This window comes from Phyllobacterium zundukense (genome assembly GCF_002764115.1).
GTDB lineage: Bacteria > Pseudomonadota > Alphaproteobacteria > Rhizobiales > Rhizobiaceae > Phyllobacterium > Phyllobacterium zundukense.
This window is the reverse complement of record NZ_CP017944.1, coordinates 57,672-115,342: the sequence shown is the minus strand read 5'-3', so window position 1 is coordinate 115,342 and position 57,671 is coordinate 57,672. Positions and strand designations below refer to the sequence as shown.

General features: G+C 57.6%; 50 protein-coding genes and 3 pseudogenes (2 of these 53 cut by a window edge). 29 read left to right on the top strand and 24 right to left on the bottom strand.

Annotated features, from left to right (window positions below; all coding sequences use genetic code 11):
* Both BLM14_RS28985 and BLM14_RS28980 read right to left on the bottom strand, forming a co-directional pair.
* On the bottom strand, positions 1–429 hold the 5' portion of the coding sequence (locus BLM14_RS28985; RefSeq protein WP_237143745.1) for an ABC transporter ATP-binding protein. Its footprint begins 393 nt before the window's first position; 429 of the gene's 822 nt are visible here — the first part of the coding sequence; it begins with the start codon at positions 427–429; its stop codon lies off the left edge, out of view.
* Positions 430–432: 3 nt separating this feature from the next.
* Positions 433–1,638 carry an ABC transporter substrate-binding protein gene (locus BLM14_RS28980; protein ID WP_100003514.1) on the bottom strand — a complete coding sequence of 402 codons (1,206 nt, stop codon included), beginning with the start codon at positions 1,636–1,638 and terminating at the stop codon, positions 433–435.
* A gap of 307 nt (positions 1,639–1,945) precedes the next feature.
* Here BLM14_RS28980 and BLM14_RS28975 point away from each other — a divergent pair, with 307 nt between their 5' ends.
* Positions 1,946–2,857, top strand: a complete 912-nt coding sequence (locus tag BLM14_RS28975; protein ID WP_100003513.1) for a LysR family transcriptional regulator — start codon at positions 1,946–1,948, stop codon at positions 2,855–2,857.
* Here BLM14_RS28975 and BLM14_RS28970 read toward each other — a convergent pair whose 3' ends face one another.
* The 10 genes from BLM14_RS28970 to speB form a co-directional block, all read right to left on the bottom strand.
* Positions 2,858–3,970: an NAD(P)/FAD-dependent oxidoreductase gene (locus BLM14_RS28970; RefSeq protein WP_100003512.1), complete on the bottom strand. Its 1,113-nt coding sequence runs from the start codon at positions 3,968–3,970 to the stop codon at positions 2,858–2,860.
* Positions 3,967–4,746 carry a carbon-nitrogen hydrolase family protein gene (locus BLM14_RS28965; protein WP_100003511.1) on the bottom strand — a complete coding sequence of 260 codons (780 nt, stop codon included), beginning with the start codon at positions 4,744–4,746 and terminating at the stop codon, positions 3,967–3,969. The genes BLM14_RS28970 and BLM14_RS28965 overlap by 4 nt, the downstream gene beginning before the upstream one ends.
* Complete coding sequence (locus BLM14_RS28960; RefSeq protein ID WP_100003510.1) at positions 4,743–5,543, bottom strand: ABC transporter permease; 801 nt, start codon at positions 5,541–5,543, stop codon at positions 4,743–4,745. Before BLM14_RS28960 ends, BLM14_RS28965 begins: the two co-directional genes overlap by 4 nt.
* Positions 5,540–6,394 carry an ABC transporter permease gene (locus BLM14_RS28955; protein WP_100003509.1) on the bottom strand — a complete coding sequence of 285 codons (855 nt, stop codon included), beginning with the start codon at positions 6,392–6,394 and terminating at the stop codon, positions 5,540–5,542. Before BLM14_RS28955 ends, BLM14_RS28960 begins: the two co-directional genes overlap by 4 nt.
* Positions 6,391–7,428 carry an ABC transporter ATP-binding protein gene (locus BLM14_RS28950; protein WP_100003508.1) on the bottom strand — a complete coding sequence of 346 codons (1,038 nt, stop codon included), beginning with the start codon at positions 7,426–7,428 and terminating at the stop codon, positions 6,391–6,393. Before BLM14_RS28950 ends, BLM14_RS28955 begins: the two co-directional genes overlap by 4 nt.
* 76 nt (positions 7,429–7,504) lie before the next feature.
* Positions 7,505–8,593 (bottom strand): ABC transporter substrate-binding protein, encoded by a 1,089-nt coding sequence (locus BLM14_RS28945; RefSeq protein WP_100003507.1) that lies wholly within the window; start codon positions 8,591–8,593, stop codon positions 7,505–7,507.
* A 73-nt stretch (positions 8,594–8,666) separates the two neighbouring features.
* The gene (locus tag BLM14_RS28940) at positions 8,667–9,317 is read right to left on the bottom strand and encodes an amino acid ABC transporter permease (protein WP_100003506.1); all 651 of its coding nucleotides are present in this window, start codon (positions 9,315–9,317) and stop codon (positions 8,667–8,669) included.
* Positions 9,314–9,982 (bottom strand): amino acid ABC transporter permease, encoded by a 669-nt coding sequence (locus BLM14_RS28935; protein ID WP_100003505.1) that lies wholly within the window; start codon positions 9,980–9,982, stop codon positions 9,314–9,316. Before BLM14_RS28935 ends, BLM14_RS28940 begins: the two co-directional genes overlap by 4 nt.
* A 4-nt stretch (positions 9,983–9,986) precedes the next feature.
* Entirely contained in the window at positions 9,987–10,796 is an 810-nt protein-coding gene (locus tag BLM14_RS28930; RefSeq protein WP_100003504.1) for a transporter substrate-binding domain-containing protein, read from the bottom strand.
* A gap of 98 nt (positions 10,797–10,894) precedes the next feature.
* On the bottom strand, positions 10,895–11,956 hold the full coding sequence (gene speB, locus BLM14_RS28925; protein ID WP_100003503.1) for an agmatinase: 1,062 nt from the start codon (positions 11,954–11,956) through the stop codon (positions 10,895–10,897).
* A 214-nt stretch (positions 11,957–12,170) separates the two neighbouring features.
* On the opposite strand from speB, the gene gcvA reads away from it, so the two are divergent.
* Entirely contained in the window at positions 12,171–13,217 is a 1,047-nt protein-coding gene (gene gcvA / locus BLM14_RS28920; RefSeq protein WP_100003502.1) for a transcriptional regulator GcvA, read from the top strand.
* Positions 13,218–13,227: 10 nt separating this feature from the next.
* Positions 13,228–14,403 (top strand): aminotransferase, encoded by a 1,176-nt coding sequence (locus BLM14_RS28915; protein WP_100003501.1) that lies wholly within the window; start codon positions 13,228–13,230, stop codon positions 14,401–14,403.
* A 66-nt stretch (positions 14,404–14,469) separates the two neighbouring features.
* On the opposite strand, the gene ggt is transcribed toward BLM14_RS28915, so the two are convergent.
* Both ggt and BLM14_RS28905 read right to left on the bottom strand, forming a co-directional pair.
* Positions 14,470–16,194 (bottom strand): gamma-glutamyltransferase, encoded by a 1,725-nt coding sequence (ggt, locus tag BLM14_RS28910; RefSeq protein WP_237143748.1) that lies wholly within the window; start codon positions 16,192–16,194, stop codon positions 14,470–14,472.
* Between the two features lie 121 nt (positions 16,195–16,315).
* Positions 16,316–17,038 carry a glutathione S-transferase gene (locus tag BLM14_RS28905; RefSeq protein ID WP_100003499.1) on the bottom strand — a complete coding sequence of 241 codons (723 nt, stop codon included), beginning with the start codon at positions 17,036–17,038 and terminating at the stop codon, positions 16,316–16,318.
* A 295-nt stretch (positions 17,039–17,333) separates the two neighbouring features.
* Here BLM14_RS28905 and BLM14_RS28900 point away from each other — a divergent pair, with 295 nt between their 5' ends.
* From BLM14_RS28900 to BLM14_RS28880, 5 genes are all read left to right on the top strand, one after another.
* Positions 17,334–18,677 (top strand): extracellular solute-binding protein, encoded by a 1,344-nt coding sequence (locus BLM14_RS28900; protein WP_100003498.1) that lies wholly within the window; start codon positions 17,334–17,336, stop codon positions 18,675–18,677.
* A gap of 80 nt (positions 18,678–18,757) precedes the next feature.
* Positions 18,758–19,654 (top strand): carbohydrate ABC transporter permease, encoded by an 897-nt coding sequence (locus tag BLM14_RS28895; RefSeq protein WP_100003658.1) that lies wholly within the window; start codon positions 18,758–18,760, stop codon positions 19,652–19,654.
* A 9-nt stretch (positions 19,655–19,663) separates the two neighbouring features.
* Complete coding sequence (locus BLM14_RS28890) at positions 19,664–20,551, top strand: ABC transporter permease subunit (protein ID WP_100003497.1); 888 nt, start codon at positions 19,664–19,666, stop codon at positions 20,549–20,551.
* Positions 20,552–20,562: 11 nt separating this feature from the next.
* Entirely contained in the window at positions 20,563–21,681 is a 1,119-nt protein-coding gene (locus BLM14_RS28885; RefSeq protein WP_100003496.1) for a sn-glycerol-3-phosphate import ATP-binding protein UgpC, read from the top strand.
* A gap of 20 nt (positions 21,682–21,701) precedes the next feature.
* Entirely contained in the window at positions 21,702–22,622 is a 921-nt protein-coding gene (locus BLM14_RS28880) for a sugar phosphate isomerase/epimerase family protein (RefSeq protein WP_100003495.1), read from the top strand.
* Positions 22,623–22,664: 42 nt separating this feature from the next.
* On the opposite strand, the gene BLM14_RS28875 is transcribed toward BLM14_RS28880, so the two are convergent.
* The 8 genes from BLM14_RS28875 to BLM14_RS28840 all read right to left on the bottom strand — a co-directional run bounded on the left by BLM14_RS28875 (position 22,665) and on the right by BLM14_RS28840 (position 32,253).
* Entirely contained in the window at positions 22,665–23,654 is a 990-nt protein-coding gene (locus tag BLM14_RS28875; RefSeq protein ID WP_162293275.1) for an aldo/keto reductase, read from the bottom strand.
* Between the two features lie 70 nt (positions 23,655–23,724).
* Positions 23,725–26,043 (bottom strand): Tex family protein, encoded by a 2,319-nt coding sequence (locus BLM14_RS28870; protein WP_100003493.1) that lies wholly within the window; start codon positions 26,041–26,043, stop codon positions 23,725–23,727.
* Between the two features lie 72 nt (positions 26,044–26,115).
* Positions 26,116–27,255 (bottom strand): Gfo/Idh/MocA family protein, encoded by a 1,140-nt coding sequence (locus BLM14_RS28865; RefSeq protein ID WP_100003492.1) that lies wholly within the window; start codon positions 27,253–27,255, stop codon positions 26,116–26,118.
* Between the two features lie 14 nt (positions 27,256–27,269).
* Entirely contained in the window at positions 27,270–28,016 is a 747-nt protein-coding gene (locus BLM14_RS28860; RefSeq protein ID WP_100003491.1) for a sugar phosphate isomerase/epimerase family protein, read from the bottom strand.
* A gap of 27 nt (positions 28,017–28,043) precedes the next feature.
* Positions 28,044–29,141, bottom strand: a complete 1,098-nt coding sequence (locus tag BLM14_RS28855) for an ABC transporter ATP-binding protein (protein WP_204252061.1) — start codon at positions 29,139–29,141, stop codon at positions 28,044–28,046.
* Positions 29,138–30,037, bottom strand: a complete 900-nt coding sequence (locus BLM14_RS28850) for a carbohydrate ABC transporter permease (RefSeq protein ID WP_100003490.1) — start codon at positions 30,035–30,037, stop codon at positions 29,138–29,140. Before BLM14_RS28850 ends, BLM14_RS28855 begins: the two co-directional genes overlap by 4 nt.
* Positions 30,034–30,942: a carbohydrate ABC transporter permease gene (locus BLM14_RS28845; RefSeq protein WP_100003656.1), complete on the bottom strand. Its 909-nt coding sequence runs from the start codon at positions 30,940–30,942 to the stop codon at positions 30,034–30,036. Before BLM14_RS28845 ends, BLM14_RS28850 begins: the two co-directional genes overlap by 4 nt.
* A 66-nt stretch (positions 30,943–31,008) precedes the next feature.
* A complete protein-coding gene (locus BLM14_RS28840) occupies positions 31,009–32,253 on the bottom strand; it encodes an ABC transporter substrate-binding protein (RefSeq protein ID WP_100003489.1) in 1,245 nt (414 codons plus the stop codon).
* A gap of 315 nt (positions 32,254–32,568) precedes the next feature.
* Between BLM14_RS28840 and BLM14_RS28835 the strand changes: the two genes are divergently transcribed.
* Positions 32,569–33,624, top strand: a complete 1,056-nt coding sequence (locus BLM14_RS28835) for a LacI family transcriptional regulator (RefSeq protein WP_100003488.1) — start codon at positions 32,569–32,571, stop codon at positions 33,622–33,624.
* 7 nt (positions 33,625–33,631) lie between these two features.
* Here BLM14_RS28835 and BLM14_RS28830 read toward each other — a convergent pair whose 3' ends face one another.
* Positions 33,632–34,486, bottom strand: a complete 855-nt coding sequence (locus BLM14_RS28830; protein WP_133123912.1) for a PCC domain-containing protein — start codon at positions 34,484–34,486, stop codon at positions 33,632–33,634.
* 199 nt (positions 34,487–34,685) lie between these two features.
* Here BLM14_RS28830 and BLM14_RS28820 point away from each other — a divergent pair, with 199 nt between their 5' ends.
* The 4 genes and pseudogenes from BLM14_RS28820 to BLM14_RS28805 form a co-directional block, all read left to right on the top strand.
* Complete coding sequence (locus tag BLM14_RS28820; protein WP_100003485.1) at positions 34,686–35,525, top strand: IclR family transcriptional regulator; 840 nt, start codon at positions 34,686–34,688, stop codon at positions 35,523–35,525.
* Positions 35,526–35,529: 4 nt separating this feature from the next.
* On the top strand, positions 35,530–37,143 hold the full coding sequence (locus tag BLM14_RS28815) for an acyl-CoA synthetase (RefSeq protein ID WP_100003484.1): 1,614 nt from the start codon (positions 35,530–35,532) through the stop codon (positions 37,141–37,143).
* Positions 37,144–37,304: 161 nt separating this feature from the next.
* A pseudogene (locus BLM14_RS28810) lies at positions 37,305–37,736 on the top strand (MsnO8 family LLM class oxidoreductase); the annotation flags it as partial.
* Positions 37,737–37,773: 37 nt separating this feature from the next.
* Positions 37,774–38,188, top strand: a pseudogene (locus tag BLM14_RS28805) (galactarate dehydratase); the annotation flags it as partial.
* 29 nt (positions 38,189–38,217) lie between these two features.
* Here BLM14_RS28805 and BLM14_RS28800 read toward each other — a convergent pair.
* The gene (locus BLM14_RS28800) at positions 38,218–39,171 is read right to left on the bottom strand and encodes a nucleotidyltransferase and HEPN domain-containing protein (RefSeq protein WP_100003655.1); all 954 of its coding nucleotides are present in this window, start codon (positions 39,169–39,171) and stop codon (positions 38,218–38,220) included.
* 1,160 nt (positions 39,172–40,331) lie between these two features.
* On the opposite strand from BLM14_RS28800, the gene BLM14_RS28790 reads away from it, so the two are divergent.
* The 16 genes and pseudogenes from BLM14_RS28790 to BLM14_RS28710 all read left to right on the top strand — a co-directional run.
* Entirely contained in the window at positions 40,332–41,207 is an 876-nt protein-coding gene (locus BLM14_RS28790; RefSeq protein ID WP_100003482.1) for a hypothetical protein, read from the top strand.
* Between the two features lie 324 nt (positions 41,208–41,531).
* Positions 41,532–42,349: pseudogene (locus tag BLM14_RS32885) on the top strand (T6SS phospholipase effector Tle1-like catalytic domain-containing protein).
* Entirely contained in the window at positions 42,330–42,680 is a 351-nt protein-coding gene (locus BLM14_RS28775; RefSeq protein ID WP_133123927.1) for a hypothetical protein, read from the top strand. The pseudogene BLM14_RS32885 and the gene BLM14_RS28775 overlap by 20 nt, the downstream one beginning before the upstream one ends.
* A 461-nt stretch (positions 42,681–43,141) precedes the next feature.
* Complete coding sequence (gene repA, locus BLM14_RS28770) at positions 43,142–44,428, top strand: plasmid partitioning protein RepA (protein WP_162293274.1); 1,287 nt, start codon at positions 43,142–43,144, stop codon at positions 44,426–44,428.
* A complete protein-coding gene (gene repB, locus BLM14_RS28765) occupies positions 44,428–45,489 on the top strand; it encodes a plasmid partitioning protein RepB (RefSeq protein ID WP_100003478.1) in 1,062 nt (353 codons plus the stop codon). Before repA ends, repB begins: the two co-directional genes overlap by 1 nt.
* A 208-nt stretch (positions 45,490–45,697) precedes the next feature.
* Positions 45,698–47,011 (top strand): plasmid replication protein RepC, encoded by a 1,314-nt coding sequence (repC, locus tag BLM14_RS28760; protein ID WP_100003477.1) that lies wholly within the window; start codon positions 45,698–45,700, stop codon positions 47,009–47,011.
* Between the two features lie 481 nt (positions 47,012–47,492).
* Positions 47,493–48,068, top strand: a complete 576-nt coding sequence (locus BLM14_RS28755; RefSeq protein ID WP_100003476.1) for a hypothetical protein — start codon at positions 47,493–47,495, stop codon at positions 48,066–48,068.
* Positions 48,069–48,086: 18 nt separating this feature from the next.
* Positions 48,087–48,455 (top strand): RidA family protein, encoded by a 369-nt coding sequence (locus BLM14_RS28750; RefSeq protein ID WP_204252064.1) that lies wholly within the window; start codon positions 48,087–48,089, stop codon positions 48,453–48,455.
* 21 nt (positions 48,456–48,476) lie between these two features.
* Positions 48,477–49,946 carry a M81 family metallopeptidase gene (locus BLM14_RS28745; protein WP_100003474.1) on the top strand — a complete coding sequence of 490 codons (1,470 nt, stop codon included), beginning with the start codon at positions 48,477–48,479 and terminating at the stop codon, positions 49,944–49,946.
* A 749-nt stretch (positions 49,947–50,695) separates the two neighbouring features.
* Positions 50,696–51,439 (top strand): FadR/GntR family transcriptional regulator, encoded by a 744-nt coding sequence (locus tag BLM14_RS28740; protein WP_418314289.1) that lies wholly within the window; start codon positions 50,696–50,698, stop codon positions 51,437–51,439.
* On the top strand, positions 51,436–52,623 hold the full coding sequence (locus BLM14_RS28735) for a PLP-dependent transferase (RefSeq protein ID WP_100003473.1): 1,188 nt from the start codon (positions 51,436–51,438) through the stop codon (positions 52,621–52,623). The genes BLM14_RS28740 and BLM14_RS28735 overlap by 4 nt, the downstream gene beginning before the upstream one ends.
* A 36-nt stretch (positions 52,624–52,659) precedes the next feature.
* Positions 52,660–53,931, top strand: a complete 1,272-nt coding sequence (locus BLM14_RS28730; protein WP_165788417.1) for an ABC transporter substrate-binding protein — start codon at positions 52,660–52,662, stop codon at positions 53,929–53,931.
* A gap of 120 nt (positions 53,932–54,051) precedes the next feature.
* Positions 54,052–54,984 (top strand): carbohydrate ABC transporter permease, encoded by a 933-nt coding sequence (locus tag BLM14_RS28725; RefSeq protein ID WP_418314288.1) that lies wholly within the window; start codon positions 54,052–54,054, stop codon positions 54,982–54,984.
* Positions 54,984–55,832, top strand: coding sequence for a carbohydrate ABC transporter permease (locus BLM14_RS28720; RefSeq protein WP_100003471.1), 849 nt, complete (start codon positions 54,984–54,986; stop codon positions 55,830–55,832). The genes BLM14_RS28725 and BLM14_RS28720 overlap by 1 nt, the downstream gene beginning before the upstream one ends.
* 14 nt (positions 55,833–55,846) lie before the next feature.
* Complete coding sequence (locus BLM14_RS28715; RefSeq protein WP_100003470.1) at positions 55,847–56,917, top strand: ABC transporter ATP-binding protein; 1,071 nt, start codon at positions 55,847–55,849, stop codon at positions 56,915–56,917.
* Positions 56,918–57,098: 181 nt separating this feature from the next.
* Positions 57,099–57,671: the 5' portion of an amino acid ABC transporter substrate-binding protein gene (locus tag BLM14_RS28710; RefSeq protein ID WP_100003469.1), read on the top strand. Its footprint extends 198 nt past the window's final position; 573 of the gene's 771 nt are visible here — the first part of the coding sequence; its start codon is at positions 57,099–57,101; the stop codon falls past the right edge of the window.

Below are 57,671 nucleotides of genomic sequence, written 5' to 3'. Positions count from 1 at the left end.
CCGCATGGGCAGCCAGAATTGGGTGGACAGGCCGCCGGGGCGCTGCAGGGCGACGCGGACATTGTCGAGGACGGTCAGATGCGGAAACACTGCAGATATCTGGAAGGAGCGCACGAGACCCATACGCGCCACCTTGGCCGGATCAGTTTTCGTGATGTCGTGGCCGAGCAGGGTGATCGTTCCGCTCGATGGTTGCAAAAACTTGGTGAGGAGGTTGAAAACCGTGGTTTTGCCAGCGCCGTTCGGGCCAATCAGCGCATGCACCTTGGCATGCTGCACATCGAGATCGACATTGTTGACAGCAATGAAACCACCAAAGTCACGGCGCAGCCCGCGGGCTGACAGGACTACCTGCGATTCTTGATCTTCGGCAGCGCCGGGGGAGGATTGTCCTCCCCCGAACGCCGCATTGGTCAGTGAAGCGGTCATGCGTTACTCGACCAGCGGGCAGCCGCTTTCGGCTGGCTTGATGTAGGCTTCGGCACCCGGAACCGTGGCGAGAACCTTGTAATAGTCCCAAGGTGCCTTGCTCTCATCGGGCTTTTTGACTTCCATCAGGTAAACATCGCTGATCAGTCGGCCATTGGGTCCGACCTTGGCGCCGCGGCCGAAAACATCGTCCACCGGCATTTCATGCATGGCCGCGGCGACTTTTTCCGTATCGTCCGTTCCGACTTTCTGGATCGCCTTCAAATATTGCGTCACACCCGAATAGGTTGCGGCCTGGATCATGTTTGGCATGCGGCCGGTCCGCTTGAAGTACTTCTGGCCGAACTCACGCGATTGATCGTCGCGATCCCAGTAGAAGCTTTCGGTAAGCGTCAGCCCCTGCGCCGCCTCGAGGCCGAGGCCGTTCACTTCGGACAGGGTGAAGAGCAGTGCCGCCAGGCGCTGGCCGCCGGAGACGATACCGAATTCCGCAGCTTGCTTGATGGCGTTGGCAGTGTCGAGCCCGGCATTGGCGAGGCCGATGACCTTCGCACCAGACGACTGGGCCTGCAGCAAGAAGGATGAATAATCCGCTGTCGCCAGTGGGTGGCGAACGGAGCCAACGACCTTACCACCCTTGGAGGTGACGAATTTAGCGGTCTGCTCCTCAAGCGAATAACCGAATGCATAATCGGCGGTGAGGAAGAACCAGCTATCACCACCCTGCGCAACCAGCGCGCCGCCGGTGCCGACGGCAAGCGCATGGGTGTCGTAGGCCCAATGGAACCCGTAGGGCGAGCACTGCTTGCCGGTCAATTCTGTTGTCGCAGCGCCGGTCACAAGATCGATTTTCTTCTTTTCCTTGGAGATGCCCTGCACGGCGAGCGCCACGGAAGACGTGGTCAGCTCCATGATGGAATCGACCTGTTCCGTATCATACCACTGACGGGCGATATTGGAGGCGATGTCCGCCTTGTTCTGATGGTCGGCGGTGATGATCTCGATCGGTGCATCCAGCACCTTGCCGCCGAAGTCTTCGGCGGCCATCTTCGCCGCTTCATAGGACCACTTACCGCCGAAATCCGCATAGACACCAGACTGGTCGTTCAGGATACCGATCTTGACCTTGCCGTCGGAAAGCTCCGCACTGGCCGCGGGAATAACCGTGGCCGCCATTAGGGCCGCCGTTGCAATTGCTAGTAGTTTCATTCCTGTTTCCTCCCAAAAATTGACCGCTCACAGGACCATCTCATGATGACTGTCGCGGACGCGCTGGCTCAACTGAAAAATGTCGATAGAGATCGTGCGGATATCGCCGCATCTCGCTGGTATTACTCTCCTCCTCAGTCCGGCCGCTTGTTCTCGAGCCCAGACAATAGTCATCCCCATGATTGCCCTGTTTCTCCCGACCGGCAACCATGATGTTGGAAAAACTGTAACATTGACAAATAGGTACACAAACACCTATTTTTGCACAGAATAAGTACAAAAATGTACATGTGCGAAATGAGGGGCAATGCGACAGTTTACCTGGGATGATCTGCAGTATTTTCTTGCTGTTGCCCGCACCGGACAATTGACCACCGCTGCACGAAGGCTGCGCACCAACCACGTCACGGTGTCAAGGCGGATCGACCGGCTGGAGGAAGCCCTGTCGGCACGTCTGTTCGAGCGGAACCCGCGCGGCTACATCCTGACTGCGCTCGGCGAGAAACTGATCGAGTCCGCCGAGGTGATGGAACGCGAAGCCGATCGCTTCCAGAACGAGGCATCTGGAGGGACGATTTCCCTCAGCGGCGTGGTCCGCCTCAGCATATTGGAGGGATTTGCTAATTTCTTCCTGGCCAATCGTCTGCCAATGATGGCGCAATCCTATCCCAGCCTCTCCATTGAAATGGTGACGATCCAGCAGATCGTGTCGCTGTCACGGCGCGAAGCCGATTTGTCCATCACACTACATGCGACGCGAACCGGTCCGTATTATCAGGAAAAGCTGATGCCCTACCGCCTGTTCATTTATGGGTCGCAGGATTATCTCTCCCGCCATCCAGCGATCAGGCAGCAATCCGATCTCTCCAGCCACCGGTTCATCGGCTATATCGAAGACATGATCTTCACGCCAGGCCTCGATTATATGCGGGAGATCCTGCCCGGATTGCGCGCGTCCTACCAGAGCTCCAGCATTTTCGCCCAGCTCAGCGCCGCACGGTCAGGCTTTGGCCTCTGCATTCTGCCCTACTACATTGCTTGTAAATATCCAGAACTCGTGCCGGTCATGCCGCAGCAATTGCATCTCAACCGCGATTACTGGTTGATCTGCCATGAGGATATTGTCAGCACGCCGCGCATTCGCGCCTTGAGCAACTTCATCAAGTCGGAGCTGGAAAGCCAGACTGCAACCTTTGCCGGCCAACCGCTTCTGGATTGATCAGGCAAAGCGGGCAGGAGACAGCAGCGGGAGAAGCGATTCAACTTCAGCCTCTGGCGACTGACCGCGGATGAGAGCTGCGGCAAGCGCAGAGAGGGCGGGGGCCGTCTGGATCCCATAACCGCCCTGTCCGGCCAGCCAGAAGAATCCGTCGACCTTGTTGTCGAATCCCGCCACCGGCGTCCGGTCCGGCGCGAAGGTGCGCAAACCAGCCCAGCTGCTCTCGACGCGGGTGACCGGTGTGGTGACGGCCTGCTCGTAGCGATAGAGCCCTTCGGCAAGGATCATATCGTCGACAAAGGCGTCATGCGGTTCCACTGGGGTTTCGTCGCAAGGCGAGACGAAGAGCCGTCCGCCATCCGGCTTCATGTACCAGGCCTCATTTACGTCATCGACCAGCGGCCAGCCCCTTGTGTCATAATTTTCCGGAGCAGGCAGCACGGCGATCGACCTGCGCATCGGCGTGAAGCCAAGCGGCTGAACCCCAAAGACCTGAGCAGTGATGTCAGCCCAGGCGCCCGAGGCATTGACCACCGTTTTGGCACGGAATGTCCGGTTTGCCGTTTCGACCTGCCATTCACCGGCAATGCGTTTGGCGCTTGCGACCTCCGACTTCGTAAAGACCTGCACGCCGAGTGCCGCGGCTTTGCGCAACCAACCCTGATGCAGGGCATTGACGTCGATATCCCAGGCATCTGCCTGATAACAGGCAGCCTTGATATAGTCACGGTTGAGGATCGGCACCATGGCGATGGCGCTGTCAACATCAATAGCCGTTACGCCAACACCATTGCGGACGAACTCTTCGCAAGGTTCAACGCCGCTTTCATCCGCGACCGTCAGCGAGCCGCGCTTGGTCAGCAGGGGCTCAGGAAAAAGGCTGACGTCACGATGTTCAAACATCGGAGCGCTGGCGTGGTTGAGCCCGCGAATGACGTCATTGCCGTAATTGGGAAGGAAGATCGCCGCAGACCGTCCGGTCGAATGATAGCCTGGCTGGCTCTCGCGCTCGAGGATCATGACCTTGTGGGTGTTGGCCAAAGCCGCAGCTACACCAGCACCTGCGATACCCGCACCAATGATGAGAACGTCCGTTTCGATTGTTTCGGTCATGCTGGACCCAGATCTTTCAAATAGGGATTGCCGTTGATCGAGGTGGCAAAGGCGGCAGGATCGATGTCGGCGAAGATCAAATGCTCTGCGTCATCGTCGCAAGCCGTCATCAGACTGCCATCGGGGGCGGCGATGCGCGAGAGACCGGCAAATGCAAAGCGGTCGTCAGCGCCGGCATGGTTGATGTAGGCGACAAAAATCTGGTTCTCGAAGGCACGGACCTGGATCATGTGATTGGCGATGAAAGTACCCGAAGGCCCAGCTGGGAGGGCAGTCGGAACGAGGATCATGTCAACGCCACCAAGCGCTAGACGGCGAACATTTTCCGGAAATTCCACGTCGTAGCAGATGAGCATGCCAAGTCTCAGTCCGCCCATCTCGACCACGCAATTGGCGGGCTTTGCCGGCTTGAACAGGGACCGCTCATAATCGCCATAAAGATGCGACTTGCGATAGATCGCCGGCTGAGTATTGCCATTGACGAACGCCGCGCTGTTGTAGACATCTGCCCCGTCTCGCTCAGCAAACCCGGCGATGATGGCGATGCGGTTTGCTATCGAGATCGCTTGCAGCATCTTGATCTGCTCGCCGTTCGCGGGCTCTGCCAATGCGGTAATCGCATCTCCCGTGCCATAGCCGGTGACGCAAAGTTCTGGCGTGATCAGGAGCTCAGCGCCGCCCTTTGCTGCGTCGGCGGCAGCACGTTCGATGCGTGCAAGATTGGCCTGCACATCGCCGGAGACCGATTGCATTTGCAGTGCGGCGATACGCATCATGAATCATCCGAAGCCATCGCGCCGAGCAATTTCGGCAGATCGCCGAATTTCGCAACCAGCGAGAAGATCACGGCGGCCGTAGCGACGAAGAGGATCGTCACCGACGCCATCGTCGGCGTGTAACCGTAGCGCAACGCATTGAATATCTTGATCGGCAGCGTCTCCAGCGTGAAGCCCACCGTCATATAGGCAACGATATACTCGTTGAGGGACAACACGAAGGCGAAAGCATAGCCGGAGACCAGGTAGGGCAGGATCAGCGGCAGAACGACTGTACGAAATACCGTACGGTCGTCGGCGCCCATGGTTGCTGCCGCCTCGACGAAGGAACGGTCAATGGCGGAAAAACCAAGCGAAAGCGTCACCAGTGGCAGGGTCACGAAAAAGATCGCGTGGCCTATCACCGCAGTCCAGGGTTGGCCATAGAATCCCGTCGTTGCCCAGAAGGTTAGCAGTCCGAGAGCGGTGATGACCGGTGGCAGGGTGAAAGGCGCGATGCCCAGCACCTGGAAGATGTTCGCCCAAGGTGCGATGCGCCGCCAGAGGAACCACGACAGCGGCAATGCAATCAGTACTGCCAAAGCTGCAGACGTCGTTGCCAGAACGACGGACGCGACGAGCGCCGCCCGCCATTCCGGATTGGTAAAGATCTCACCGTACCAGCTCAACGAGAAACCTTGCGGCGGGAAGGCCAGTGTCTGCTTAGCATTGACCGATACGCCAGCCACCACGATCAGCGGCAGGCTGAGAAAAAGGCCGATCACCAGGAAATAAAAGCGTCTGAGCCAGTGCATCATGCCTTTTCTCCCTTGCGTCCGATAAGCAATGTGAGCGCCACGAGCCCGAGCGTGACAAGAACAAGAAACACTGCCATCGCTGCGGCGAATGGCATGTTGGATTGATAGATCGCCTGGTCGGTGATGAGCACCGAGAGCGTCCAATGCTGCGGGCGGCCAAGGATTTGCGGCAGGAGGTAGGAGCCGAGCGCGAAGATGAACACCATGATCAACGTCGCCATGATGGTGTTGCGCAGGGCAGGCACCAATACGTTGAAAAAGGCACGGATCGGTGATGACCCCAACGTTCGTGCCGCTTCCATCAAGGTTGGATCAAGCCGCACGATGGCGGGGTACAGAACGAGGATCGTGTAGGGCAGGGCCTGATAGACCATGCCCGTGAGCACGGCACCAAAACTCGGGAACAATGCGACCGCCTGATCAAGGACGCCGATCTTCACCAGCAGATTGCTGAGGCCAGCTGTGCGGGAGAGGAGCGTCGACCAGGCAAAGCCGATAATGACTTCCGACAGCGAAAGCACGGAGAGCAGCGCCACGAGCCAGAACACCTGAAGGCGGCGTGTAAACTTGCTCAGCAGATAGGTGAAGGGCAGTGCCAGGACGACACAGCAGATGGCGACCGTCACGGCAAGCATCAACGAAAAGCCAAGCACGCCACCAAAAAAGGGGCTGAGGAAGCGCTCATAATTGGAGAAGACGAAAGCCGGCGTATAGAAGCCCCCTTCCTGGCGCTGGAAAAAGCTGACGGCAATCATCGTGCCGAAAGGTATGACAAAGAAGAGCAGCAGCATGCCGGCGGGGAAAAACAGCGGCCCGTAATCGGCGATTGATTGAGGGGGTTCGCGCTTCATTGCTTCAGTACCACGCAAACGTCGGGGGAAAGCGAAATGCCGACGGCTTGCCCGGCAACGACGTCGGGCCGCTCGCGCGGCGTCGAGACCGCAATAATCTGCTTGCCGCCGGCTTCGACAAACGTCTCGATCGTGCCGCCGAGATCGCGAACGAAGGTTACCGTTCCATCGATCGCGCCATTGCCCGGCGCGGTCAGGTGCACATCTTCCGGACGTACCGATATCGTGGCCTTTTGTGCGCCGGCCGGGAGGACAAGGCCCTGAACCCGGTGACCGAATATGGTCGCCGCGCCGGAGCTGTCGGCCTGGGTCTCGATCAGATTGGTCGAACCGATAAAGTCGGCCACAAAAGTGTCGGCGGGTTTGCGGTAGATTTCGATCGGCGACGCGGCCTGCCGAACGTGTCCGCCATTCATGACGACAACCGTGTCCGCCATGGTCATTGCCTCGCGCTGGTCGTGGGTGACGACGATGGTGGTGATGCCGAGTTTCTGCTGGAGTTGACGCAGTTCGACCTGCATGGCCTCGCGCAGTTTTGCGTCGAGGGCCGAGAGGGGTTCGTCAAGCAGGAAGAGTCGTGGCGAGAGTGCCAGCGCCCGGGCGATGGCTACGCGCTGGCGCTGACCGCCGGACAATTTCGACACGGGCCGGTCGCCATAACCTGGCAGGTGGATCAGCGTGAGCAATTCGTCTACGCGTTTTTGCTGGTCCTCGCGTGCGGCGCCGCGAATGCGTAGCGGATAGGCGATGTTTTCACCCACGCTCAGATGCGGGAAGAGTGCCAGCGATTGAAACACCATGCCAAGTTTGCGCTTGTGCGTCGGCACGCCGGTAATGTCGTCGCCATCGAGCAGGATGGCGCCATTTGTCGGATTGTCGAGCCCGGCGATCATGCGCAGCAGCGTGGTCTTGCCACAGCCCGACGGTCCAAGCAGGCACACGAACGTGCCGTGCGGCACGGAAAGATGCACGTTCTCGACTGCGGTGAATGCCCCGAATTGCTTGGTGACATTGTTCAAAACCAGTCCGGACATCGGTCCCCCGTCTTCTTGTTTGTTCAGTGAACACCACCCTTCCCCGGACGGGCGAAGGGTGGCAGTGCACATCGTGTTAGCCGACGATCAGCTCGGTCCATTTCTGGTTCAGCCAGTCGGCCTTGGTCGTGTAGAGATCATAGCGCGGAATGATCGGCTCGATGTCGGATGAAACCGAGGCGAATTCCTTTTCGTTCAGATCGAGCAGTTCTCGCTTCACCGTCGGCGAGGTGCCGACCTTGCGCGATAGCGTGGCCTGAATGGCCGGCTGGCTCATATAGTCGATGAAGATATGGGCTTCCTCGACCTTTTTCGATGCGCGAGACAGGGCCCAGCAACCCGAATCCTGAACGCCGCCTTCCTTCGGGAAGGTGGAGCGGACCGGGTGGCCTTCCGAGGCGGCGAGGCCCGTGACGTCATGATAATATTGTCCCATCGGAATTTCACCGGATTTCAGCGACTGTTCGAACTGCGCTTCATCGCGATACCAAAGGCGTACATTCGGCTTGACCTCGGCCAGCTTGTCAAAGGCCTTCAACAGACCCTCTTCCGTGTCGAGAGCATTGGTCCCGCCGAAGAAGGTCTTTGCAGTTATTTCCAGCAGGAAGGAGTTGGATACCAGGGCGAGCAGGCCGAGCTTGTCGGCATTGGCCTTGTCCCAGAAGGCAGCCCATGATGTCGGCGCTTCCTTGTAGACGTCGGTATTGGTAACGAGCGTGATGTACCACGAGACGGCACCGATACCGGCAACTGCTCCATCCGGATATTTGTTGACGAAGCGATCGAGCAGGTTCTTCGCGTTAGGGATTTTCGCCATATCGAGCGGGGTCCACAGCTTGGTCGTCTGTCCCTTGAGCATGGACACCTGCGACATCATCGAGACATCTGCAGGAGCTGCGCCTGCTTTGGAGGCCTGTTCAAGCTGCACCAGCCAGGCTTCGCCGGTTGGCTCGGCTACGGATTCAATTGTAATGCCTGTCGCCTTGGTGAATTCCGGGAAAATGTTCTTGTCGAACGAATCCTTGAAGTAGCCGCCATAGACGCCGACCTTCAGCGATTTGTCCTGCGCCCGCAGGATATTGGGCATTGCCAGAACAGCTGCCGCCATGACACCGGTGCCAAGCACCGCACGGCGGCCGACGTCTTTTTTCAGAATATTGTCCATTTTCTTATCTCCTATTTAGACCAGTTTTCTGGCCGATTCCCACTTTTGTTTTTTACTAATCTCTGTCCGCAATTCAATGCTGGCGAGCGGTACGAAGCTCCAATATCTTTGTATAGCGCGTCAGCGGGTAGCACAGAACAAAATAGATCAGCGCTACCAGCCCGTAGACGGTAAAAGGTTCAAAAGTCGCATTGTTGATAGCGTTCGAAGTCCGGACCAATTCCTCGAAACCGATGATGGAGGTCAGCGCCGTACTTTTGATCAGCTGCACCAGAAAGCCCACCGTCGGTGCACGCGTGATGGCAAAGGCCTGCGGCAGGATGATGAGCCGCAGCTGGGCTACATAGTGCAAACCGAGACTGCTCCCCGCGTCCCACTGTCCGTTTGGCAGTGACTGCACGCCGCCACGCCAGATCTCGGCAAGAAAGGCGCTGGCGCAAAGGGTCAACCCCAGAACGGCAGCCGTCCAGGCCTCGATACGAAACCCCAGAAGCGGCAGGCCGAAAAACAGCAGGAACAGCTGCATCAGCAGCGGCGTTCCCTGAAAAAGGCCAATGTAGTATTCGGCGGCGCGTCGCAGCCAGCGCCGCTTTGATATGCGCAGCAGCAGAATTGCCACGCCCGCAATGGCGCCGCCGGCAAAGGCAACGATGGAGAGCAGGATCGTCCAGCGGGCAGCGAGCAGGAGATTGCGCAATATGTCCCAGAAGGTGAACTCGATCATGCCATGCCTCCGGCGATCGTGCGGCGCCCCGCCGCAAACAGCAGGCGGCGTAGGCCAATGCTCATCCCGAGATAGACCAGGGTGACGATGAAATACGTCTCGAAGGCACGGAAGGTTCGTGCCTGCAGCATGTCTGCCTCATAGGTGAGTTCGCGCACCGCGATCTGCGAGACGACGGCCGACTCCAGCATCATGATGACAATCTGGCTGGTGAGAGCCGGAAAAATAACTTTCAGCGCCTGCGGCAGCACGATCTTGACGAACACCAGCCAGGGCTGCAGGCCCAGTGCTGCGGCGGCTTCCTTCTGGCCTTTCGGTACCGCGTCAAGACCGGCACCGACGATCTCCGTCGTGTAGGCGGCCATGTTCAGCGTCATGGCCAGCATGGCGGCAATAACCGGGTCGAGCCGGATGCCAAGCCGCGGCAGGCCAAAGAAGATGAAGAATAGCTGCACCAGGAAAGGTGTGTTGCGTACGAGCTCGACATAGGCGGCGATTGCCTTGCGCAGTATCGGGTAGCGGCTGCGCCGGGCAGCCGCTCCGAAAATGCTCAGGACCGTGCCAATGACGGAGGTCACGGCGATCAGGAAGATCGTCATGGCCGCGCCACTGGCGATCATCCCGACCGCGCCATTCAACCAGCCAAAGTCGAGCGCATAGCCCACCGGATCAATCCTTGAGGTTGTCAGGGTTGAGCGGTGTCTTCAGCCATGCTTCCGAGGTCTTGTTCAGGCTTCCATCGGTCAGCATCTTTGCCACCGTATCGTTGATGGCCTGCTTGAGACGGTCCTCTTTCTTGTTGAGCGCTATGTGGGATGGCGATGTCAGCAGCTGGAATTTCTGCTCGGGCGCCAGGGCTTCCTGACGGGCGAGAACCTGTGCGCCGACATCATTGCCAACAACCATCAGCTGTGTCTGGCCGGAAATGAAGGCCTGGATCACCGAATTGTAGTTGTCGAAGCGCTTGACGTCGGCGGAAGCGGGCACCACCGCGGTCAGGGACGTGTCTTCCAGAGTGCCGCGATTGACGGCGATGCTCTTGTCGGCAAGATCGTCCTTACCCTTCACCTCAAGCGCCTTCGGTCCAATGACCGCAATATAGTAAGGCGCATAAGCGGCCGCGAAATCGATGACCTGCTCGCGTTCCTTGCTGTAGCCGACGCTCATCAGGAGGTCGACGCGGTGTTCCGTCAGGTAAGGAATGCGGTTCTGTCCGGTCACGGCGACAGGATTGAGCTTGACCTTCAACGCATCGGCGAGAGCCTGCGCCACGTCCATGTCATAGCCCTTCAGCGTCATGTCTGCACTGGCTGAAGAGAAAGGCGGGAAGTCAGAAAAAACGCCGACATTAAGGACACCCGCCTTGGTGATGTCGTCGATCGCGTCGGCCTGGGCTGCATTTGTGGCAATGCCGATACTCGCGCCACTGAGCAGCAGCAGGGCGGCAAAGGATGATCGCAGTGTCTTGTAGATTGTCATTTTATTCCCCTTCATTGTGTTATTTGATCGATGAGGACAATCCGGCTGTTACGCCATTAAAGGCCTCATCATTCGTTGGCTTTGGAATTCCATGGGCATCAACGCTTGTCCTGAACAAACGGGCTGAACACCATCAGGCTGAGAATCTCGAACAGGACCTGTGCGCCGGCATGGGCAGTGTTCGTCGTCGCGTCATATTGCGGAGCGACTTCGACCACGTCACCGCCGACGAGATTGATACCCTTGAGGCCGCGAATGAGTTCAAGCACTTCACGTGTCGTCAGGCCGCCAACTTCCGGCGTGCCGGTGCCGGGAGCAAAACTTGGATCGAGGCTGTCGACGTCAAAGGAAAGATAGGTCGGGCCATCGCCCACGATCGCACGCGCTTTTTCAATGATGGCTGGAATGCCGAGACCAGTCACTTCTTCCGCGTGGATCACGGTCATTCCGGATTCGTAGGAGAATTCCCACAAATATTCCGCCGAACCGCGAATGCCGATCTGGATCGTGCGGCTCGGGTCGAGAACACCGTCAAGAACCGCATTGCGGAAGGGACCGCCGTGGTGGAATTTCGTCTGGTCGAAAGCGCCGCCCGTGTCGCAATGCGCATCGATGTGAATCATGCCGACAGGACGTTTCTTGCCGACTGCCTTCATGATCGGATGGGTGATCGAGTGGTCGCCGCCGACGGAAAGCGGTACCACGCCGGCATCGACGATCTGATTGATGCGGCGCTCGATGTCGTCATGGCTCTGTTCCAGCCTATAGCGGCTGGCGAACGGCACATCGCCAATATCGGCGACGCGCAGGTCGAAAACCGGGGCGCATTCGAGAACATGATTGTAGGGGCCAATGCGCTCGATGGTGCGCAGCGCCCGCGGACCGAAACGCGAACCCGTGCGGTTGGTAACGCCAAGGTCCATCGGCACGCCGACGATGGCGACCTGCAGGTTGCCGAAATCCGGATTGGTGGCATCGACGGGCATATGGGGAGCAGTCAGAAAGGTCGGAACGCCGGCATAGGGGGCAAGGCGTGTACCGCTCTTGGAAAAGATCTTGTCTGCGACCTTGCGGAATGTCGGATCGAACAATTCACCGCCATGGCTTTCGCCATATTTGGCGCGCAGCTCGCTCAGCTTGTTTTCGTCCCATGATGCCATGACAGTATCCCATTGTCTTCGTGCGCGGGGCGATAGGAGCGGATTCAATTTTGAAGATTGCCAGATAATCCGCCGCTGTCTGTTCCCCGGGCATTTTGCCTCGTTGGCAACATTATCGTTGCAAAACGGATGGAAAAGCAATTGACATTGTTATAGCATAGCTTGTGAGAAAAACTCACATGACTTTATCCCGTTTGATCGCTAATGGAATCGCATGACCCTAGGCCGCTTGCCCCCGCTGAACCCCTTGCGCGCCTTCGAGGCGACGGCGCGGCATGGCTCCGTGACTGCCGCTGCGCGTGAACTCAATGTCACGCATGGCGCGATCAGCCATCAGATCAAGGCATTGGAGGCAATCCTCGATGTCCAGCTGTTCGAACGGGGTGCGCAGCGCCTGAAGCTCACCCCGCAGGGGGCATTGCTCCTCCCGACCGTTTCGAAAGCATTCGAGGACATTGCGAGCACGACCGCGCTGATCAAGCGCCCGACGACGAGTGGCGAGCTGACCGTCACCTGCGTACCGGCACTTCTCTCGCTCTGGCTCATCCCGCGCATGAACCAGTTCACCGAGCAATATCCTGATATCAGGCTGACGCTGATCGCCTCGAACGAGCCCGATCATCTGCGCTCGGCGGATGTCGACGTCTGTGTGCTTTATGGCCATGGCAACTGGACCGATTGCTGGATACGGCTTTGGACGACGCTGAAACTCTTTCCTGTGGCGAGTCCGACTCTGCTCAACATGCGGCCATTGCGGTCCGTGCGTGATCTGCGCAATCACGTTCTCCTGCATGGTGACGATGGACGGGAGTGGAACACATGGCTTGCCGCTGCCGACGCCACCGAACATGCCCGCGGCGCCCAGCATTTCATGAGCGATGCACGGCTCTCGACCGAGGCTGCCGTTTACGGCCAGGGCGTTGCGCTCGGCGACACGATCACCGCGAGCAACCTCATTGCCAAGGGTGAACTGATCGTGCCGTTCGATCTCACGGTTCCCGCCAATAATGCCTTCTATGTCGCCTGCCGCAACGAGGTGCGCAACGCGCCCATCGTCAAGGTGTTCATCGACTGGCTCTTCGCCTCGCTTGAGGCCGATACGATCACCGAGCCGCAAACATCAGCGCGCAGGATCATCCGCCGCCGCAACGGCAAGGTCAGCGCACCGGAACGTCTCGCTGCACCACCTTCGATTCCGACGACCCGCCCAAGACGCCCCGATCGCACGCAGAAGCGCCGGGCCAAGATTGATACCCGATAGGACTTTTGCCATGACCGCTGCACTGCTCAATTCGCTTGTCACCCGTCTGTCACCGCCGCCGATACCGGCGGTACAGGCCTGGGGCAAATCCTATGGCGGCGGCCATGGTCCATTGATCGACCTGTCCCAGGCAGTGCCCGGCTATCCCCCGCATGCGGATATGCTGCAATGGCTGGGCGAGGCGGCTTCGTCGCTGGCCTATACGAATTACGGGCCGATCGAGGGCGAGACGCCGCTGCGCGAGGCCTATGCGGCGCACGTCTCGGACCTGTACGGCGCGAAGTTTGGCGAGGGCAATATCCACGTCACCTCCGGCTGCAACCAGGCCTTCATCTGCGCGGCAATGGCGGTGGCGGCGGCAGGCGACACGGTCCTGATGACCGATCCATTCTATTTCAACCACGAGACCACACTGGCGATGCTGGGCATCAAGACCGGCTTTGTTGCCTGCGATTCCGCCAATGGGTTTGTTCCGACAGTGGAAGCCGTTGAGCGCGCCCTGACACCAGATGTGCGCGCGCTTGCGCTCGTAACCCCGAACAACCCGACGGGAGCGATTTATCCCCCTGAGCAGCTGAAGGCGATCTTCGACGTCTGCAGGAAGCACGGCATATGGCTCATCCTCGATGAGACTTACCGCGATTTCCTGCCCGAGGGCTACGGCGCGCCGCATGGTCTCCTGGCCGAGAAGGGATGGCAGGACAACCTGATCCAGCTCTATAGTTTCTCCAAATCCTTCTGCATACCGGGACACCGGCTTGGCGCCTTGACTGCTGGCGAAAAGGTCGTCGAGGAAATCGCCAAGATCATGGACAATCTGCAGATCTGCGCCCCGCGAGCGGCTCAGGGTGCGGTGGCGCGGGCTCTGCCGGCACTCGCCGAATGGCGGGCTGGCAACCGGCACGAAATCGAGGTGCGCGCCGATGCACTGCGTGAAGTGATGACGGATCTTGGCGGCTGGAAGCTTGAGGCGATCGGCGCCTATTTCGCCTTTGTCCGCCACCCATTCGAAGGCCGATCGTCAGCGGAAGTTGCCGAACAACTGGCCAAACGGGCAGGAATTCTTGCCATCCCTGGCGAGTATTTCGGCGCCCGGCACACGCGCTTCCTGCGTTTTGCCTTTGCCAATGCCGATGCCGTAACGATCCGGCAGCTGCGTGGCCGCATGGTGGATTTCAGTTTGTAAAATCATCAGCTGCAATCCTGCTGTGCGTGGTGAGCCTCGTCGAACCACGCACAAGGAATTTGCCAATCAATAACCCAGCGCCTCACCTGAGCCGGAACGGCTGTCGATCGCGCCGTTGTAACGCGCCCCGCCGCCTTTCTCGATTTCGGCAAGACTCTTGCCGCCAACCAGGATACCGGCGGCCTGACCCCAGATTGTCCAGCTCCTGTCGATGTCGACGTCATGGCCCATTTCCGTAAGGATTTTTCGTGTGTCGCCGGACAGGGCATAGGGCTCCATATAGACTTTATCCGGCAGCCACTGATGGTGGATGCGCGGCGCGTCGATGGCCTCCTGGATATTCATGCCGTGATCGATGACATTGATGATCGCTTCGAGCGTAATGGTGATGATGCGTGCACCGCCCGGGCTGCCGATGACCATGAACGGTTTGCCGTCCTTGGAGATAATTGTCGGGCTCATGGACGAGAGCGGCGTCTTTTTTGGCTGGATGGCATTCGCCTCGCCCTGGACCAGCCCGTAGAGATTGGGAACGCCGGGCTTGGCGGTGAAGTCATCCATCTCGTTGTTGAGCAGGATGCCGGTTCCCGGCGCGACGACGCCGGCACCGAAGGAGCCGTTGAGCGTATAGGTGACGGCGACCGCGTTGCCCTCGTCATCGATGATGGAATAATGCGTGGTTTCCTTGCTCTCGCCAAAACCCTTCGGCATCAGTTGCTGCGATACGCCCGCCTTGAACGGGTTGATCTTCTCGCGGATTTCCTTGGCATACTGCTTGTCGAGCAGTTTCGTGACCGGGTTCTCGACGAAATCCGGATCGCCCAGCGAAGCATTGCGATCGACATAGGCATAGCGCATGGCCTCCACCATGGCGTGAACGGTTTCGGCGGAGCCATAGCCGAGATAACCAAGTGGATAGCCTTCGAGAATATTCAGGATCTCGCAGATGATCACGCCGCCGGAGCTTGGCGGCGGCGAGGACACGATGTCATAGCCGCGATAATTGCATTTCACAGGCTCGAGTTCGCGTACGGCGTATTGTTCGAAATCCGCCCTAGCAAGAATACCGCCTCCTGCCTGGCTAGCCTTGACGATGGCATCGGCGGTCGGGCCCTTGTAGAACGCTTCCGGACCTTGCTCGGAAATGCCGGATAGGGTTGCTGCCAGATCGGATTGGACCAGTGTCTCGCCAATCGCATAGGTCTTGCCGTCAGGCTTAAGGAAGATTTCGGCGGCAGCCTTGTCCTTGGCAAGTTTCTTGGCGCCACCCTGAAGCGAGGTGACATCGCCCTGGTTGAGCACGAAGCCATCCCGGGCAAAGCGGATCGCCGGGCCCATCAGCTCGTCGCGTGGCTTGGTACCGTATTTGGTTCGGGCGGTTTCAAGGCCGAAGACCGAGCCTGGCACGCCGACCGCCAGATAGCCATCGGTGCTCAATCCTTTGACCATATTGCCCTTATCGTCGAGATACATCGTCTTGGTCGAGCCGAGCGGCGCGCGCTCGCGGAAATCGAGAAAAGTCGTCTTGCCGTCCTTCAAGCGAATGGTCATGAAGCCACCACCGCCGATATTGCCTGCCGTTGGATAAACGACGGCCAGTGCATAGCCAACGGCCACGGCAGCATCGACCGCATTGCCGCCATTTTTCAAAACCTCGACACCAACTTCGGATGCAAGATGCTGGGCGGTGACGACCATGCCGTGGTCGGCTTCGACCGGTTCCGGTGACGCTGCAAACACAGCCGGTGCAAGGCCAACACTCAATGCAACGGCGAAGGCACCAGCTTTCATAGAGCGATAGTCCATGGTCGTTCCTCCGAAAAAGGATTGAATGGGATAATGGAACCCGTCCGGCCCACCTTGTCCAGCAAAAGTGACAGCGCCGGACGGACATGGCGGTATCTGGCCTTAGTCAGGCGTCCTGGTCAAGCTCAGGATAGTGACGGAAGATGCCTGATTCATTGAAGTCGAGCCGGCGTTCGGAGGCGAGATAATTCTTTATGTTGGGGCGCTGCTCAATTGCATCATGCAAGGCAATAAGCGCCGGATAATGTCTGCTGAAATCTTTGGTGGCCCGCGGAAAGGCGTAGTGGAGCCCTTCGATTACCTGGAACAAGGACAAGTCCACATAGCTTAGCTCATTTCCGATCGCATGTTTGCTGCCTTCCGGATTTAATTCCAGCACGCGCTCGAAATAACCCATGAATTTTGGAATACGATGCACGTTGAAATCGGCAGAACGCTGTTTGGCTGCCTCCTTCTGATCTTCATAATACTGGTTTGTCGAAACGGGGTGATGCGTATCATGCACCTCGGCAACAAAGTCGGTGATGGTCAGTTGCAGGCCATTGGCAATGAAGCGCAAAGGTTCGCTCTTTGGTGCAAGGCCAAGCTTTGGGCCGAGATAGAGCAGAATATTGGCGACGTGCGGGACGATGAGATCGCCATCCTTCAGGAACGGCGGCGCAAAGGGTATGTGCGGTTCGGTCCTGCCCTTGAGCAGCTTCATCATCGCCGCCATGCCGTCCGGCCGTCGCGTGACATCCACATAGTCCACGCCGGCCTCTTCAAGTGCCAGCCGGACGAATTCGCCGCGGCCCTGTATTCCGTCCCAATAATAGAGTTCGTAAGGCATGGAGGTCTCCCTGTGCCAGGGTGGGGATTCTCGCAACGAAGCACGGGATTGTGGCAGCAATCGCCCTATGGCGAAAAAATTGTGCCATTTCAAGCATCACATGACGAAACAAAGGTGATGGCTTGTAGCCGGCTTATTTAGTGGTTTTACGCAGCTGTGCATTGTCACAATACTTTCGTACCAAATCGATCAAAGTTTCACACAGCCACCCTAGACATAGTTGCGATCGAGGCGGCCAGGGCTTTCCTGGAATTGCCCGTAAATTCATTGCCACTCATTGGAACGGGGACTTCAGATGAAAACACTTGCTGTCAAATTCAGTTTGGCCGCTGCTGTCTTGGCGGCTGGTCTCGGCGCCACGCCTGCACTTGCAGAAAAAACCAAGTTCGAGTTCTGGTATGGGCTGAGCGGCGATCTTGGCGAGCGCGTCCAGGACGCGTGCAAGAAGTTCAACGACTCGCAGGCGGATTATGAAATCGTCTGCACCAGCCAGAATGGCTATCCCGAGACGGTGCAGAACGCGATTGCTGCCTACCGTGCCAAGAAGCACCCGGCCATCGTGCAGGTGTTTGACGGCGGCACACTCGACCTGATGCTGTCAGGCGCTTTCGTTCCGGCGAAGAAGCTGATGGAAGACAATGGCTACAAGATCGACTGGGCCAATTATTTCGGTGGCATCGCCAATTATTATGCGACTTCGAAGGGCGAACTCTACTCGTTCCCGTTCAATTCATCGACTGCCATGTTCTACTACAATGTCGATGCGTTCACCAAGGCAGGCATCGAAGGCGCCCCGCAGACATGGGAAGACGTCGAAGCCGCTGCACGCAAGTTGAAGGCAGCAGGCTATTCCTGCCCGCTCGGCTTCAGCTTTGATACCTGGGCTATCGTCGAGCAGTTCTCTGCGATCCACAACCAGCCCATCGCGACGAAGAACAATGGTTATGACGGACTCGACACGGAACTCGTCATCAACAAGACCAAGCTCGTCGATCACCTGACCTTCTTCAAGAAGATGACCGATGAAGGCCTGTTTGTCGTCAAGACCAAGCAGCTCGGCATGGATGTCGTTCCGGCATTCACATCCGAAACATGCCAGATGATCCAATCGTCGATCGCCGATCACGGCACCATCGGCAAGACCATCAAGCCGGGCGCCAAGTGGGACGTCACCATGCTTCCGGTCTGGAAAGGTACCGAGCGCCAGAATTCGCTGGTCGGTGGTGCCTCCCTCTGGGTCCTGAACAACCGTCCCGATGCCGAATACAAGGGCGCTGCAGCGTTCCTCAACTTCATTGCCCAGCCGGATATGGTTGAGTGGTGGTCGACCGTTACCGGCTATATCCCGGTTACGAAGACAGGCTTCGAAGCCATGAAAGCCAACGGCTTCTACGACAAGCCGGCCTATAAGGGCCGCGACAAGGCTATTGCCAGCCTGACTTTCACGCCGACTTCAGCCAATACACGCGGCATCCGTCTCGGCGGGTTCCCGCAAATCCGCAAGGAAATTTCCGATGCGATGGAAGGTATCTTCTTCGGTAAGTTGACCGTGCAGGCAGGCCTCGACCAGGCCGTCGAACGCGGCAACGCCATTCTTCGCCGCTTCGAAAAGACCTATGCCGGCCGTGCATTGAACTGATCCACATCGCATCAATGGCCCGGAGCGCATCCGGGCCATTGGTTTTTGCATCCAATCAAGAGACTGGGCCGGACGATCTCATGAACAAGCGCGCTGTTTTCAAAAGCTGGTGGTTGCCAATCCTGTTTGCGTTTCCGCAACTCCTGCTGATTTTGTTTTTCTTCTATTGGCCGGCGACGTCGGTTCTCACCTGGGCCTTTTCGCTGGAGCCGGCATTTGGCGGGGTAGGGGAGAGACTGTTCGTCGGCTGGGACAATTTTCGTGAAGTCTTCGCCGACAGTGAATATTGGCAGTCGGTTTCGCTCAGCCTGTTTTTCGCCTTCAGCGCCACGGCCCTTTCGATGTTCGTCGCTTTTGTGCTTGCCATTTGCGTTGATCGCCAGCTGAAGGGGTCCGGTTTGTTCCGCTTCTTCTACATATGGCCCTATGCGATTGCCGCGCCGGCGGTTGGCCTTGCTTTCCGTTTCATCTTTGCTCCCGAGAGCGGTCTGATCGCGGTGGTCAACACCTGGTCGCCCGATCTGTGGAATCCGGCGAAATTCGGCAGTCACGCGATGATACTGGTGATCGTGTGTTTCGCCTGGAAATGGATCGGTTACAATTTCATCTTCATGACGGCGGGTCTTCAGTCGATCCCGCGCAGCCTGATCGAAGCATCGTCGATGGACGGCTCCGGTCCGGTCCGCCGGGCATTCGATCTGCAGATCCCGCTGCTAGCGCCGACCTTGTTCTTCCTGCTTGTGCTCAATCTGACCGAAAGTTTCGTTGGTCCGGATACCTACGGCATTGTTGACCTGACGACCGAAGGCGGGCCGAACAAGGCCACCAATGTCATGGTCTATCGCATTGTCAGCGAGGCATTTCGCGGCCTGAACTATTCGGGTGCAGCGGCGCAGAGCCTCATTCTCATCGCCCTGATCATGCTCTTTACATTCATCCAGTTCCGCTACGTCGAGCGGCGTGTGCATTACAAGTAGGATCCGGCGATGATTGAACGCACTCCCATTCTCAACGCCGCGACTTACTTCATCATGTGTCTCGGCCTGCTTCTCATTCTCGGCCCGTTCTGGATGATTTTCGCGGCATCGACGCAATCTTTGGCGCAGGTCAACGCGGTGCCCTTCAATTTCATGCCGGGTGCGGACTTCCTGCACAATCTTCAAGAGGCATGGCATCGAGCCAATCTTGGCCCTGCTTTGCTCAACAGCCTCATCACCTCGCTGCTGGTCATGACGGGCAAGATCGTGCTTGCAGCGCTGAGTGCCTTTGCAATCGTCTATTTCCGCAGTCCGCTGCGTCATGTGTTCTTCTGGATGGTGTTCCTCACATTGATGCTGCCGCTCGAAGTGCGCGTGATCCCGACATACAATATTGCGGCAGATGTTTTCGAACCGGTGCGCTGGCTCATCCAGACGCTCACCGGCATTGAATTGTCGTTGCAGTGGAACTTGCTGAATTCCTATTCCGGTCTGGTTCTGCCGCTTATCGCGACAGCGACAGGAACGTTTCTCTACCGGCAGTTCTACATGACCCTGCCGGATGAACTTGCGGAGGCGGCGAAGATGGATGGAGCGCGGCCGTTGCGGTTCTTCATCGATATCCTGTTGCCGCTGTCGCGCACCAACATGCTGGCGCTGGCAACGATCATGTTCGTCTATGCGTGGAACCAGTACCTCTGGCCAAAGCTGATGACCACGGAGGCCGATTACCAGACCGCAATGGTGGCGATGCGCACGCTTGTCCCTTCGGTCAACAGCCTGCCGGAATGGAATATCTCCATGGCCGGTGCCCTCATCATCATGTCGCCGCCGCTGATCGTCGTCGCTGTTCTGCAGCGCTGGTTCGTGCGCGGTCTCGTCTCGACAGAGAAATAAAGGAAAAATCCATGGCTGAAATCAGCATCAAGGACGTCCGCAAGTCGTATGGCCGCACGCAAATCCTGCATGGTGTCGATCTCAATTTCAAATCGGGAGAATTCGTCGTCATCCTTGGCCCTTCGGGTTGCGGCAAGTCGACCCTGCTGCGCATGATCGCCGGACTCGAGGAGATCTCGGCAGGTGAGATCTCGATCGATGGCACGGTCGTCAACGAGCTTGAGCCGCGCGATCGCGGTTGTTCGATGGTCTTCCAGAACTACGCGCTTTATCCGCATATGAGCGTGGCCGCGAATATCGGCTATGCGCTGAAGGTCGCAGGTGTTCCGCGCGCTGAGCGGGACAGGCGTATCGCGGAAACGGCACGGGTGGTCGGGCTTGAGGAACTGCTGGACCGCAAGCCGGCACAGCTGTCGGGTGGTCAGCGCCAGCGCGTTGCCATGGGCCGTGCCATCATTCGCGAGCCCAAGGTCTTCCTGTTCGACGAACCCCTCTCCAACCTCGATGCCAAGCTGCGCGTCCAGATGCGCGTTGAGATCCGCCGCCTGCACAAGCGGCTGTCGGCTACCTCGGTCTTCGTGACCCACGACCAGGTTGAGGCCATGACGCTGGCTGACAAGCTGATCGTGATGAACAAGGGCCATGTCGAGCAGGTCGGCACGCCACTGGAAATCTACCATCGGCCGCGGACCCGTTTTGTCGGCTCCTTCATTGGCTCGCCAGCCATGAACTTCTTCGACAGCACGATCGCGCCGAGCGGAGATTTCGTGCTGCTCGACGGCATAAGATTGGCGATTGACCCGGAGCTCGGTCGCGATAATGCTGGCAGTAATGTCGCCGCAGCTATCCGGCCGGAACATTGCCGGCTCGTTGCGGCGGGAACGGTAAACAGCGTGCCGGCGACGATCGATTTTGTTGAAGAGCTGGGTTCAGGCCGCATCGTTCACGTCGAGATCGACGGGCAGACCTTTGCTGTCGCCATGGACGAAGGGCAACTCTTCGAAACGGGAACGACGGTCGGCCTGCAGTTGCCAGCCGAACATATTCACCTTTTCTCGCTGGAAACGGGCCTGCGCCTTGATGACGTGCCCGCAGTAAAGCGTACAATCAAAACAACCGTGGCGGCCTAACCCGCTTGAAAGGATCGATCATGAACTCAGCCTCTACTATTTCTTCCGTCGGTTTCTGTACCTATACGGGCGACGGCAATTTCGATACGCTTGAAGGCTCGCTGCGCACCATCAGCGATCTCGGTGCAACCGCTGCTGAATTGTCACTCTACGGCGAAGAACTGATTTCCGGCGGCCGCATCATTCCCGGTCGCGCAGAGCGCCTGGTCGAGATCACCCGCAAGTTCGACCTGCGATATAGTGTACACGGGCAGATCGTTTCCAACTTCATGGATAGTGAACATCTCAACCTGCAGAAAGCTGTCGTCCGCGCCATGCTCGAACTTTGCAATCGTGTCGAGGCTGGCATTCTCGTCCATCATAGCGGTCAGGCAAAAATGCCGGCGCTGACACGCATTGGCGAGCTTGACCAGATGGAGCGGGATGCGCTGGCCGAGATGGCCGAGATCGCCAAGGGTTATGGCGTGCGTATCGCGCTTGAAAATATCTTTGCGCTGAGCGATGCGGAATACCGTCAGACGCCGGAAAAGGTCGGCGAGACAGCCAAGGCCGTCAACAGCCCCAATGTTTGCGGCCTGATCGACTTCAGCCATGCTTATATCGAATGCACGCGCCTCGGCCTCAACTGGCGCGAGCAGATCCGGGCGATGGCGCCAGTCACCGGACATCTGCATGTGCATGACAGCTTCGGCCGTCCCTACAGCATGACGAAGTTCTATCACCCGGCCGAAGCGACCGCACTCGGGATCGGTGATCTGCATCTGCCGATTGGCTGGGGCGACATTCCCTGGGAAGAGATCTTTTCCGAACTCACCTTCCTGCCGGATACCATGCTGATCATGGAAATCACCGGAGAGCGATTTGCCACCGAGCAGGCCGACAGTCTCGCCCGGGCGTTGAAGCTTGTAGACCTGGTCAATAGCCGCCGGCTCGCTGCATGATTTTTGCTGGGCGTGGCCGTTTGCGCGGCCACGCCTGACCACTCATCGGATTGTAAAGGGCTCGAACGCGGCATAGGCCGCCTCCGGTACATTCACCGACAACAGGTCCATATTTCGGGTCAGGCTGGACGGCTTGGCCGTGCCGATAAGGACATTGGCGACAACCGGTTCACGCAACGGAAACTGCATGGCAGCAGCAGCAAGCGGAATCGAATTGGCTTGCGCAATCTCCTGCATGGCCCGTACACGCTCGAGAATATCGTCCGAGGCCGGGCCGTAATCGAAATTGGCCCCGGGAACCGGTCCGGTTGCCAGGATACCGGAATTGAACACACCGCCGATCACCAGTGAAATCTGCTGTTTGCGGCACACATCGAGCAACCCGCGCTCGGCCGAGCGATCGAGCAACGAATAGCGCCCGGCAAGCAGGATGCAGTCGATAGGACTTCTTGCGGTCACTTCGAGGCAGACTTCAACCTCGTTGACACCGAGGCCGTAGGCAGAGATCGCGCCGGAGGATTTCAGCTCGTCGAGCGCCTTCATACCGCTGTCTAGCAACTGGCGTAAATAGACCGCATTCTTCTCGGCGCCATGCGTGTAGGCGCCAATATCGTGGACGTAGAGAATGTCGATCTGGTTCAAACCGAGCCGGGCATAGCTGAACTCGAACGACCGCATGATACCGTCATAGGTGTAATCATAATCGACGGTAAAGGGCAGCGGGTTGACATAGGAATGGTCGGGGACCTGATCGTCAGGGACCGGCCGCAACAGGCGGCCAACCTTGGTCGACAGGACATAGGTCTCACGCGGTTTGCTGCGCAGAAAATCGCCAGTCCGCCGTTCGGACAGGCCGAAGCCGTAGAACGGCGCGGTGTCGAAATAGCGTAACCCGGCATCCCACGCTGTCTGCAGCGTATCCATCGCTGCTTCGCGCGTGCACTCCCGGTAGAGCCCGCCAATCGCTGCTCCGCCAAACCCGAATTGCGTGACGGCAAGCGGCGTCTTGCCTATTTTGCGGATATCCAAAATGCTTCTCCCAGCAGTTCACTATGTTATGGCGACGCGCCTCCCGAGGTTCGGACGCCGCTGCATCGCAATATCACTTCTTGCGCAACGCGTCCGCAAGAGCCGCCCCGAAGGCGCCTTGCGCAGCCGGTTGTGGCTTCGGCGCTAGCGTCTGCGTGCGGGGCCGCTGATTGCTGTCGGCGGGACGCGGACCTCTCGGCGGCTGCGGGCTGCCGCCATCCTTGCGCATGGTCAAACCGATGCGATTACGCTTCACATCGACATCGACGACCCGCACCTTCACCACATCGCCCGCCTTGACCACTTCATGCGCGTCCTTGACGAAGCGATCGGCCAGTTGCGAAAGGTGCACGAGGCCGTCCTGATGTACGCCGATATCGACAAAGGCACCAAAGGCGGCAACGTTGGTGACGGTGCCCTCCAGAAGCATTCCCGGCTTCAGATCCTTGATATTGTCGATGCCATCGGCAAAGGACGCTGTCCTGAATTCCGGTCGGGGATCACGGCCGGGCTTTTCCAGCTCGGCAATAATATCGCGTACCGTCGGCAACCCGAAGCGCTCGTCGACGAAGACGCGTGGATCGAGTGCCTTCAACGCGCTGCCGTCATTCATCAGCGAGCGCACATCGCGGCCGCAGGCGCTGACGATCTTCTTGGCAACGCCATAGGCTTCCGGGTGAACGGCCGAAGCATCCAGCGGCTCTGTGCCGTCCGGAATGCGCAGGAACCCAGCGCATTGTTCAAAGGCACGCGGTCCGAGCCGGGCGACCTTCAGCAGATCGCGCCGGGTCCTGAATGGGCCAACATCATCGCGATAGGCGATGATCGCTTCGGCGAGCGAGCTCCCGAGGCCCGAAATACGGGCGAGCAGCGAAGCCGATGCGGTGTTGAGATCGACGCCGACGGCGTTCACCGCGTCTTCGACCACACCCTCCAGCGAGCGGGCGAGGCGGTACTGATCGACATCATGCTGGTATTGGCCAACGCCGATGGATTTTGGCTCGATCTTGACCAGTTCCGCCAGCGGGTCCTGCAGACGGCGGGCGATGGAAACTGCACCGCGCAGCGACACGTCGAGCCCGGGAAATTCGGCTGCAGCAGTCGCCGATGCGGAATAGACCGAAGCCCCCGCTTCGCTGACGATGACTTTTAACGGTTTTGGCGACGACATGTCCGAAAGCATGTCGGCGACCAGACGTTCGGTCTCGCGGCTGCCGGTGCCATTGCCGATGGCAATCAGCTCGATCTTGTGCCTGACGATGAGCTTTGCCAATTTAGCCTGTGCCCCGCGCACATCATTGCGCGGCGGGAAAGGATAGACCGTTGCCGTATCGAGCAGCTTGCCGGTGCCATCGATGACCGCGACTTTCACACCCGTGCGGATGCCGGGATCGAGGCCCATGGTAGCGCGCGAACCGGCAGGCGCTGCCAGCAGCAGATCCTTGAGGTTGCGGGCAAAGACATGGATCGCCTCTTCCTCGGCGCGTTCGCGCAGGGCGGTCATGAGATCGATGGAGAGATTGAGCGACAGACGGATGCGCCATGTCCAGCGCACGACCTCCGTCAGCCAGCTGTCGGCAGCACCGCCATTGGCCGGGATCGAGTAGGTGTCGGCGATCATGCGCTCGACCGGCTTGATGGCGGCGGTGTCTTCGGCATCAACCTCGAGGTCGAGCGACAGTATTTCCTCGTTGCGGCCGCGGAGCATGGCCAGCGCACGGTGGCTCGGCACGATTGCCCAGCGTTCGAAGTGATTGAAATAATCCGAGAACTTTGCGCCGGCTTCCTCTTTGCCCGCCACAACCTTGGCGCGCAGGATGGCACGATCTTTCATGTAATTGCGCAGGCGGCCGACAAGATCGGCATTCTCCGAGAAGGTTTCGACGAGAATATCGCGGGCGCCGTCGAGCGCAGCCTTCACATCGGGGACTTCGTCCGTCAGGAAGTCCTTCGCCAGTTCGGAAGGAATCGTGCGCCGGTCAGACAGGATTGTTTCCGCCAGCGGACCAAGTCCGCGTTCGCGCGCAATTTCAGCTTTGGTCCGCCGCTTGGGCTTGTAGGGAAGATAAATGTCTTCCAGCTCTGCCTTGGTGACTGCCCCGGCAATCTTGCCTTCCAGCTCGTCGGTAAGCTTGCCCTGGCCGCGGATCGACTCGATGATCGTGTCGCGGCGTGCATCGAGTTCACGCAGATAGATGAGGCGCTCGTCGAGTGTGCGAAGCTGCGTGTCATCCAGCCCGCCGGTGACTTCCTTGCGGTAGCGCGCAATGAAAGGCACGGTTGCGCCGCCGTCGAGGAGTTCGATCGCAGCATTGGCCTGTTCTGGCCTCGCGTTGATTTCGGCAGCGATAAGGCGAGCGATGCGGGCAGTCTTTGTAACAGTCACTGGCATTCCCATAAATCATAATCGGGCGGCCAACATAGTGGCGCCCGACCATGACCGCAATCGCCTGGGAGCGATGACTTAGTTCTTTTTCAACAGCGATTTGGCTTCCTTGATGCCAAGAGCTTCCGGCCGTGTGCAGCTTGTCTTGATGTCGATGAACTTCTTTTCCTCGCCTGAGCGAAGGATCGAAATCATCACATCAACGCCATGCAGGGCCCTTTCAAGCGAGCAGCGTATGTCGCGTCCCTGCAGGATGGCGACTGCCATGTCGGCGAGGCCAGCCGTGCGGTAATTGGCCATCAGGCCTGCCGCATGTTTCTGGTTGGGCGTTCCGAAAGGATGCGCCCAAGCCTTCACAGGCTTGGCCTTCTTGCCCGGCTTTGCCAATTTGACCTCGCCGCCGAAGAAATTCGGATCCGGAAGGAACAGCGAACCGTCCGTGCCGTACAGCTCCATATTGGGATGATGATGGGCCCAGACGTCCCAGCTTGCCGACAGGGTGACCGAAGCACCGCTTTCGAATTCAAGCAGCGCCTGAATGGTCGTCGGTGTTGTCACCTTGATGGTTTCGCCCTTGCGCGGTTCGCTGGAAATGGTGCGGGTCGGTGTGGCCATTGATGTCAGCGCCGCTACCCGCCTGATCGGACCGATGAGATTGATCAGATTGGCGATGTAGTACGGACCAAGATCAAGGATGGGTCCGCCGCCCGGGCGGAAGAAGAAATCCGGGTTGGGATGCCAGTGCTCCATACCATGGCTCATGACATGGGCCGTGCCGGAGGTGATCGTGCCGACCTGACCGTCATCGACTAGCTTGCGCGCCAGCTGGTGCGCACCGCCGAGATAGGTGTCGGGTGCGCAGCCCGCTTTCAGGCCTTTCTTCGCGGCGAGTTTCTGCAATTCCAGACCGTCCTTCAGCGACAGCGTCAGCGGCTTCTCCGAATAGAGATGCTTGCCTGCAGAGAGAATCTGCTTCGAAACATCGAAGTGAGCATCGGGGACTGTCAGGTTGACGACGAGATCAATGTCGTCACTGGCCAGGAGGCCATCAATGCTGCGTGCCTCGACACTGTATTCGGATGCACGTCCAGTCGCCGCTGCCTTGCTAATGTCGGCGATGGCACGGATTTCAATCCCCTTGAACAGCGGGGCAAGTCTTAGATAGGTCGTGGAGATATTGCCGGCACCGATAATGCCGATCCCAAGTGCTTTAGCCATGTCTGTGTCTTTCTTCAGAATGCCTTGACGGTCGCGATGGAGCGGCGGGCGAACCGCTCATCGTCCGATGGGTTGTCGTGTTCCATGATGAAATAGCGGACTGGGGTACCCTTCAGGACCGTTATCAGGGCTTTCCAGTCGACGGTTCCGTAGCCGACATCGGCCCAGCCATCCTCATTGGTGTTTTGACCGGCGGCCGCGATGTCCTTGACGTGCACGGCGCTGATGCGCGAGCCATAGTTCTCGATCCATTGGAGTGGATCGCCGCCGCCGCGGATGATCCAGGCAATGTCCGCTTCCCAGGATATGCTGGGGGCTGCATCGAAGATCAGCTTTTGCGGGATCGAGCCATCGGCAAGTGCCTTGAATTCGAAGTCGTGATTGTGCCAGCCGAAAATATATCCAGCCTTGCTGTAAGTGGCGTGTGCCGCTTCCAGCCGCTTGCCGAAAGCCGACCAGCCTGCCGCGTCCGTGGGGCGCAGGTCCACAGCCAGATGCGGGCAGTAGATGGCCTTCATGCCGAACGTACCGGCGATATCGAGGACCTTTTGCTGCTCGGTTTCCAGCAGGTCGATGCTGAAATGACCTGTAGGCATGGTGAGGCCATTTGCATCGAGCGCAGCCTTTGTCGCGCGGGGATCGGCATAGACGCCGCCATAGCCTTCAACCTGCGCATAACCATTGCGCTTCAACATTTCCAATGTCTGGTCGAGTGGCGGGAAATTGCGGGAGCTGTAGAGCTGGTAGGAAAGGTCGGTCACTTTATTTCTCCATGATGCTTGGGAAGTTTAAAGCCGGTCTTCGGTCTCGGCGTCGAAGAGGGAGGCCATGGCGGGGTTGAAGGTCAGGAAGACTTTCTCGCCTGGCTGGTAGCGTCTGCCGGAATCGACGCGAACTGAAATCGCTTTTCCCGCGACCTTCAACCAGACGAGGCTGTCAGCGCCCATCGGTTCATCCAGGTCGACGATGGCCTCGCAGGAGCGGCCGGCGGGGCCAGGCGTATCACTGATGATGATGTGTTCCGGACGGAAGCCAAAAATGACGGAATGACCAGGCGCCAGGGACTGCTGTGCCTCATAGCCAGCCAGCGATATGTTCAAATCGGCGGCCTTGAAGACCGGCGAGCCGTTCGTCCCGGTGATCTCGCCCTTCAGGAAGTTCATGGCGGGCGAGCCGATGAAGCTCGCGACGAATAGATTGCGCGGCCTGTTATAGATGGTCAGCGGGTCATCTAGCTGCTGGATCAACCCGCCCTTCATCACGGCGATCCGGTCTGCCAGCGTCAGCGCTTCGATCTGGTCGTGGGTGACGTAGATCATCGTATTGGCAAGCTTGTGGTGCAGCCGCTTGATCTCGACGCGCAGTTCGGAACGCAGTTTCGCGTCGAGATTCGAAAGCGGCTCGTCAAACAGGAACACGTCGACATCGCGCACCAATGCGCGGCCGATGGCGACACGCTGCCGCTGGCCGCCGGACAGTTCGGCGGGCTTGCGGTGCAGCAGGGGCCCGATCTGCAGGATTTCAGCAGCGTGAGCAATTCGCTTCTGGATTTCTGCCGCAGGCAGTCCGGCGACCCGCAGCCCGAAGGAAAGGTTTTTCTCGACGGTCATTTGCGGGTAGAGGGCATAGGACTGGAACACCATGCCGATGCCGCGATCCTTCGGCTCTTCCCAGGTGACGTTCTTGCCCTTGATGAAGATCTGTCCGTCGGAGATTTCCAGAAGCCCGGCAATGCAATTGAGCAGCGTGGACTTGCCGCAGCCGGATGGGCCGAGCAGCACGAGGAACTCGCCATCTGCCACCTCGATATTGAGATCCTTCAGGACGCTGATGGAGCCGAAATTGAGCGAAAGGTCCTTGATCAAAACACTGTGCAAAATGGTCATCCTTTTACGGCGCCAGCGGCAATGCCCCTGACGAAATACTTGCCTGAAAAGAAATAGACGAGGAGCGGCACCGCGCCGGTCAAAATGGTCGCGGCCATGTTGACGTTGTATTCCTTCACCCCTTGCGTCGAATTGACGATGTTGTTGAGCTGTACCGTCATCGGGAAATTCTTGGTGCCGGCAAAGATCACGCCAAAGAGGAAGTCGTTCCAGATGCCGGTTACCTGCAGGATGATTGCGACCACGAAGATCGGCAGGGACATGGGCAGCATGATCTGCAGGAAGATGCGCCAGAAGCCGGCGCCATCGACACGCGCAGCTTTGAACAACTCCGGCGGCAGCGAGACGAAATAGTTGCGGAACAGCAAGGTGAGGATGGGCATTCCGAAGATCGTGTGGATGACGATGACGCCGGTCAGCGTTCCGAATATACCGAGCTCACGCGTGATGATGACGAGCGGATAGAGCATCACCTGATAGGGAATGAAGGCACCGAAAATGAGCACGGTGAAGAACAGCTCCGAGCCCTTGAAGCGCCAGTTGGACAGGGCATAGCCATTCACCGACGCGATGATGATCGAGAGGATCACGCTCGGGATCAAGATCTTCATCGAGTTGAAGAACCCGACCTTGATCCCCTCGCAATAAAGGCCCGTACAGGCGCTGTTCCAGGCGGTCGCCCATGGCTGGAAGGTCACCTCGACCGGCGGCGAGAAAATATTGCCGAGGCGGATTTCCGGCATGCCTTTCAACGACGTCATGACCATGACGTAGAGCGGGATCAGATAGTAGATCGCCGCAACGACCAGCACCGAATAGATCATGATCGACGCGGGCGATACGAAGCGCTTGGGACGATGGCCACGCGGTTCAAAGCTGGGGAGACTTGAACTCATTTCGAAGCACCTCCACTGCGGTTCCGGGGGCGAAATTCCAGCAAAGCCCAGGGCACCAGGATGATGAGGACAGTTGTGAGCATGATCGTCGAGGCGGCGAGGCCCTGGCCAAGATTGCCGCGTGAGAACATGAAGTCGTAGACATATTTGGCGGGGACTTCGGAGGCGATGCCAGGGCCGCCATTGGTCAGCGCTACGACAAGGTCATAGACCTTGACGATGGTCGCGGAAATGATGACCAGCGTCGTGATGAAAACGGGCCGCATCATCGGGATGACGATGAAGAGGTAGGTCTTCCACGTCGGAATCCCGTCAACCCGCGCTGCTTTCCATATCTCGTCATCGATGTTTCGCAGGCCGGCCAGCATGAGCGCCATGACCAGGCCCGTGCCCTGCCAGAGACCGGCGATGACGATGGCGTAAATCGTAAAGCGGCCATCAGTCAGGATCGGGAAATTGAAGGTTTCAAAACCCAGGTCCCGGACGACCTTCTGTACGCCAAAGGTTGGCGTCAGAATCCATTGCCAGACAAGGCCGGTGACGATGAATGACAACGCATGAGGATAGAGAAAGATGGTGCGGAACGTGTTCTCGAAGCGAATTTTTTGATCCATCAGCGCAGCCAGGATGAAGCCCAGCACGAGGGAGAAGGTCAGCGATAGAATGCCGAAGATCGCGAGATTCTTCAGGGAAACAGTCCAGCGCGAAGTCCGGAAAAGCCGCACATACTGATCGAAGCCGACGAAATCCAGCGTTGGCAGGGAACGCGAGGACGTAAAGGAATAAACCACGGTCCAAAGCGTACAGCCGACAAAGACAACAAGCACGGTGATGATCATCGGCACAGCCGCGACTTTGGCGTTCAGATTGCGTAGGGGGGCAAACGGGCGTCGGCTCACGGACATCTCCAAACCTTTCGGCTCATGCCGGCCAGAACTGGCCGGCATATCTCAGTGCGATAGGTTCAAGGTCTATTTTGCTTCGCTGATAATCTCGACGAAGCGCGCTTGCGCATCCTCGACCGTCATGTCCTTGTTGGCGAAGAACTCGGTGTTCAGATCCTCGAGCTGGCCTTGTGCGTCGGACGAGAAGGCCTGTTCGACCGAAGGCAGCACATTGTTGCCGTCGGCAAGGATCTTGATACCCTTCTGCATGCAGGCATTGGCCGCCTCCATGTCGATATCGCCGCGGATTGGCAGCGAGCCCTTGGCGAGATTGAAGGCCACCTGGGTTTCTTTGGAAACAAGCATGCTGGCGAGTTTCAATTGGGCCTTGGCCACGTCAGGATCCTTGTTTTTGGGGAAATAGAAGGCATCGCCGCCGGTATCGAGAACGGGATGAACACCGAGACCCGGCAAGCAATCATAGTCGGTACCTGCAACTTTCCCGGCAACGCCGAATTCGCCCTGTGCCCAGTCGCCCATGATCTGGCCGCCAGCCTTGCCGGTCAGCACCAGTGAGGTGGCCTCGTTCCATTGCCGCCCGACATAGCCCGGATCGGCAAGGCCACGTGCCGCGGCAAATGCCTCCCAGACTGCTTTCATTTCCGGCCCGGCAGCGGCATCCTTGTCCTTGTCCACCATGATTTTCATGTAGAGGTCTTTGCCGCCTAGCGTTGCCAGCATGACGCGGAAGATGCCGTCGACCTGCCATGCGTCGCCTGTGGCCAGCGGAATAATGCCTTTTTCCTTCAGCTTTGGCGCATCGGCGACAAACTCATTCCAGTTGGCCGGAACCGCGGCGCCCGCTTCCTTGAAGGCATTGGGGTTGATCCACATCCATTGCCACGAATGGATGTTGACCGGAACGCAATAGATCTTGCCTTCAAATTTGCAGGCGTCGAGCAGCTTTGACGGACGGATGAAATCGGCCCAGCCTTCCTTGGTTGCAAGTTCGGTCAGGTCGGTCATCAGCCCGGCTTTGACGAGGTCTTCGGCATCGCGGCCGGTGTTGAGCTGGGTGGCTCCCATGGGATTGCCGCCGAGAATACGACTGACAATTATCGGGCGGGCAGTGGTGCCGCTGCCGGCGATGGCGCCGTCGACCCATTTGTCGCCGCCGAGCTTGTCGTAGGATTCGGCCAGAACCTTAGCTGCGGCCGCTTCACCGCCCGAGGTCCACCAGTGGGTAACTTCAAGGTCAGTCGCGCCGGCATGGCCGGCGGTAAAGAGCAATGTTGAGGTGGCCAAAGCAGTAAGAATTGAACGGTAACGCATCGCATCCTCCCAAATCTGAAACGTTACAGGTACGCTAGTGCAAAGTTCCCCTCTATGCAATTGCCATATGGGACTTTTTTGCTCCTAGCGTTCGGTGAACCTACCGACGCTGCAAAAAATGACAGGAAATTCAGGGAAATAATCACACGTTAATAAGTATTTTATTGATAACTGGCCGTGATTTCGGTTAGGGTCATTTTGATCGAAGGCGATAATTGCATCGAACTCACGGCCGAGAAATTTGTATTTCTTCGAAAATATTGAAACGATACAGATTGGCAGCATTATGAAGGATGGCCTGACGGCCAATTGGAAATGAAAGCGAAGGAAGGCAACCAGAAGCCCGCGGGAGACGCCGTCGAACTCGCGGAAGGCGAGCGGCCGACCCTGAAGACGATTGCCTTCATGGCCGGTCTTGGCGTCACTACGGTTTCCCGTGCGCTCAAAGATGCGCCGGAGATCGGGCAGGCGACCAAGAATCGGGTTCAGCTGATCGCCAAGCAGATCGGCTACCGGCCCAATCGCGCTGGCGTCCGCCTGCGCACCGGCAAGACCAATGTCATCAGCCTGGTCCTCAACGCGCAGTCGTCGATCATGGGACTGACGTCCAACATGGTCTATGGCATTTCCGAAGTGCTGTCGCAGACACCCTACCATCTGACGGTCACGCCCTATTCGCTGGAGAACGATCCGATGCAGCCGATCCGCTACATCGTCGAAACCGGCTCGGCAGACGGAATCATCATGTCGCGTACCGAACCCGATGATGCACGCGTTCGCTATCTCACCGAGCATGGCATTCCCTTTGCAACGCACGGCCGCACCGAAATGGGCATCGAGCACCCGTTCCATGACTTCGATAACGAGGCCTTTGCCTATCTCTCCGTGAAGAGCTTGCTGGCGAAGGGACGGCGCAAGATTGCCATGCTTGCCGGGCCTTCGCCTGCGGTTACCTACTACCGCCACCTTGATCGCGGTTTTTCGCGTGCCATTGAGGAAGGTGGCGCTGCGGGGGTTGCCTTTTCCGGCATCGATGTTGATACCTCGCTTGGCCGCATCCGCGATCGGATGGAGGAGATCATGTCGGGATCGAACCGTCCGGATGGTATCGTCTGTTGCAGCGGCGGCGCGTCCATCGCTCTCGTTGCCGGTATCGAAGCGGCAGGGTTGAAGATTGGCGAGGATGTCGATCTTGTCTCGAAGCAATCGACGGACGTGCTGCAGTGGTTCCGCCCGCAGATCATCGTGTTCAATGAAGATGTCCGCCATGCCGGGCGCGAGCTCGCGAGAGCCGTGCTGCGGCGTATTGCCGGTGTCGATGCGCGGGAATTGCAAAGTCTGAGCTATCCCGACGAACACGAGCTTCGCTGACGAAGGGTCAGGCTTCTTCCAGGCAGAGCTCGAATGTGATGCAGACGGGATTTTCTCCGCGCAGGAGGGAGCCGTGCGTGATGTTGCCCTTGGTATCGACCATGGCAATTTCCAGAAATGTCCCGGGCGATTGAGCAGAGACGAAGCCATCGGTTACGAAGACTTCAGTTGCGATATCCTCAACCCTTGAACCATCCATATAGCGGGCGCCAATGAGACTGCCGATGCCGCCGCGCAGAAACGCCTTGGCAATTCCATGCTTGCGGCAGATCGCTTCAAGGGCCTCGGTGATGTCCTCATTCGGACCGACCCGGGTAATCACCGTGCGCGCCCCCTTGCTCCCGGCAAGAGGCTCCGCCGGCACAGGATGAAACAGGGTAAAGGCCGTTTCCTCGTCTGGCTCCGACACCATCCGCACTTCCTCGACGCCCCAGGCGGTTACGTGGATCGGCCGGCTGACGAGTGTTTCGTGTGGAAGGATATGCCCGGCGCAATGTTTGCCGTCATGTTCGATCCATATCGCATGGCAATGGATGAAGGGGGCGCCGTCACGCTCGCCAAAAGTAGCATTGCCATTCACGAGCCGCGTTTCGCCAGCTGGCGAAAAAGTCTCGCTGTACCAGGCAGCATGATAGCCGTCGGTCGAGAGCGCAGGCATCAGGTAATGGAACGGGGCGAACGCGCCACCTTCGAGGACAAGGGCAGCTGCCCCGATCTTGCTACCGCTGAGCTGACGGGCAATGGCCGCGTTGAGGCTGAGGCCAGGCTCCAGGATGAAGTCAAACTTTCGTCCAACGCCCTCGAAGCTTTCGAAGCGCTCAGCAGCCGCGTGGCCGGGCTGCTGCAAACGGGGCTCAGGCACAGGCAATCGCCGGAAAAATGCGTTCGTTTCGGATCGGAAACGTAACGGCGTCCATCAGGTCATCCATATTTCGAATACGTTCTCCTTCGCTCCAATCAAAAAATCTTAATCGAACGCAGCATGCTTGCAATCGATTTTGCTGCATAGTTTTATAACGTGATAGAGTGATCCATAATGTGGATCGATAAAGAGCGCGGATATGGAGCAAAAAGTTTCAACGAAAGGTCTCAGCGGATCCCAGAGCGTCGACAGGGCGCTCGGTCTCTTGAGCCTCGTCAGCTATTTCGGGGACGTGGGCGGTGCACTGAGTGACATCGTCGAGCAAAGCGGCCTCAACAAGCCAACCGCGCGACGTCTGCTGCTTGCCCTCATTCGTTCCGGTTTGCTGGAACAGGATCCCCTGACCCGGCGCTATTATCTCGGTCAGGAAGCCTATGTGCTCGGCACGCTTGCCACACGGCGTTACGGCCTTTTGCAGATATCGCGCGACAGTCTCAATTTCCTGTCCGCGAAGACGCAGGACACCAGCTTTCTGTCAATTCAACGCGATAATCATGCGGTTTGCCTTCACCGGGAAGAGGGCACTTATCCTATTCGCACGCATGCCTTGCAGGCAGGCTATCGTCACCCTCTGGGTGTCGGAGCCGGATCTCTCGCCATTCTTGCCGCAATGCCTGATGACGATATTGAAACCATTCTTGCGGCCAATGAGACGGAACTCCTGGCCGAATTCCCGGACCTTGCTCCGCCGCAGATCCGCGCCGATATCGCGGCGGCGCGGGAAAACGGCTTTTCTCTCAATCCGGGGCGTATTCTCGCCAATTCCTGGGGTATTGGCCTTGCCATCCGTTATCCAGACGGACGGCCAGCAGGCGCACTCAGCATTGCGGCTATCGATAGCCGCATGCAGCCGGTACGGCAGGTGGAACTGGCGTCTCTGATGCGAGCAGAGGCAAAGAAGATCGAGGCGCGGCTGGCGCATCTCCAGCCGCTGCATGACCGGCCAGCACGTCCTGTCGCTCCCATAGCCAAGAGGTGAAGCCATGACGCACAAGAACCGACTGGTCATAGAGCCCATGTCGAAGCGGGTCATGAATCTTTCCGGTTTTCTCGTGCAATCGGCGCGGCGCTTTCCTGACGAAATCGCCTTGGTCTGGGGCGAGAACTCATGGACCTGGTCGCAGATGCAACGCAGGGTCAGCGCCATGGCTGCCGCTTTGCAAAGGGAATTCGGTGTTGTCATGGGTGACCGGATTCTCGTCCAGTCGCAAAATTGCAACCAGATGCTCGAATCGATGTTCGTCTGCTTCAGGCTGGGTGCTGTCTGGGTCCCAACGAATTTTCGCCAGACTCCCGACGAAGTTGCGTATCTTGCCCAAGCGAGTGGTGCGAAAGGCATGATCTGCGGCCATTTGTTCCCGGATCATGTGGCCGCCAGCCGAGAGGCAAGTCCGGAACTGAAATTCGTTATTGCTACCGGCAAAGCGGAATTTGGTGAAGACTACGACGCCATCATCGATCGTTTCGATGGCGAAACAGTGCCTCTCGCCGCTGTTGAGCACGATGATCCGTGCTGGTTCTTTTTCACCTCCGGAACGACCGGCCGGCCCAAGGCTGCGGTACTGACTCATGGCCAGATGGGATTCGTGGTCACCAACCATCTGTGCGATCTGATGCCCGGGACGACACATCGGGATGCCTCGCTTGTGGTCGCGCCGTTGTCGCATGGCGCGGGTATTCACCAACTGACGCAAGTGGCGCGGGGAGCGAAGACCATCCTGCTGCCAACGGAAAAGTTCGATGCCGCAGAGGCTTGGCGTCTCATCGAAAAATGGCGGGTGAGCAACATGTTCACGGTGCCGACGATCCTCAAGATGCTGACGGAACATCCTGCTGTTCATGCGCGGGATCACTCGTCGCTGCGTTATGTAATCTATGCCGGTGCGCCTATGTACCGGACCGATCAGATCCACGCATTGAAAACGCTGGGATCGGTCATTGTCCAATATTTCGGGCTGGGCGAGGTAACCGGCAATATCACCGTGCTGCCGCCGGCTGAACATCACGTGGAGGACGACGCTGATGCACGTCCGGGCACCTGTGGTTACACGCGCACCGGCATGCAGATATCGATCCAGGATGACGCCGGCAATGAAGTGCCGTCCGGTATAACCGGCGAGATTTGCGTCATCGGTCCGGCGGTTTTTGCTGGCTACTACAACAATCCCGAGGCCAATGCCAAAGCCTTCCGGAATGGCTGGTTCCGCACCGGTGATCTCGGTCACATGGACGCGGCAGGGTTTCTCTTCATCACGGGGCGGGCGTCGGACATGTATATTTCCGGGGGCTCGAATGTCTATCCGCTGGAAATCGAAGAGAAGATACTGACGCACCCGGATATCCGTGAAGCAGCGGTGATCGGCATTCCGGATCCGGTCTGGGGTGAGGTGGGGCTTGCGGTCTGTGTACCCCGTCCGGGCAGCGCACCGGATGCGGACGACATCATCGCCTGGCTCAGCGGCAAGATGGCACGCTACAAATTGCCGAAGCGTCTTGTCTTCTGGCCAGACATGCCGAAATCAGCCTATGGCAAGATTGCCAAGAAGCTGATCCGCGAGGAACTGATCAGGCGCAATGAACTGGACGGCCCGCTCTGATCCGCTCGAAATCGGGCACTATTTATTTCTTTTGTTCCCCGGAATTTTAGCAACACGTTCTTTGACCAAACGCCCGATTGGATAAAATCTGGTCGCCTCTGAAACGAAGTCTCATCCGATAGTGGATGTTCGCTTCAATCGTATGGAGGCCATACCCCAAAATGGGCTATGAACTGAGTCTGCTCGACAAGAGCCCAATTTTCGAAAACGAGACCGCAAACGCAGCGCTGAAACGCACTGTGACTCTGGCGCGCCAGGCGGAACAGTGGGGGTTTCATCGCTTCTGGGTGGCCGAACATCACGACACGCCAGGCCTCGCAAGTTCCTCGCCCGAGGTGCTGATCGCCTTCCTGCTGGCCAATGCATCGCGGATCCGTATCGGCTCCGGCGGTGTGATGCAGCAGCATTACAGCCCCTACAAGGTGGCGGAGAATTTCAATGTTCTGGCGGCACTCGCGCCCGACCGTGTCGATCTCGGTGTCGGCAAGGCGCCCGGCGGTCTGCCCTTCCCGACACGCGCTCTGCAAGGGCTGCTTCCCCGGCAGGAGAAACAGGATTTCGCCGCGCAATTGGCACAGCTGAGTGCCTTTCTTATGACACCTTGCCTTCCGTTCATCCGCTTGCAACACCGCTGACCTGATACAGCCTGACATCTGCGTCGTTGGCGGCATCAGTGAAATGCGACGCATCGTGGACGCTCGCCGAAGCTTACTTCGTGGGTATCGCGCCCCATAATCCCATGGGCCCGTTGGCGACTGCGGTCAACGTTCACTTCTCGGCAGCCGCTCAGAACTTCCGCATACTCGAATACCGGCTCCCGAAGGGCCAAGCCTATGTCTACGGCGGCAACGATATAGAGAAGCGGCAGGATGAGACACGTTACGTCGTCGATCCCTACCTACCAAAAGACGGCTACCTTGAGCTCAGGCCCGATCGGCCTGGCTGGGGTGTCGAAATGGACGAAAAGGCGATGGCTGAAGAAGGCTACGTTCATTGGCAAAGGCGCGTTCCAAAACGGCCAGATGGATCTTACGCCTTTGCCTGAGGGTGCTGTCGGCTCGGTGCAAACGACTTTTAGCCGCCTGAAACGGCACGCTTGCTGGCTGTAGATGGCGTCTCGTCGCGCTCTGCGCGCTCCAGCTTCTCGAGATGCTCCTTGCAGATTGTCTCGACGAGTTCGTGTAGAACTTGTGTGCGTTCTCCGAGCCAGACAAGCGCTTCCTCGCTGATCTCGTAGTGTTCTGAGTACCGTGCTTTGACGTAGGCTTCGTTGATCGTATTGAACCATGCGCGGTACCTTTGCTGGTCGCGTGGCCAAGCCTCCGCGAGACGTCTGTCTCGCCCCTCTGCCAAAGTGCGGAGGAAATTCAGATTATGTGATGCGGGGCCGTAATTGGTCAGGGTCAGCAGCAGGGCCGAATAGGCGTTCTCAATGGCTTGATGCAATTCAAAAGCTGCGTGTTTGGGACGCCCTCTACTCAGCACGTAGCTAGAAGCATCCAAGAACCCGATTGAGGCAGCATATCTGTTTTGGAAATGTCGTTGTGCTATCTGAAACTCATCGATTGGAGATAACGGCCTCGGCTCCGCCAAGGGTTCGTCATCAAGCTCGTAAAGGACTATGCCTTCGCGGCGAATATCTGAGAAAAAGTACTGGCCTTCCTTGAGCGCCGTGTTCACTTCACGCCTCGAATGAACGATGAAGCCGATCTGCGTGGTGACGCCGCGATCGTGTAATAGCCGGTCGGCTGCCTTGTACCAATAGCTGGCAAAGTCGGTCAGCTTCCTGTTGTTGACGATGATCAGCAGGTCATAGTCCGAACGATAGCCTTTCATGGTGTGCGGCTCATCCACCCAGTCACCGCGGGCATAGGATCCGAACAGGATGATCTTGAGGATGCGGCCTTTCTTCTTGAATTCGGCTGTCCCGTCCTTCAACGCGTCTTGAAGTTCCTCAAGCAGGATCTCGACAATACGGGCAAGCTCGCGCTGCTTGCGTTCGGGCAGATGATCGAGGCTGGATTTCATCATAGAGCGGAGCGCTTTCGTTATCAGCTTTCAGTCATCCGGAGGTATCGCCTTCCTACTGGGCAAACCGGATACATAGCCAAATCCTCTGTAGCATCCGCTTCCAATATATCGCAAGAAGAGCAGGGTACTGCCATATCGAGCGCGTGTCGGCCAGAGCGAATGCAGTTTAGGCTCGGGGGCGCCGACTTTGGCCGCTGGCAAGGCAATCCCATTGCCCGAACCGCCTGGCAGCCATTTGCAGATCGATGAGCCCAACGGTTCTCGTGGCGGCAATACTGATGGCGATTGAGCAAACAGCAATCGCGCGCATGCATTCCAAGACGCCGAACTCCGGCCACAACATCTTCCGAATGAACATCGGGGAGTGACGAATTTGCCCAGACGATCCTCGCAAGCTCAAACACCTCTCTCCCTCTTCAGGCTCTGCCGAGCGTCCTTTCGGGCCCGCCTTGGGTGGACGCTGCCGCGATTTTCAAACTCAGGACGACGATCAAGCCTGTCATTTCGCCTCGCCCGTCATGCTTCCGGCTCGCTTCATTTGGCTTGATTATATGTGTTGCGTTTGCCGTTTCATCCCGTCGCACCATCTCAAACGAAACCCATTCTGGTGTCTGGTTTTCGCCAGGACGCTCGGGACAACGGCTCACTTCTGATCTATAAGCCTATCTCCGTCGCGCCTTCTATCTGATTCCAAGCTGACCTTCGGCTCGACCAACGAGGTTGGTATTTGCCTTGGTCTGATCGCTTGGGATAGAGTTCGCTGCTATAGGCTTCTAAATGGCAGGATAGGACTTCTGGTGCCAGAAGTGCGTTTCGCCCGCGGGGCGATAAAAGTACTGAGCTCTTTCAGGAGGGATGCGAGGATGGTTTTGCTGCCGTAATTCTCAGATTCTCAAACTATCAGACAATGAGATTCTGAGAATCTCAGACTCGCATATCGTCGGAATCTCAACCTCTATCAGACGAAGCAGAAGAATGCCCGTCCGCCTATGTCCCCGGCCTGCGGCCCGGCGGCGGGCATCGCGAAATTGCTGACGAAGAAAGGTACGAAAACCTCTTGGCATGGATGGCTTTTCACTATCCGCATCTGCTGCCTCAATGACAGCGGCGGCCTTCGAACTTGCCATCAATGTAAATGAAGCCGCCGGGAGGCCGTGGTGACCGGACAAGCATATATCATCCTAACCGGCGACGGTAATGAACTATGGGACAGATGTCTCGGCGAAAGCCTCGTGGCTCTCGGATACGACCGGGCCTATTACGACGCCTGGAAGAGCGGAGACTATGACGCGTTTCTGGCGCTGGACATGGCCGCGCCCCGCGGTACCCCCGAGAGCGAAATCAAAGCCGGTGCCACGTTGTGGTTCAATCGCGCCACCCGGCTGTCAGAAAGCGCTGGGGATATCTGGTTCCACCGCCAAGGCAACGACCTTTACTGGGCGGAGAGCACATCAGCGCCACCCGTATTCCATGAGTACGGTGACAAAGTGATGATCGCAAAGCCCGTTACGGGATGGTCGCGGCGTAATAGGGGCGGGATCGCGCTAACCTGGAATTCCATTCACCCGAGAGCAAAAGAACAGCTCGTCACCCAGCAGGCAATGTTTCGTGTCGCGACGGAAGACATGAAAACGTACCTCCTCGCGCTGGTCGGAGGAGAGAGCCTGTCACACTGGCATGACCGTAAGGACTGGAAAGAAAAGCTTGGCGATGGCAAGCCGCTCGGAAGAAATCTCGGGCAGACCGAATTTGCGATAGCGCGGATGATGATCCCGATCAGAGATACGGTGCGAAATTCTAATGGCCAGCAGGTTTTCACAACACTGAGGGATAAGAAACTCCTGTGTTCTGAAGCAGAGATGAAGGCACATCTCGAAGCACTGATGCGCGATCAGAATGGGCTGTGCGCTGACTGCCGATGCATCTGGATGGTCAGGAAAACATGGAACCGGATATGTTGGCATCCGCCGACCGTATCGACAGCAACGGGCATTATCAGATCGGCAATGTTCAACTTGTCTGCCGCCTCGTGAACATGTGGAAATGCGCTCAAGAAAATGGAAAGTTCGTTGAGCTGCTGGCCAGAATCGTTTCCCACCGTTTAGCGGGTACGGACCCTGCGATCTGAACAGATTTCGGACGTACAACTCGTTGCGTCACAATCAGGAATAGCAAAACGCTCGCGGCAAGCCACGCAGTACTCGTTCCGGCGACTTTCTGAACATTTTGGTGCCATCTGTTAGAATGACACATGCAAAAGTTTGGTGATTCGATCGTCCTGAGTGCCTCCGACCTGGTTGGACACCTTTATTGCGGGCACTGACCGGTCTGGATCGCGCTGATTCTGGGGAAATGGCATGCAGACAAACCGCACTAAACGAATTGCCATTTTCCTTGATGGCACTTGGAATGTAACTGGCGACAACACCAACGTCTGGCGGCTCAAGTCGCTATGCGCAAAGCAGTCAGCCGACGGAAAAGCACAGGTCTTTTACTACGATAAAGGTGTCAACGGATTCTGGGGAGGCGTGTTTGGGAAGGGCCTGGCGGACAATGTCGTGGAAGCTTACGAGTGGCTTGTCGATAATTACGAGAACGACGATGAGATATATATATTCGGGTTCAGCCGTGGTGCTTATACGGCCCGAAGTCTTGCCGGGTTCATAGCAAAATATGGGATTCTGAAACCCGGTGCGCCTTTAGGCGTCGGCAAATGTATGACCGCTACAAGCGCGCGAACGACAAGACGATACGACAACTGATCCAACTGGCTCAAGAAGCACAGCTCCAAAGTGCTACTCTCGAAGAGAAGTGGATGCTGAAATACTCCATTGCCGCACCCATAAAGATGGTGGGCGTATGGGATACAGTTGGCGCTCTTGGCATCCCCTTCTGGAGCATTCAGGGACTAAGTCGATCCACATTTCAATTCCTCCATACCGGTTTGCGCGTTCCTATTGAAAACGGCTATCACGCCTTGGCGATAGACGAGCACCGCGCATCCTTCTCGCCCACACTCTGGTCAGTAAAGAGCACTACTCAAGCTGCCCCAAGGCTTCTTTCCAATGTTGAGCAACGATGGTTTGTAGGCGCTCATGCCAATGTCGGGGGGCGGCTATCACAGCGATCTGCTGGCGCAAACCCCGTTAAACTGGATGATGGAAAAAGCACGTAATCTTGGACTAGGCTTCCGGGATCGGGTTGACCTCGATACAAATTCCTATCAAGCGCCGATCGCCGATTCCTATAAAATGTTCATGGCCGGCAATTATTCGCGTATAAAGAAGCCGTTTGACCGTGTGATAGGCGGAGAACCTGTAAAGGGCGATGATTTTACAGAAAGTAATATCAACGAAACGATCGACGGATCTGTTTTTGACCGTTGGCGCGCCGACCCAAACTACCGACCTCCAAGTCTTATTCGTTGGGCAAACTCACGTGCCGTGGATCTGACCACGATCTTGGGTGCTGTCAGAGCAGATCCGTCACTTGAAAAAGTAGGCTAGCTGGATGATGGAGCCTTCTGCCGGATACGAGAAACGAGGGGCTGCAACCCGACACTATTTACCGAATGGCCATCCGCGATGGTGTTGATGCTATCAACACATCCGTCTACGCGTGCATTTATCGCCCCCAGGGCCGCGGCTAAAATTTCATGTGTGAAGTCTGCTTATACCTCAAGTCATCGAAGGACTTGGTATGCGCTTCGCTGAAATTCCTGCCAAAATGGTTAATTTGCGTTAACTATAAAGTTCTTGACGCGACTCGGTTCTTTCCTCAGTTTGGTTACGGTTTTGAGGGGTATTGGGTGAAATAAGCGTTACAGATATTTTGCGGTGTTAGTGCCGCAAAGCAGCGTTAAATTGTTGTCCAGCGTTACCCCTTTGGTTTTTCTATCGAATCGGCGCATCCTTTCCTTGCGTCGATACGATTTGATTTAACAGGCGCACAGGATCAACACGTGACCATGATGAATGCGGTACAGACAAATCAACCGGATGGCGTGCAATTGCCGGCCGCGCCATCGCTGTCTGTTCCCCTGTCGGCCGACCGCGCCATAGCGGCGGATGCGGAGATGCTGTCGGCGCAATTGCAGGCGATGCGCAGCCGCTTGTTTCCGCCCACGGCACAAAAGACCCTTCGCAAATTCACCAGTGGTGAAGCCGCTAAGCTGATCGGCGTCTCTGACGGCTATTTGCGTCAGCTTTCGATTGCTGGCGAAGGCCCCCAGCCGGAGACCGGAAGCGGGGGACGCCGGCTTTATACGTTGGCTGAGATCAATGCACTGCGCCGCCATTTGGCGGAAGCCGGTGGTGCCAAGGCGAAGACCTATCTGCCGCATCGTGATCCCACCGCCAACGAACATATGCAGGTCATCGCGGTCACCAATTTCAAGGGTGGCTCGGGCAAGACGACCACCAGTGCGCATCTGGCGCAGCATCTGGCCATGGCGGGCTTCCGGGTCCTTGCGGTTGATCTCGATCCGCAGGCTTCGATGTCTGCGCTGTTCGGCTATCAGCCGGAACTGGACCTGACGGGCAACGACACGCTTTACGGTGCGATCCGCTATGATGGCGAACGTCGTCCTTTGCGCGATATCATCTGCAAGACCTATTTCGATGGGCTCGATCTTATTCCCGGCAATCTCGAATTGCAGGAATTCGAACATACGACACCGCAGATGCTGGCCGACCGGCAGCATGGTGCGCAGCAGAGCGTCGAGCAGCAATTATTCTTCGCGCGCGTTCAGGCCGCGCTGGACACGGTGGCAGACGACTATGATGTCGTCGTCATCGACTGTCCGCCACAACTCGGTTTCCTGACGCTTTCAGCGCTTTGTGCAGCGACATCAGTGCTGGTTACCGTACATCCGCAAATGCTTGACGTTGCGTCGATGAGCCAGTTTCTGTTCATGACAGCGGATTTGCTTGCTGTAGTGCGCGAAGCCGGCGGCGAACTCAATTTCGATTTCATGCGCTACCTGATTACTCGCTTCGAGCCCAACGATGCTCCTCAGCAGCAGATTGCCGGATTCCTGCGCTCATTGTTCGGTGACCGCGTTCTGACCTCCTCGGTGGTGAAGTCGACGGCTTTCTCGGACGCCGGTCTGACCAAGCAGACACTTTATGAAGTCTCCCGCGACAGTTTCACTCGGGCCACTTACGACCGCGCGATTGAATCGCTGACTTCCGTCAACTCTGAAATCGAGAGCCTGATTTTCAAAGCCTGGAATAGGCCGGGGGTGAGGGCGTGATGATGGCAGACAAGAACCGCCGGGATCAACTGAGGGCATTGTTCGGAACTGTGGAGGCAATCCCGGCACCCGAGCAAACGCCAGCCGAGACTCCTCCAACGCAACACAACACGTCCGTTGAACCGCTAAAGCCGCGAGCCGCTTCTGGCGCTGTCAAAGCCATGGGCCTTTCCCTGGGTGGTATCTCGCGGGAAATCGAGGACGCCCGACGGTTGAAGGAAAGTTTCGAAGGCACTGAACGTGTCGTCGATATCGAGCCAGCGCTGATTGAAAGTTCCTTCATCGAAGATCGGCTCAGTCACGCGGCCGGACTTGATGAAAGTTTCGAAGAACTGGTCGAAAGCATCAGGGTGAACGGCCAACAGGTGCCAATCCTGGTTCGGCCGCATCCGGAAAAGCAAGGGTATTATCAGACTGCTTACGGTCACCGCCGTCTGCGTGCGGCGGCCCGCGTGGGCAAACCTGTACAGGCCATTGTCCGCGACCTGAGCGACGTACAATTGGTTCTGGCGCAAGGCAAGGAAAACACCGAGCGGCGCGATCTCTCGTTCATCGAACGTGCCTTCTTTGCCCGCAACCTTATAGAACGCGGCTTCGAGCGCGGATTGGTGCAGGATGCGCTGTCGCTCGACAAGGCGGAGATGACGCGGTTCCTGCAGGTGGCAGCAGCTGTTCCGGCCCCGATCGTAAGGGCCATCGGCCCGGCGCCGAAAATAGGCCGTCCACGCTGGATCAGGCTTGCGGAATTGCTCAAATCGGAGAGCGCGCGCCAGGCAGCGCTGAACGAGATTGCCCTTGATGCGTTCAAGGCGGCGGACAGTAATTCGCGTTTTAACCGGATTTTCGAGCGACTGTTGAGACAGGTGGAACCTGTCGCAATGCCGGCGCGAGAAGTGCCGAGTGCTAAAATCAGAGACGTCGAAATCAGTTCTATCGCGCAATTGCGTTCGGACAGGGGACTACACGTCCTCACCTTTACCGAGCATGCGCCGAACGGGTTTGCGGAATTTGTCGCATCGGAACTCGATAAGCTTTTAAGCCGCTTCGAGAACCAGGGCTGAGGCCCGACATCGTTGAGTTTTGTGTAAGCGTTGAATCAAGCGAGAAGAGAAAAGGAATAACGGCAAGAAAAAAGGCCCCCAGAACGTTACCGCCCCGGAAGCCCTCTTCAATGTAGCAATTCGAGAGAATCACTTCCACGCAGACTTGTCAAGAGTCGGACGCGTTCCGGCAACAGCTTTTGCTTGCCTCAATTTGAGGTAGAGAAACATGACTGATCGTTTTGCAACGACGCCATTTGGCAGGCGATCGCTATCGCACGCCATGTTTGCGGTGCAGGAAAAGACGGCCCGGGCTCGCGAGAAACTGGCGGGGGCCGATAGAAATCATCCCGAAAAATGGACGCTTTTGCGATCCTTGACGGAAGCCCGCGCTGCGTTCTTTCTTTCTGACCGGACCATTGCCGTTCTGGAAGCGCTGTTGAGCTTTTATCCGGACACATTGCTCGACGGCAGCACGCCGCTGATCGTCTTTCCGTCCAATGCGGAGCTCTCCATGCGTACCCGGGGCATGTCTTCCGCGACGATCCGCAGGCACTTGGCAACGCTTGTTGAGACAGGCCTGATCATTCGCCGCGACAGTCCCAACGGCAAACGCTATGCACGGCGAGGGGAGACTGGTGAAATTGAGAATGCCTTTGGTTTTGACTTGTCGCCGCTGGCGCTGAGGGCAGATGAAATCGAAGGCCATGCCGTAGAGGCACGAGATCTGGCACGAGCCATTCATAGAGTCCGCAGCGAGATCACTATTCATCTGCGCGATATCTCCAAGACCATTGATGCTGGTTTAAGCGAAGAGCGTCCTGGCGACTGGGAGAACTATGCGGATGAATTAGCCTCCCTTTCGGGGCGTGTGAGCCGCCATCTGCCATTGGAAGCGCTTCAGGCCCGCTGTAGCGCGCTCACAAGCTTGAGGATCGAGGTAGAGAAAGCCTATTTGGAATCCTTGTCAGATAAAGAAATGAGCGCCAGTGACTCTTCTTTTGAGCACCATATTCAGAATTCAAATTTAGATCACCAATTTGAAAGGGCTCAAGAAAAAGGCCAGAAGCAAATGGCTGGGCAACAACGTGAAGATACAGAGCCCGGCCGAATAATCGCATTGACCAAAATGCGCAAACGTCTGGAAGCGGCGCGGCGAACCCAAAGCCTGGGCCACACTGGTAGCGACGCTGACCGGCTGAACCTTGAAACGAAATCCGTTCCGATGCCGTTGGAGGCGGTGTTGAGCGCCTGTCCGCAAATCAGGGATTATGCCCGCGATGGCATCGGGGATTGGCGTGACCTGATGCAGACGGCTGGACTTGTCCGGTCAATGCTGGGCGTTTCACCCGATGCGTGGGAAAGAGCGCGCGAAGCTATGGGCGAGATCAATGCAGCGATCACGATTGCCGCTATTCTTGAACGTGTCGGTGAAATCCGTTCGCCCGGCGGTTATCTACGGGCACTGACAGATAGGGCCGAGATTGGCCAGTATTCGGTGCTTCCAGTGATCAAGGCACTTAGAGGAGAAAGCCGTACGTAACGGCAGCTCCTATTGCGGCAGCCAAGCGGGCACCTGCGTGATCGCGTTCACGTTGATGCCCTCCCTGACGGCCGTGCCAGACGGCGTTGGCTCAAACGGAACAGTTCCTGCAAGTTTACTTGTCGACCCGTTTCGTTTGCTGTCACCCATTGCCCTGGGCACGGTAGAAACGGAAGAGATTGAACCTTGCAATTATGCGTTGCAGGGAATACGCATGAACGGACCGGCACCTGTACTTGCAGCGACTCGCATCAGCTTTCGATGCATTACGACCGCGCGGGAATGGGAATTTTGAAATTGATTATAACGTTGCGTGGCATTTCGATAACAAGCAGAGCGCGTTGATTGATACTTAATAAGTGAATTGAGTGATCATTGCCGGGCTCGTCATGAGCACATTCCAGCTTTGGGTTCCATTCACCGGATGTTCGCTCAAAAGTATACTTTATCGATTTTTCATGCGTTTTTAGGAACGAGTTCCATGAATATTGTGGACAGAAACGCAAAACAACGTCCTGACAATTTACTTCGGAATAATTTCGGTATTCCGGTGATCGCGATTGTCGGGCTGCCGCTTTTGGCTCTGTTTGTCGCGTTGTTTCTTGGATTCGGACTTGTTCTTCAGAGCCAGCGGACAGATTTGACCAGGACCTATTCCGAACGCACGGCCGAATTCCTCGCCCGCGATCTTGCCAATCAGTTGGGAAAGCTGCTGACACCTGCGGCGCAATATGTTGATAACCTGGCAGCGACGATTAAGCGGGCTGAATGCAAGACAGCAGATTGCATATTCGCCATAATCCAGATGCAGCGCGCGAATCCCGGCGCTGTTCCCTCACAGATTTTCTACATTCGTTTTGGTGGGAGGAGCGGGCATGTCTTCAGTATTTTTAAGGTTGCTGAGAACGATCAAGGTTTTTCCGGCACGGTCAAGACGTCGGAACCGGACCCGAACCAGCTTGTTGTTCTGGAACCCGGCAAACTGCCTAGAGCCAAGCCCTACAATCTGTTCACGCGGGGATGGTATCAGGGCGGTATGATTGATGCCGTCAAGTAATCGGAAACAGGGACTCTTATCATGACCAAACAACATTTCGGATTGTCGCATGTGCCGTTGTCGCCGGCGGTGCGGGCCGGGGATTTCATCTACATCTCCGGTCAGGTTCCGGTTGGCGGCGACGGAACGGTGATCATCGGGGGGATTGAAGCCCAGACGAAGCAGGTGATGGAGAACATAAAGTCCGCGCTGGCATTGGCGGGTGCCGAGCTCTCCGATGTGGTGAAGACCTTCGTCATTCTTGAGGACGCGCGTGAGTTTGCCGCCTTCAACAAGACCTATGCCACCTATTTCCCGGAAAATCCGCCAGCTCGTACCACCATCGAATCCCGGCTGATGATTGACATCAAGATCGAGATCGAAGCCATCGCCTACAAGCCCCTCTGATACACAGTCTGAAAGCATATTATGCGCATTTTTACCGCCTCCCTCGCGACCGAAACCAATACATTCTCCCCGGTGCCAACGGACCGCGCCAGTTTTGAGATGGCCTTCTACGCCGGACCTGGTGACCATCCGGAAACGCCGACACTGTGCTCGGCGCCAATGGTGGTGCTGCGGCGCCGGGCAAAAGCGGAAGGCTTCGAACTGGTCGAGGGGACGGCAACCTGGGCGGAGCCGGGCGGACTTTTGCAACGGCAGGCCTATGAAGGTTTGCGTGACGAGATTCTCGGTCAGCTGCAGGCGGCAATGCCGGTCGATGGCGTTATCCTCGGCCTGCATGGCGCCATGGTGGCGCAGGGTTACGACGATTGCGAGGGTGATTTGCTTGAGCGGGCACGCGGCATTGTCGGTCCCGAAATTCTCATTGCCTCGGAACTGGATCCGCACAGTCATCTCACCCTCAAACGGGTGGAGAACTCCAACATTCTTGCCGCCTTTCTCGAATTTCCACATACGGATTTCTATGAGCGCGGCGAGCATGTGGTCGACCTCGCCTTGCGGGCTCTCCGAGGTGAAATCAAACCGGTGATTTCTACCTTCGATTGCCGCATGATCGGGGTCTATCCGACGAGCCGCGAGCCGATGCGCTCCTATGTGGATCGCCTGAAAACGCTGCAAGGCCAGGATGGGATCCTCTCTGTCTCGCTCATCCATGGCTTCATGGCGGGAGATGTGCCGGAACTCGGCACGCAGCTCATGGTCGTTACCGACAATGACGCGGAGAAGGGCGCCAAACTGGCTGAGAAACTCGGTATGGAGCTGTTTGCGATGCGCGGGACGACGGCAATGCCGATGCTCGACACCGAAGCCGGGCTTGACGCGACGGTTGCTCTTGCTGCGACCAAGCCGGGCAAGCCCGTCGTGGTTGCAGATGTCTGGGACAATCCTGGTGGCGGCGTCGCCGGCGACGGTACGCTCATCCTGCGGCGGATCATCGAGCGGGGTATCGGCAACGTTGCCGTGGCGACGATCTGGGACCCGATTGCGGTAACGTTCTGCCTGGCTGCAGGGGAGGGTGCATTTATCCAGCTGCGTTTTGGTGGCAAAGCAGGGCCCGATGGCGGCGCACCCATTGATGCTCGTGTCGAGGTAGTTAGGGCCGTGGAAGAAGGCTGGCAGAGCTTTGGCAAGAGCCGAGTCACACTCGGACCCGCGGCGGTCGTTCGCCTGGAAGGAACTGATATCGAGGTGATCCTCAACACCAACAGGACGCAGACTTTCGAACCGGATATCTTCTCCAATTTAGGCATCGATCCCCGGTCGAAGGATATCCTGTTGGTCAAGTCAACGAACCATTTCCACGCGGGTTTCGAGCCGGTCGCAGCCGAGATCATCTATATCGACGCCGGTGCGCCCTATCCATCCAACCCGAAGAGGACCGACTATCGCAAACTGTCGCGCGAAATCTGGCCAAGGGTGGAAATGCCGTTCTGATTATCAAAGAACAGGGTGTGGCTTGCCCTTGCCACGCCCGCTTTTTACGTCTGGCCATTGAATGGTGGGAAAGGGCGATCGTCGACGCGCGTCTTTGTAGAAGTATAATGCGATCCGAAGACCGCCCGTCCGGCGACTTTTGATCGCGTCCGTTCCGCCTGGGGGGCTCGGCAGGTTCGGTCATCCCTTGCGGGTAACCATCGCCGCCTTCGCCCCTTAAAGTGCTCGTCCAGCACACGCCGGTCGTAGTACCGGCAGGGGAACCCTTGGACGCAACTTCCCCCGGACGGCGGGTCCGTTACCCGCCATCGGAGGCGCCGATCCGATCCCCGCTTCGAACGGCTCCGGAAGCAGTTCCCCGTGGAAAGGACGGGAGAAGAATAAACGAGGTTTGCAGGTGTTGGATAAGTTGGCGTGGTTTCTTTTGGAAGTGATTGAATTCGTGCAAAAACCCCTCCCCGGAGCTTTGCTCCGTCCCTCCCCACAAGGGGGAGGGTAACAGCGCCTTGTCCTGCAACGCTCTTCCGCTTGGTGGGCCGCAGTCGTGACTGGCGCGACGTCTTTACCCTCCCCCTTGTGGGGAGGGAAGCTGCGCAGCAGCAGGGAGGGGCGGCGTCGGATGCGGTGGAACTTTTCAGGCGAGCCATGTGCCTGCGATTCTCTAAAAAAGACTTAGGCAAGCATTTGACTCGCTCTCCTTTTCATGCTGAATTGGCACAATGGTCCAACCAATTTAGGTGAAGTGTTTCGTGATCAGCCCGATCCTCTCTCCGGTACATACGCCATCACGCGACGACGCCGTGCTGCATGCGCTGGTGGATTTCGTGACGGGTGAGGGACTGACACCGGGTGACCGGCTGCCGACCGAGCGCGTGCTTGCCGAGCACCTGAAAGTTAGCCGGACAACGGTGCGCGAGGCGCTGACGCGCTGGCAGGAGCTAGGCCTTGTCGAACGGCGACAGGGCAGTGGCACCTATCTGAAAGCGGCGGTCACACGCAATATGCTGCACCTGCCGCTGACGCTGCCATCGGGCAATGACTTCAACAGCCTGATGCACACGCTGGAAATCCGCCGTGGCCTTGAGGCGGAAGCGGCCGTTCTCAGCGCCGAGCGCGCCAGTGATGAAGACATCGCTTTCATCGAGCAGAAGCTGATCAAAATGGAAGAAGCGTTCCATGCTCGCCACGGCATGTCCGCCGATGAGGACTGGGACTTTCACCTTGCGGTGTTCCGCACCTCCGGCAATCCATTGTTCGAACAGATCATCGCGGCCATGTACGAGATGTTCCACCGCTTCTGGGAGCATCCGCTCGGCGTACGGGATTTCGGCCATGCCAGTTTTCCCTATCACCGCACCCTATTCAACGCCATTGCCGCACGTGATCCCATCGGTGCTCGCGCCGAGGCATTGAAATTGATTGCCACCGTCGAGGATGACCTCAAGCGCGGTGCTGCAAACCTGAAAAAGCAGAACAAAAAGAGCCAAGCATGAGCGACAACCCGTATTTCCACGATCAGGACCTGATGGCGCAAGCCGCAACACTGCTTGCCCACGATGATCCGTTCCCCGGCGGTTCGGTGGTTCCGCCGATCTACCAGACCTCGCTCTTCACTTTCGACAATTATGCAGCGATGGCCGATGCCTTCGCGGGACGCAAACGCCAGCCCATGTATTCGCGCGGCGACAATCCGACCGTGATGGAGTTCGAAGCCAAGATCGCGGCGTTGGAAGGTGCCGAGGCAGCCCGCGCCTTCTCCAGTGGCATGGGCGCTATCAGCGCCATGGTTCTCGCCTTTGTCGGGGCCGGGGACCGGATTGTGGCCGTGCGCAATTGCTATGGCGATGCCTACCGGCTGTTCGAGCGGCTGTTGCCGCATCTCGGCATCAAGGTCGACTATGTCGACGGTTCCGATCCGGACGCGGTGGCGGCTGCCTTGCCGGGTGCAAAAATGCTGTACCTCGAAAGCCCGAGCTCGATGATGTTCGAGTTGCAGGATATTGCGCATTATGCACGGCTCGCCAAGCAGCACGGCGTGGTGACCACGATCGACAATTCCTGGGCAACGCCGCTGTTCCAGAAGCCGATCACTCACGGTATCGACCTCGTCATGCATTCGGCCTCGAAATATCTCGGTGGTCATAGCGATACTGTGGCCGGCGTCGTTGCAGGCTCGAAGGAAATGATCGACCAGATCAACGGCCGCACCTATTCCTATCTCGGCGCGAAGCTGTCGCCCTTCGAGGCCTGGCTGCTCCTGCGCGGGTTGCGCACGCTGACCTTGCGCCTGCCGCATCACATGAAGAGCGGACTGACCATTGCCGAGCGGCTGAAAGCACATGACAGTGTCGAGCGGATCATGCATCCGGCCTATTCCAATCATCCGGGCAAGGCGACGCTCAGCGGCTATTCGGGCCTGTTTTCCTTCGAGGTGACCGAGGATATCGACGTGCCAACCTTCATCGATGCGCTCAAGATCTTCCGCATCGGCGTCAGCTGGGGCGGTCATGAAAGCCTCGTTGTACCGGCGCTTGCCTCGTTGCAGCAGACGCCGGATGCCAATTCGATCGGGCGTTTCGGTGTCAGCCCGCGAACCATCCGCCTGCATGTGGGACTCGAAAGTGTAGAGGAGCTTTGGGCGGACCTCACCCATGCACTGACAAAAGCAAAACGCTGAACTTACTAAAATGGGAGCTTTATGATGCAAAAACGAATGGGAACATTTTTGGCAGGCGCGATTGCCGCACTGTCCATGACCGTCTCGGCGGCCTTCGCAGACACGACAATCAAGATGGTGGAGGTCATTTCCAGCCCGCCACGCACCGAACTTTTGAAGAAGCAGATCGCCAGTTTCGAACAGGCCAATCCGGGTACCAAGGTCGAGCTCGTCTCGCTGCCCTGGGGGCAGGCATTCGAGAAATTCCTGACCATGGTGCAGGCCGGCGATACGCCCGACATTGTCGAGATGCCAGAGCGCTGGATGGGGCTTTATGCCAATAACGGCCAGCTCGAGGATCTCGGGCCCTATATGGCCAAGTGGAAGGATGCGGGAACGCTGGGCGACCGCGCCAAGCAGTTCGGTTCTGTCGTCGATAACAAGCAGTACATGATCCCTTACGGCTATTATGTCCGGGCCATGTTCTGGAACAAGAAGCTCTTTGCGGAAGCCGGCCTCAAGGAAGCGCCGAAGACGCTCGACGAGTTCATGGAAGCCAACAAGAAGATCTCGGCGATCCAGGGCAAGTATGGCTACTGCCTGCGCGGTGGTCCGGGCGGCTTCAATGGCGTGCAGATGTTCATGAATATTGCCAATGGCAAGGGTGGCTATTTCAACGAGGATGGTACCGCGACGCTCAATGAACCGGGCGCGGTCAAGGGCCTCGAAATGCTCGCCGATATCTACAAGAACGGCTATGCGCCGAAGGACAGCGTCAGCTGGGGCTTCAATGAAGTCGTCACCGGTTTTTATTCCGGTACCTGCGCCATGCTCGACCAGGATCCGGATGCGCTGATCGGCATCGCCGAGAAGATGAAGCCGGAAGATTTCGGCGTCGCGCCGCTGCCGACGGGACCGAACGGCAAGTCCTATCCGACACTTGGCTACGCCGGCTGGGCCATGTTCGCCAATTCCAAGGTCAAGGATGACGCCTGGAAGCTGATGGGCACGCTGCTTGCTCCAGCGGACAATCTTGAGTTCGCCAAGAATGTCGGCGTTCTGCCGATCCACAACGGGGCTGACAAGGATCCGTATTTCGGTTCCGAAAGCTTCAAGGGCTGGTTCCAGGAACTGAGCGATCCGAAGACCTTCGAGTTCGTCACACCGCCGACGCATCTGGAAAACCTCGGTAATTTCTATGACTCGGTTTCGGTCAAGAATTTCCAGGAAGTGCTGCTTGGACAGAAGACGCCAAAGGCAGTGGCCGACGAATGGGCTGCGTTCCTCACCGAACAGCAGCAGGCCTGGATGGCCAAGAACAAGAAGTGATGTGACGTGAGTCGATGCTCCGGTGCTATGCGCCGGAGCATTTGCCTTTTGCTTTCACCAACCCATCAACCGGGTGGCGAAAGACAGGGAAGGTTTTGGCAAAATGAGGGGCCGAAAAACATGGTGATGCAATCGACGGTGGCAGGTTTGCCGCAGAAAAGCGGAAGGGAACGCGGTAAGCGCCGGTTCTCCGTCGCGTTCGAACCATGGTTCTATTTGAGCCCGGCGCTTGTACTGCTGTTGCTCGTGCTCGTCGTGCCACTGATCTTCGGTGTCAGCTATTCCTTCCGCAAATTCTCGGCATTCAAATCGGAATATGTCGGTCTCGCGCAGTATCAGGCCTTGTTGCACGACAAGGTCCTGGGCGACGCGCTGATGAACACCCTTTGGTGGACCGTCGCGAGCCTGGTCCTGCAATTCTTTCTCGGCCTCGGCCTGGCGCTGCTTCTCGACCGCGACTTCGTTGGCAAGAAATTCGTCCAGGCAATCGTCTTCCTGCCATGGGCCGTGCCTTCCTTCCTTTCCGGCCTGACCTGGGCCTGGCTGTTCAACCCGATTGTCGGTCCGCTGCCACACTGGCTCTTTGCGCTTGGCCTGAAAGCTGAGCCAACGAACATCCTTTCAGACCCGGCAACGGCGATGTGGGGCCCGATCATCGCCAATGTCTGGTTCGGCATACCATTCTTTGCAATAACACTGCTGGCGGCGCTGAAATCCATCCCGGGCGAGTTGCACGAGGCGGCAGCGATCGACGGCGCCAATCCCTGGCAGCGTTTCACCAAGGTGACGCTGCCCTTCCTCGCGCCGACCATCGCCATTACGGTGATGCTGCGGACGATCTGGATCGCCACCTTTGCCGACCTCATTTATGTGATGACTGAAGGCGGACCCGCCGGTTCCACCAATACAGTCGCCACCTATATCTATGTCAGCGCCTTCAAAACGTTGGACAAGGGCTACGCCTCGGCCGTCGCCGTGCTGCTGCTGGCGCTGCTCATCCTGTATGCGATCGTGCTGATCCGCATTCGCCGCTCGCTCGTGAGGTATGCCTGATGATTGCCGGACGCTCCCGCAACGCGCGCATCCTCGGCGGTATCGGCCTCTATGCCGCGGTCGGCGCCTACGTCATTTTCGCACTGTTTCCACTGTTCTGGACGCTGAAGATTTCGGTCACACCGCAGTCGTTGCTCTATTCGGAAGGCATCACGCTGTGGCCTTCCACCGCAACATGGGAAAACTACAAGACCGTGCTGCGCGCCACCGATTTCCCGCGCTACTTCCTCAACAGCGTGATCGTCTCGGTTATCACGGCTCTCCTGGTCACGGTCATCGCCTCGGCTGCTGGTTATGCGATGTCGCGCTTTTCATTCGGCGGGAAGACGACGGTCGCGGTGACACTGCTTCTGACACAGACTTTTCCGCTCGTCATGGTCATTCCGCCGATCTACCGCATTATGGGTCAGCTTGGGCTTACCAATAGCCTGACCGGCCTGATCATCATCTACACGGCCTTCAACATCGCCTTTGCTACCTTCCTCATGCAGTCGTTCTTCGACGGTATTCCGAAAGATTTGGAGGAAGCCGCGATGATCGATGGCTGCAGCCGCAGCCAGGCGCTGCGCAAGGTCATCATCCCGCTGACGCTGCCCGGCATGGCCGCGACACTGGGTTTCGTCTTCACTGCCGCATGGAGTGAACTGCTCTTCGCACTGATGCTGATCAGCAGCGAAAGCCAGAAAACCTTCGCTGTCGGGCTCCTGACCTTCATCGGCAAGTTTGCCGTCGACTGGGGTCAGATGATGGCAGCCTCCGTGCTCGCTCTCATTCCAGCCTGCCTGTTCTTCGCCTTCCTGCAACGCTACCTCGTCACGGGCCTCACGGCTGGTGCAGTGAAGGGCTAATAAAGGACCAACCAATGGCTTCTGTCACCATCTCCAACGTTCAGAAAAACTACGGCGCCATGAATGTGCTTTCGGCCGTGGATCTCTCCATTGCCGACGGCGAGTTTGTGGTCCTTGTCGGCCCCTCCGGCTGTGGCAAGTCCACGCTGCTCAGGATGATCGCCGGGCTTGAAGAAATCTCGGCTGGTGAGATCAAGATCGGCGACCGGGTGGTCAACGACGTGGCGCCGAAAGACCGCGATATCGCCATGGTGTTCCAATCCTATGCGCTCTACCCGCATATGGACGTAGCTTCGAACATGGGCTTCAGCCTGATGCTGCGCAAGACCGCCAAGGAACTGGTCCTCGACCGTGTTGGCAGTGCTGCCAAGCGGCTCGGTCTCGACGTCTACCTGCAGCGTCTGCCACGCCAGCTTTCCGGTGGTCAGCGCCAGCGCGTTGCCATGGGACGCGCCATCGTGCGCGATCCCAAGGTGTTCCTGTTCGACGAGCCATTGTCCAATCTCGATGCCAAGCTGCGCGTGCATATGCGTACGGAGATAAAGGCGCTGCACCAGCAGCTGAAGACCACCTCCGTCTATGTTACGCATGATCAGGTGGAAGCCATGACGATGGCAGATCGCATTGTCGTCATGCACGACGGTGTGATCCAGCAGGTTGGAACCCCGCTCGAACTCTACGATCATCCCGCCAATCTGTTCGTCGCGGGGTTCATCGGCTCGCCCGGCATGAATTTCTTGCCGGCCGTGGTAGCGCGTGATGGCAACAAGGTTTCGGCTGAACTGACAGATGGCCAGATGATACCGCTTCGGCCCGAACTGAAGGTCGAGGATGGCGACAGGGTAACCGTCGGTATCCGCCCGGAAAATATCGAAGTTGGCAGCGCTGATGCGCTGAAGGCAAAGATCGAAGTGATCGAGCCGCTTGGTTTGTCGACCCAGTTCTATACGCAACTCGCAGGACAACAGGTCTGCATTTATGCGATGGGGCGGACGGACCGCGGTCCAGGCGATACGATCAGTCTCGGCATCAAGCCGGCGGATGTCCATGTTTTCCATGGCAAGACAGGCATAAGGCTGGACTAGCGAAAATCAGGGATTGGACGGCCAGATGGCCTGGAATAATATTCCCCCATTTTGGCGATTTCTGGTATTAATTTCACCGTTCTGGGCGCTGCGTCAGCGATGAATGCCTATGCAGCGTCGTAGCAAAGTGACATTTTTCAGTCATTCGCCGAAAGGCATATAACAAACGGATGGAAACAAGATGAACTGGTTGAAATCACTCCTCGTCGTTGGCGCCCTCGCAATTGTGCCTGCACAGGCACAGGCTGCCTCCAATCTCGAGCAGATCAAGGCGGCAGGCGTTTTCAAGATCGGTACGGAAGGCACCTATGCCCCGTTCACCTATCACGACGCCTCGGGCAAGCTCGTCGGCTTTGACGTGGAAATCGGTGAGGCCATCGCCAAGAACCTCGGCGTCAAGGCAGAGTTCCTGGAAGGCAAGTGGGACGGACTGATCGCGGGCCTCGATGCCAATCGTTACGACACGGTAATCAACCAGGTCGGCATCACCGAAGCGCGCAAGCAGAAGTACGATTTCTCCGAACCCTATATCGCGTCCAAAGCCGTGCTGATCGTCAAAGGTGATAATAACGAGATCAAGGGCTTTGCCGATCTGAAGGGCAAGAAGTCCGCGCAGTCGCTTTCCAGCAATTTCGGCAAGATCGCCCAGGAAGCCGGTGCCGAGCTCGTCGGTACCGACGGTTTCGATCAGTCGATCCAGCTGGTGCTCAATGGCCGCGCCGACGCTACGATCAATGACAGTCTGTCCTTCCTC

Bases quoted from the DNA above. Each gene is read 5' to 3' on its own strand.
- BLM14_RS28820 (WP_100003485.1), top strand. From the start codon at position 34,686: ATGGAGCAAAAAGTTTCAACGAAAGGTCTCAGCGGATCCCAGAGCGTC.
- BLM14_RS28715 (WP_100003470.1), top strand. From the start codon at position 55,847: ATGGCTTCTGTCACCATCTCCAACGTTCAGAAAAACTACGGCGCCATG.
- BLM14_RS28855 (WP_204252061.1), bottom strand. From the start codon at position 29,141: ATGACCATTTTGCACAGTGTTTTGATCAAGGACCTTTCGCTCAATTTC.
- BLM14_RS28890 (WP_100003497.1), top strand. From the start codon at position 19,664: ATGATTGAACGCACTCCCATTCTCAACGCCGCGACTTACTTCATCATG.
- BLM14_RS28840 (WP_100003489.1), bottom strand. From the start codon at position 32,253: ATGCGTTACCGTTCAATTCTTACTGCTTTGGCCACCTCAACATTGCTC.
- BLM14_RS28945 (WP_100003507.1), bottom strand. From the start codon at position 8,593: ATGGACAATATTCTGAAAAAAGACGTCGGCCGCCGTGCGGTGCTTGGC.
- BLM14_RS28895 (WP_100003658.1), top strand. From the start codon at position 18,758: ATGAACAAGCGCGCTGTTTTCAAAAGCTGGTGGTTGCCAATCCTGTTT.
- BLM14_RS28955 (WP_100003509.1), bottom strand. From the start codon at position 6,394: ATGAAGCGCGAACCCCCTCAATCAATCGCCGATTACGGGCCGCTGTTT.
- BLM14_RS28950 (WP_100003508.1), bottom strand. From the start codon at position 7,428: ATGTCCGGACTGGTTTTGAACAATGTCACCAAGCAATTCGGGGCATTC.
- BLM14_RS28940 (WP_100003506.1), bottom strand. From the start codon at position 9,317: ATGATCGAGTTCACCTTCTGGGACATATTGCGCAATCTCCTGCTCGCT.
- BLM14_RS28970 (WP_100003512.1), bottom strand. From the start codon at position 3,970: ATGACCGAAACAATCGAAACGGACGTTCTCATCATTGGTGCGGGTATC.
- BLM14_RS28720 (WP_100003471.1), top strand. From the start codon at position 54,984: ATGATTGCCGGACGCTCCCGCAACGCGCGCATCCTCGGCGGTATCGGC.
- ggt (WP_237143748.1), bottom strand. From the start codon at position 16,194: ATGAAAGCTGGTGCCTTCGCCGTTGCATTGAGTGTTGGCCTTGCACCG.
- BLM14_RS28885 (WP_100003496.1), top strand. From the start codon at position 20,563: ATGGCTGAAATCAGCATCAAGGACGTCCGCAAGTCGTATGGCCGCACG.
- BLM14_RS28905 (WP_100003499.1), bottom strand. From the start codon at position 17,038: ATGCCTTACGAACTCTATTATTGGGACGGAATACAGGGCCGCGGCGAA.
- BLM14_RS28730 (WP_165788417.1), top strand. From the start codon at position 52,660: ATGGGAACATTTTTGGCAGGCGCGATTGCCGCACTGTCCATGACCGTC.
- BLM14_RS28835 (WP_100003488.1), top strand. From the start codon at position 32,569: ATGAAAGCGAAGGAAGGCAACCAGAAGCCCGCGGGAGACGCCGTCGAA.
- BLM14_RS28745 (WP_100003474.1), top strand. From the start codon at position 48,477: ATGCGCATTTTTACCGCCTCCCTCGCGACCGAAACCAATACATTCTCC.
- BLM14_RS28900 (WP_100003498.1), top strand. From the start codon at position 17,334: ATGAAAACACTTGCTGTCAAATTCAGTTTGGCCGCTGCTGTCTTGGCG.
- repC (WP_100003477.1), top strand. From the start codon at position 45,698: ATGACTGATCGTTTTGCAACGACGCCATTTGGCAGGCGATCGCTATCG.
- repA (WP_162293274.1), top strand. From the start codon at position 43,142: ATGATGAATGCGGTACAGACAAATCAACCGGATGGCGTGCAATTGCCG.
- BLM14_RS28755 (WP_100003476.1), top strand. From the start codon at position 47,493: ATGAATATTGTGGACAGAAACGCAAAACAACGTCCTGACAATTTACTT.
- BLM14_RS28725 (WP_418314288.1), top strand. From the start codon at position 54,052: ATGGTGATGCAATCGACGGTGGCAGGTTTGCCGCAGAAAAGCGGAAGG.
- BLM14_RS28880 (WP_100003495.1), top strand. From the start codon at position 21,702: ATGAACTCAGCCTCTACTATTTCTTCCGTCGGTTTCTGTACCTATACG.
- repB (WP_100003478.1), top strand. From the start codon at position 44,428: ATGATGGCAGACAAGAACCGCCGGGATCAACTGAGGGCATTGTTCGGA.
- BLM14_RS28735 (WP_100003473.1), top strand. From the start codon at position 51,436: ATGAGCGACAACCCGTATTTCCACGATCAGGACCTGATGGCGCAAGCC.
- BLM14_RS28975 (WP_100003513.1), top strand. From the start codon at position 1,946: ATGCGACAGTTTACCTGGGATGATCTGCAGTATTTTCTTGCTGTTGCC.
- BLM14_RS28775 (WP_133123927.1), top strand. From the start codon at position 42,330: ATGATGGAAAAAGCACGTAATCTTGGACTAGGCTTCCGGGATCGGGTT.
- BLM14_RS28845 (WP_100003656.1), bottom strand. From the start codon at position 30,942: ATGTCCGTGAGCCGACGCCCGTTTGCCCCCCTACGCAATCTGAACGCC.
- BLM14_RS28865 (WP_100003492.1), bottom strand. From the start codon at position 27,255: ATGGCTAAAGCACTTGGGATCGGCATTATCGGTGCCGGCAATATCTCC.
- BLM14_RS28980 (WP_100003514.1), bottom strand. From the start codon at position 1,638: ATGAAACTACTAGCAATTGCAACGGCGGCCCTAATGGCGGCCACGGTT.
- gcvA (WP_100003502.1), top strand. From the start codon at position 12,171: ATGACCCTAGGCCGCTTGCCCCCGCTGAACCCCTTGCGCGCCTTCGAG.
- BLM14_RS28800 (WP_100003655.1), bottom strand. From the start codon at position 39,171: ATGAAATCCAGCCTCGATCATCTGCCCGAACGCAAGCAGCGCGAGCTT.
- BLM14_RS28870 (WP_100003493.1), bottom strand. From the start codon at position 26,043: ATGCCAGTGACTGTTACAAAGACTGCCCGCATCGCTCGCCTTATCGCT.
- BLM14_RS28815 (WP_100003484.1), top strand. From the start codon at position 35,530: ATGACGCACAAGAACCGACTGGTCATAGAGCCCATGTCGAAGCGGGTC.
- BLM14_RS28930 (WP_100003504.1), bottom strand. From the start codon at position 10,796: ATGACAATCTACAAGACACTGCGATCATCCTTTGCCGCCCTGCTGCTG.
- BLM14_RS28960 (WP_100003510.1), bottom strand. From the start codon at position 5,543: ATGATGCACTGGCTCAGACGCTTTTATTTCCTGGTGATCGGCCTTTTT.
- BLM14_RS28965 (WP_100003511.1), bottom strand. From the start codon at position 4,746: ATGATGCGTATCGCCGCACTGCAAATGCAATCGGTCTCCGGCGATGTG.
- BLM14_RS28850 (WP_100003490.1), bottom strand. From the start codon at position 30,037: ATGAGTTCAAGTCTCCCCAGCTTTGAACCGCGTGGCCATCGTCCCAAG.
- speB (WP_100003503.1), bottom strand. From the start codon at position 11,956: ATGGCATCATGGGACGAAAACAAGCTGAGCGAGCTGCGCGCCAAATAT.
- BLM14_RS28915 (WP_100003501.1), top strand. From the start codon at position 13,228: ATGACCGCTGCACTGCTCAATTCGCTTGTCACCCGTCTGTCACCGCCG.